General features: G+C 72.3%; 53 protein-coding genes (2 of these 53 running past the window's edge). 11 read left to right on the forward strand and 42 right to left on the reverse strand.

The genetic code is table 11. From position 1 onward, the window contains the following. The 18 genes from metK to H9640_RS09425 form a co-directional block, all read right to left on the reverse strand. Window positions 1-47 carry the beginning of a methionine adenosyltransferase gene (gene metK / locus H9640_RS09340; protein WP_191790441.1) on the reverse strand. Its footprint begins 1,150 nt before the window's first position, so only the first 47 of its 1,197 coding nucleotides appear in the window; it begins with the start codon at window positions 45-47; its stop codon lies off the left edge, out of view. A gap of 65 nt (window positions 48-112) precedes the next feature. Beyond that, window positions 113-1,348 carry a bifunctional phosphopantothenoylcysteine decarboxylase/phosphopantothenate--cysteine ligase CoaBC gene (gene coaBC / locus H9640_RS09345; protein WP_191790442.1) on the reverse strand — a complete coding sequence of 412 codons (1,236 nt, stop codon included), beginning with the start codon at window positions 1,346-1,348 and terminating at the stop codon, window positions 113-115. 76 nt (window positions 1,349-1,424) lie between these two features. Beyond that, on the reverse strand, window positions 1,425-1,697 hold the full coding sequence (gene rpoZ / locus H9640_RS09350) for a DNA-directed RNA polymerase subunit omega (RefSeq protein WP_030151367.1): 273 nt from the start codon (window positions 1,695-1,697) through the stop codon (window positions 1,425-1,427). Between the two features lie 165 nt (window positions 1,698-1,862). Beyond that, window positions 1,863-2,477 (reverse strand): guanylate kinase, encoded by a 615-nt coding sequence (gmk, locus tag H9640_RS09355; protein WP_191790519.1) that lies wholly within the window; start codon window positions 2,475-2,477, stop codon window positions 1,863-1,865. A gap of 1 nt (window position 2,478) precedes the next feature. Further along, window positions 2,479-2,790: an integration host factor, actinobacterial type gene (gene mihF, locus H9640_RS09360; RefSeq protein ID WP_030151369.1), complete on the reverse strand. Its 312-nt coding sequence runs from the start codon at window positions 2,788-2,790 to the stop codon at window positions 2,479-2,481. 128 nt (window positions 2,791-2,918) lie between these two features. Beyond that, window positions 2,919-3,806, reverse strand: a complete 888-nt coding sequence (locus tag H9640_RS09365) for a tyrosine-protein phosphatase (RefSeq protein WP_191790443.1) — start codon at window positions 3,804-3,806, stop codon at window positions 2,919-2,921. A gap of 134 nt (window positions 3,807-3,940) precedes the next feature. Then, the gene (gene pyrF / locus H9640_RS09370) at window positions 3,941-4,828 is read right to left on the reverse strand and encodes an orotidine-5'-phosphate decarboxylase (RefSeq protein WP_191790444.1); all 888 of its coding nucleotides are present in this window, start codon (window positions 4,826-4,828) and stop codon (window positions 3,941-3,943) included. Next, window positions 4,825-8,172, reverse strand: coding sequence for a carbamoyl-phosphate synthase large subunit (gene carB, locus H9640_RS09375; RefSeq protein ID WP_191790445.1), 3,348 nt, complete (start codon window positions 8,170-8,172; stop codon window positions 4,825-4,827). The genes pyrF and carB overlap by 4 nt, the downstream gene beginning before the upstream one ends. 3 nt (window positions 8,173-8,175) lie before the next feature. After that, window positions 8,176-9,429 carry a glutamine-hydrolyzing carbamoyl-phosphate synthase small subunit gene (gene carA / locus H9640_RS09380; protein WP_191790446.1) on the reverse strand — a complete coding sequence of 418 codons (1,254 nt, stop codon included), beginning with the start codon at window positions 9,427-9,429 and terminating at the stop codon, window positions 8,176-8,178. Continuing rightward, a complete protein-coding gene (locus tag H9640_RS09385) occupies window positions 9,426-9,989 on the reverse strand; it encodes a PH-like domain-containing protein (protein ID WP_307824096.1) in 564 nt (187 codons plus the stop codon). Before H9640_RS09385 ends, carA begins: the two co-directional genes overlap by 4 nt. Then, window positions 9,986-11,332, reverse strand: a complete 1,347-nt coding sequence (locus H9640_RS09390; RefSeq protein WP_191790447.1) for a dihydroorotase — start codon at window positions 11,330-11,332, stop codon at window positions 9,986-9,988. Before H9640_RS09390 ends, H9640_RS09385 begins: the two co-directional genes overlap by 4 nt. Next, window positions 11,329-12,342, reverse strand: a complete 1,014-nt coding sequence (locus tag H9640_RS09395) for an aspartate carbamoyltransferase catalytic subunit (RefSeq protein WP_191790448.1) — start codon at window positions 12,340-12,342, stop codon at window positions 11,329-11,331. Before H9640_RS09395 ends, H9640_RS09390 begins: the two co-directional genes overlap by 4 nt. Continuing rightward, a complete protein-coding gene (gene pyrR, locus H9640_RS09400; protein WP_191790449.1) occupies window positions 12,339-13,007 on the reverse strand; it encodes a bifunctional pyr operon transcriptional regulator/uracil phosphoribosyltransferase PyrR in 669 nt (222 codons plus the stop codon). The genes H9640_RS09395 and pyrR overlap by 4 nt, the downstream gene beginning before the upstream one ends. Before the next feature lie 277 nt (window positions 13,008-13,284). Beyond that, a complete protein-coding gene (gene nusB / locus H9640_RS09405; RefSeq protein WP_191790450.1) occupies window positions 13,285-13,701 on the reverse strand; it encodes a transcription antitermination factor NusB in 417 nt (138 codons plus the stop codon). A 1-nt stretch (window position 13,702) separates the two neighbouring features. Then, a complete protein-coding gene (gene efp, locus H9640_RS09410; RefSeq protein WP_138824390.1) occupies window positions 13,703-14,266 on the reverse strand; it encodes an elongation factor P in 564 nt (187 codons plus the stop codon). Window positions 14,267-14,463: 197 nt separating this feature from the next. After that, a complete protein-coding gene (locus tag H9640_RS09415; RefSeq protein WP_191790451.1) occupies window positions 14,464-15,045 on the reverse strand; it encodes a hypothetical protein in 582 nt (193 codons plus the stop codon). After that, entirely contained in the window at window positions 15,042-15,656 is a 615-nt protein-coding gene (locus H9640_RS09420) for a hypothetical protein (RefSeq protein WP_191790452.1), read from the reverse strand. The genes H9640_RS09415 and H9640_RS09420 overlap by 4 nt, the downstream gene beginning before the upstream one ends. An 88-nt stretch (window positions 15,657-15,744) precedes the next feature. Continuing rightward, a complete protein-coding gene (locus H9640_RS09425) occupies window positions 15,745-16,191 on the reverse strand; it encodes a type II 3-dehydroquinate dehydratase (protein ID WP_191790453.1) in 447 nt (148 codons plus the stop codon). Between the two features lie 257 nt (window positions 16,192-16,448). Between H9640_RS09425 and H9640_RS09430 the strand changes: the two genes are divergently transcribed. From H9640_RS09430 to H9640_RS09445, 4 genes are all read left to right on the forward strand, one after another. Beyond that, window positions 16,449-16,862, forward strand: coding sequence for a peptidoglycan-binding domain-containing protein (locus tag H9640_RS09430; RefSeq protein WP_191790454.1), 414 nt, complete (start codon window positions 16,449-16,451; stop codon window positions 16,860-16,862). 384 nt (window positions 16,863-17,246) lie between these two features. Beyond that, window positions 17,247-18,710 (forward strand): MFS transporter, encoded by a 1,464-nt coding sequence (locus H9640_RS09435; RefSeq protein ID WP_318243718.1) that lies wholly within the window; start codon window positions 17,247-17,249, stop codon window positions 18,708-18,710. A gap of 5 nt (window positions 18,711-18,715) precedes the next feature. Beyond that, window positions 18,716-19,885, forward strand: a complete 1,170-nt coding sequence (locus H9640_RS09440; RefSeq protein WP_318243719.1) for an alpha/beta hydrolase — start codon at window positions 18,716-18,718, stop codon at window positions 19,883-19,885. Then, window positions 19,882-20,706: a glycerophosphodiester phosphodiesterase family protein gene (locus H9640_RS09445; protein WP_191790455.1), complete on the forward strand. Its 825-nt coding sequence runs from the start codon at window positions 19,882-19,884 to the stop codon at window positions 20,704-20,706. The genes H9640_RS09440 and H9640_RS09445 overlap by 4 nt, the downstream gene beginning before the upstream one ends. Window positions 20,707-20,813: 107 nt before the next feature. Here H9640_RS09445 and aroB read toward each other — a convergent pair whose 3' ends face one another. The 3 genes from aroB to aroC all read right to left on the reverse strand — a co-directional run bounded on the left by aroB (window position 20,814) and on the right by aroC (window position 23,801). Next, window positions 20,814-21,929, reverse strand: a complete 1,116-nt coding sequence (gene aroB, locus H9640_RS09450; RefSeq protein WP_191790523.1) for a 3-dehydroquinate synthase — start codon at window positions 21,927-21,929, stop codon at window positions 20,814-20,816. Window positions 21,930-22,009: 80 nt separating this feature from the next. Next, a complete protein-coding gene (locus H9640_RS09455; RefSeq protein WP_191790456.1) occupies window positions 22,010-22,582 on the reverse strand; it encodes a shikimate kinase in 573 nt (190 codons plus the stop codon). Window position 22,583: 1 nt separating this feature from the next. Continuing rightward, the gene (gene aroC / locus H9640_RS09460; protein ID WP_191790457.1) at window positions 22,584-23,801 is read right to left on the reverse strand and encodes a chorismate synthase; all 1,218 of its coding nucleotides are present in this window, start codon (window positions 23,799-23,801) and stop codon (window positions 22,584-22,586) included. Between the two features lie 169 nt (window positions 23,802-23,970). On the opposite strand from aroC, the gene H9640_RS09465 reads away from it, so the two are divergent. Continuing rightward, a complete protein-coding gene (locus H9640_RS09465; RefSeq protein ID WP_318243720.1) occupies window positions 23,971-24,681 on the forward strand; it encodes a prepilin peptidase in 711 nt (236 codons plus the stop codon). A 28-nt stretch (window positions 24,682-24,709) separates the two neighbouring features. On the opposite strand, the gene H9640_RS09470 is transcribed toward H9640_RS09465, so the two are convergent. The 8 genes from H9640_RS09470 to H9640_RS09505 form a co-directional block, all read right to left on the reverse strand. Beyond that, the gene (locus H9640_RS09470; protein WP_191790458.1) at window positions 24,710-25,591 is read right to left on the reverse strand and encodes a shikimate dehydrogenase; all 882 of its coding nucleotides are present in this window, start codon (window positions 25,589-25,591) and stop codon (window positions 24,710-24,712) included. After that, entirely contained in the window at window positions 25,588-26,730 is a 1,143-nt protein-coding gene (mltG, locus tag H9640_RS09475; protein ID WP_191790459.1) for an endolytic transglycosylase MltG, read from the reverse strand. The genes H9640_RS09470 and mltG overlap by 4 nt, the downstream gene beginning before the upstream one ends. 55 nt (window positions 26,731-26,785) lie before the next feature. After that, a complete protein-coding gene (gene ruvX, locus H9640_RS09480) occupies window positions 26,786-27,316 on the reverse strand; it encodes a Holliday junction resolvase RuvX (RefSeq protein WP_191790460.1) in 531 nt (176 codons plus the stop codon). A gap of 11 nt (window positions 27,317-27,327) precedes the next feature. Further along, window positions 27,328-30,021, reverse strand: coding sequence for an alanine--tRNA ligase (gene alaS, locus H9640_RS09485; protein ID WP_191790461.1), 2,694 nt, complete (start codon window positions 30,019-30,021; stop codon window positions 27,328-27,330). 148 nt (window positions 30,022-30,169) lie between these two features. Then, a complete protein-coding gene (locus H9640_RS09490; protein WP_191790462.1) occupies window positions 30,170-30,508 on the reverse strand; it encodes a hypothetical protein in 339 nt (112 codons plus the stop codon). Continuing rightward, window positions 30,508-30,888: a DUF948 domain-containing protein gene (locus tag H9640_RS09495; protein WP_191790463.1), complete on the reverse strand. Its 381-nt coding sequence runs from the start codon at window positions 30,886-30,888 to the stop codon at window positions 30,508-30,510. Before H9640_RS09495 ends, H9640_RS09490 begins: the two co-directional genes overlap by 1 nt. 142 nt (window positions 30,889-31,030) lie before the next feature. Continuing rightward, a complete protein-coding gene (gene rpsD, locus H9640_RS09500) occupies window positions 31,031-31,657 on the reverse strand; it encodes a 30S ribosomal protein S4 (protein WP_191790464.1) in 627 nt (208 codons plus the stop codon). Window positions 31,658-31,934: 277 nt separating this feature from the next. Next, window positions 31,935-33,446, reverse strand: a complete 1,512-nt coding sequence (locus tag H9640_RS09505) for a replication-associated recombination protein A (protein ID WP_191790525.1) — start codon at window positions 33,444-33,446, stop codon at window positions 31,935-31,937. Window positions 33,447-33,581: 135 nt separating this feature from the next. On the opposite strand from H9640_RS09505, the gene H9640_RS09510 reads away from it, so the two are divergent. Then, window positions 33,582-35,897 carry an MMPL family transporter gene (locus H9640_RS09510; protein WP_191790465.1) on the forward strand — a complete coding sequence of 772 codons (2,316 nt, stop codon included), beginning with the start codon at window positions 33,582-33,584 and terminating at the stop codon, window positions 35,895-35,897. Window positions 35,898-36,027: 130 nt separating this feature from the next. Here H9640_RS09510 and H9640_RS09515 read toward each other — a convergent pair whose 3' ends face one another. Both H9640_RS09515 and aspS read right to left on the reverse strand, forming a co-directional pair. Beyond that, window positions 36,028-36,783 carry a GNAT family N-acetyltransferase gene (locus tag H9640_RS09515; protein ID WP_318243721.1) on the reverse strand — a complete coding sequence of 252 codons (756 nt, stop codon included), beginning with the start codon at window positions 36,781-36,783 and terminating at the stop codon, window positions 36,028-36,030. An 86-nt stretch (window positions 36,784-36,869) separates the two neighbouring features. Then, window positions 36,870-38,687 carry an aspartate--tRNA ligase gene (gene aspS / locus H9640_RS09520; RefSeq protein ID WP_191790466.1) on the reverse strand — a complete coding sequence of 606 codons (1,818 nt, stop codon included), beginning with the start codon at window positions 38,685-38,687 and terminating at the stop codon, window positions 36,870-36,872. A gap of 136 nt (window positions 38,688-38,823) precedes the next feature. Between aspS and H9640_RS09525 the strand changes: the two genes are divergently transcribed. After that, window positions 38,824-39,291 (forward strand): PPOX class F420-dependent oxidoreductase, encoded by a 468-nt coding sequence (locus H9640_RS09525; protein ID WP_191790467.1) that lies wholly within the window; start codon window positions 38,824-38,826, stop codon window positions 39,289-39,291. Between the two features lie 31 nt (window positions 39,292-39,322). On the opposite strand, the gene H9640_RS09530 is transcribed toward H9640_RS09525, so the two are convergent. The 4 genes from H9640_RS09530 to H9640_RS09545 form a co-directional block, all read right to left on the reverse strand. Beyond that, window positions 39,323-40,078, reverse strand: coding sequence for a hypothetical protein (locus tag H9640_RS09530; RefSeq protein ID WP_191790468.1), 756 nt, complete (start codon window positions 40,076-40,078; stop codon window positions 39,323-39,325). 36 nt (window positions 40,079-40,114) lie between these two features. Next, window positions 40,115-42,301: an intein-containing Rv2578c family radical SAM protein gene (locus tag H9640_RS09535; RefSeq protein ID WP_191790469.1), complete on the reverse strand. Its 2,187-nt coding sequence runs from the start codon at window positions 42,299-42,301 to the stop codon at window positions 40,115-40,117. Between the two features lie 182 nt (window positions 42,302-42,483). Then, window positions 42,484-43,887 (reverse strand): histidine--tRNA ligase, encoded by a 1,404-nt coding sequence (gene hisS / locus H9640_RS09540; RefSeq protein ID WP_191790470.1) that lies wholly within the window; start codon window positions 43,885-43,887, stop codon window positions 42,484-42,486. A 44-nt stretch (window positions 43,888-43,931) separates the two neighbouring features. Next, window positions 43,932-44,756: an MBL fold metallo-hydrolase gene (locus H9640_RS09545; protein WP_191790471.1), complete on the reverse strand. Its 825-nt coding sequence runs from the start codon at window positions 44,754-44,756 to the stop codon at window positions 43,932-43,934. Between the two features lie 187 nt (window positions 44,757-44,943). On the opposite strand from H9640_RS09545, the gene H9640_RS09550 reads away from it, so the two are divergent. The 4 genes from H9640_RS09550 to ligD all read left to right on the forward strand — a co-directional run bounded on the left by H9640_RS09550 (window position 44,944) and on the right by ligD (window position 49,285). Then, a complete protein-coding gene (locus H9640_RS09550) occupies window positions 44,944-45,651 on the forward strand; it encodes a peptidylprolyl isomerase (protein ID WP_191790472.1) in 708 nt (235 codons plus the stop codon). Next, window positions 45,648-47,405 (forward strand): DUF349 domain-containing protein, encoded by a 1,758-nt coding sequence (locus H9640_RS09555; RefSeq protein WP_191790473.1) that lies wholly within the window; start codon window positions 45,648-45,650, stop codon window positions 47,403-47,405. Before H9640_RS09550 ends, H9640_RS09555 begins: the two co-directional genes overlap by 4 nt. A gap of 106 nt (window positions 47,406-47,511) precedes the next feature. Next, complete coding sequence (locus H9640_RS09560; RefSeq protein WP_191790474.1) at window positions 47,512-48,189, forward strand: hypothetical protein; 678 nt, start codon at window positions 47,512-47,514, stop codon at window positions 48,187-48,189. Between the two features lie 4 nt (window positions 48,190-48,193). After that, window positions 48,194-49,285, forward strand: a complete 1,092-nt coding sequence (ligD, locus tag H9640_RS09565) for a non-homologous end-joining DNA ligase (RefSeq protein WP_191790475.1) — start codon at window positions 48,194-48,196, stop codon at window positions 49,283-49,285. Window positions 49,286-49,402: 117 nt separating this feature from the next. Here ligD and H9640_RS09570 read toward each other — a convergent pair whose 3' ends face one another. The 7 genes from H9640_RS09570 to ruvB form a co-directional block, all read right to left on the reverse strand. Next, window positions 49,403-50,509 (reverse strand): ATP-dependent DNA ligase, encoded by a 1,107-nt coding sequence (locus tag H9640_RS09570; RefSeq protein WP_191790476.1) that lies wholly within the window; start codon window positions 50,507-50,509, stop codon window positions 49,403-49,405. Between the two features lie 86 nt (window positions 50,510-50,595). Further along, entirely contained in the window at window positions 50,596-52,911 is a 2,316-nt protein-coding gene (locus tag H9640_RS09575) for a RelA/SpoT family protein (RefSeq protein WP_191790477.1), read from the reverse strand. A 56-nt stretch (window positions 52,912-52,967) separates the two neighbouring features. Beyond that, on the reverse strand, window positions 52,968-53,540 hold the full coding sequence (locus H9640_RS09580) for an adenine phosphoribosyltransferase (RefSeq protein WP_191790478.1): 573 nt from the start codon (window positions 53,538-53,540) through the stop codon (window positions 52,968-52,970). Window positions 53,541-53,546: 6 nt separating this feature from the next. Beyond that, on the reverse strand, window positions 53,547-54,665 hold the full coding sequence (gene secF, locus H9640_RS09585; RefSeq protein WP_191790479.1) for a protein translocase subunit SecF: 1,119 nt from the start codon (window positions 54,663-54,665) through the stop codon (window positions 53,547-53,549). Further along, a complete protein-coding gene (gene secD / locus H9640_RS09590; protein ID WP_191790480.1) occupies window positions 54,665-56,470 on the reverse strand; it encodes a protein translocase subunit SecD in 1,806 nt (601 codons plus the stop codon). The genes secF and secD overlap by 1 nt, the downstream gene beginning before the upstream one ends. Before the next feature lie 82 nt (window positions 56,471-56,552). Continuing rightward, entirely contained in the window at window positions 56,553-56,984 is a 432-nt protein-coding gene (yajC, locus tag H9640_RS09595) for a preprotein translocase subunit YajC (RefSeq protein ID WP_191790481.1), read from the reverse strand. Window positions 56,985-57,100: 116 nt separating this feature from the next. After that, on the reverse strand, window positions 57,101-57,671 hold the 3' portion of the coding sequence (gene ruvB, locus H9640_RS09600; protein ID WP_191790482.1) for a Holliday junction branch migration DNA helicase RuvB. It continues 563 nt past the right edge of the window; 571 of the gene's 1,134 nt are visible here — the last part of the coding sequence; its start codon lies beyond the right edge, outside the window — the gene reads right to left on this strand; it ends in the stop codon at window positions 57,101-57,103.

The following is a 57,671-nucleotide window of genomic DNA, read 5'->3' on the forward strand; positions in this document are numbered from 1 at the left end:
TCCGTCACGGACTCGGACGTGAACAGGCGCAGGTCGTCAGAAGTCATGGGGTCCAGCGTACTGTCCCGCTGGGTGATACCCGACATCCGACCACTGAGACGTGAAGGAGATCTCAGTCCGTGGTCGGCGCGAGCCGAGGGGAGGCTTTGAGGACCGTGTCCCACACCGCGTCCGCGACCTCACGCTTGGTGCCCTGGGCCTGGGCGACCGTCTCGCCCTGGGCGTCGACGATCAGCACCTCGTTGGTGTCCACCCCGAAGCCCTTGCCGTGACCCACGGGGTTGATCACGAGGAGGTCGGCGCCCTTGCGACGTGCCTTGGCGCGGCCGTGGTGCCAGACGTCGCCCGCCTCGTCGCCCGTCTCGGCCGCGAAGCCGACGACGAGCTGCCCCGGTCGCAACCGCTCGCGCGCGAGCTCCGCCAGGATGTCGGGGTTCTCGACCAGCTCGATGGGAGCGGGGCCCTGCCCGGGGATCTTCTTGATCTTGGTGGACGGCGTGCGAGCCGGGCGGAAGTCCGCGACGGCGGCCGTCATGACCACCACGTCGGCCTCCGGAGCCAGCGAACGCATGGCCTCGCGCAGCTCGGCCGTCGAGCCGACCCGGACCACGTCCGTGACCTGGTCGAGCTGCTCGGTCAGGTTCGCCCCGACGAGCGTGACGTCGGCACCCCTGTCCTGGGCGGCACGGGCCAGGGCGATGCCCTGACGTCCGCTCGACAGGTTCCCGATGAAGCGCACCGGGTCGATGGGTTCGCGCGTGCCGCCGGCCGAGACGACCACGCGCAGGCCGGAGAGGTCCTGGGGCACCGCCGACGCGGCGCCTCGCCCGGCCACCTCGAGGGCGGTCCGCGCGATGTCCTCGGGCTCGGGCAGCCGGCCCGGGCCGGTGTCCTTGCCCGTCAGCCGACCGCTCGCCGGCTCGATCACGTGCACCCCGCGCGAGCGCAGGGTCGCGACGTTGGCCACGGTCGCGGGGTGCTGCCACATCTCGGTGTGCATGGCCGGGGCCATGACGACCGGGCACGACACGGTCAGCAGCGTCGAGGTGAGCAGGTCGTCGGCGCGGCCCGCGGCCGCCCGTGCGAGGAGGTCCGCCGTGGCGGGGGCGACGATCACCAGGTCCGCACCCTGACCGAGCGCGACGTGCGCGACCTGGGGGACGTCGTCGAACACCTCGGTGCTGACCTTCTCGCCCGACAGCGCCTCGAACGTCGGGGCCCCCACGAACCGCAGGGCGGACGCGGTGGGGACGACCCGCACCTGGTGCCCCTGCTCACGCAGGAGCCGCAGCAGGAGCACGGCCTTGTAGGCCGCCACTCCCCCGGAGACCCCGAGAAGGATCCTCATGGGTACGAACCCTCCCTCTGTGCCACGCACGCCGCGCCCACCCGGACCACCGAGCCGCCCGCAGGCGGCCCCGCGGTCAGGAGGCGGGAGCCTCCACGGTCTCGATCGTGAGCAGGCCCTCGTTGATCTCGCGCATCGCGATCGACAGCGGCTTCTCCTGGTTGCGGGTCTCGACGAGCGGGCCCACGTTCTCCAGCAGGCCCTCGTTGAGCTGCGAGTAGTACGCGTTGATCTGACGGGCACGCTTGGCCGCGTAGATCACGAGCGCGTACTTGGAGTCGGCGCGCTCCAGTAGGTCGTCGATCGGCGGGTCGGTGATGCCCTCGGGGGCGGCGATGGTTCCAGACACAGTCTCACTCCGTGAGTCAGGGGGGCCTGCGGCGGCTCAGACGGTCGCCCGCAGGATGGATCAAAGAGGTTGCGCGCGCTCAAGACGCACACGCCTGACGACCAGTCTACTGGGCAGGCACAAGTCCTGGTGGTGCCCACGCCCGTGACGTCGGCACCACGAGGGTCACGCGACGGGCGTCAGACCCATCGCCTCGACGAGCGCGTCGGTCGCCCGGTGCACCTCGTCGTTGACGATCACGACGTCGAACTCGGGCTCGGCGGCCAGCTCGACGCGGGCCGTGGCGAGGCGGCGCTCACGCTCCTCGGGACCCTCCGTGCCGCGGCCGACGAGCCTGCGCTCGAGCTCCTCCCAGCTGGGCGGGGCGAGGAACACGAACCGGGCCTCGGGCATGGACTCGCGCACCTGGCGCGCGCCCTGCAGGTCGATCTCGAGCAGGGCGGGGACCCCCGCCGCGAGCTTCTCCTCGACCGGCCGGCGAGGGGTCCCGTACCTGTTGCGCCCGTGCACCACGGCCCACTCCAGCATCTCGCCCGCCTCGACCAGCCGGTCGAACTCCTCGGTGCCGATGAAGTGGTAGTGGACGCCGTCCACCTCGCCGGGGCGAGCGGCACGGGTCGTGGCGGACACGGACAACCACACCTGCGGGTACCGCGCGCGGATGTCCGCCGACACGGTCCCCTTCCCGACGGCGGTGGGGCCCGCCAGGACGGTCAGGCGGGCAGGGGTCGGTGGTGCGGCAGGCGCCGAGGCGGCCTGCGCGGTGGGTGAAGCGGAAATGTCAGCCAAACCTCTCGATGAGCGCCGCGGACTGGTGGGGTCCCAGCCCGCGGACACGACGTGTCTCGGCGATCCCGATCTCCTCCATGATCGCCCGGGCCTTCACCTTACCCACGCCGGGGAGCGACTCCAGCAGCGCGACGACGCGCAGCTTGCCGATCACGTCGTCCGTGCGGCCCTGCTCGATCACCTCGGCCAGGGAGCCCTGGGAGTGCTTCAACCGGTTCTTGACCTCGGCCCGCACTCGACGCGCCTCGGCCGCCTTCTCGAGTGCCGCCGCGCGCTGCTCGGGGGTCAGGGATGGTAGTGCCACGCAAGTCACCTACTTGTCCTCAGACGGATGGGCCCACACGTGCACCGGGGCCGCCGACCGGATCTGATGCCCCCGGTGGCGACCTCGACACCCTCGAAACTAGCCACACCTGGCAGGCCAGGCAACGTTCACACGCCCTGAGCAGCGAACTTCCTCGCGATCTTCGCCCTGGTCGCAGGCCCGGCGCCGCACGCGTCGAGGTAGCCGTCGATGCTCCCGAACTCGTTCTCGGCGAGCTCCCACGCGCCGCGGAGGTACTCCGGCTCGACGCCCAGCAAGGGGGTCAGGGCGTCCTTGTCGAGGCCGGGGATCGGGGGGATCACGGCGGCGAGCCCCTCGACCGCGGCACCGCTCGCGAGGTACTCGGCGAGCCGGTCCTCCTCGCTCACACCGCAGACGTGCTGGACGAGCGCGACGATCCACCCGGTCCGGTCCTTGCCCGCCGAGCAGTGCACGACGACCGCCCCGTCGGCCTCCGCGATGTCCTCCAGGGCCTCTCCGACCGTCCGCCGGATGGTCGGGTCCGTGACGAACGTCGCATAGACGCCGTGCATCATGGCCCGTGCGAGGGCCTGCGGGTCGTCGGCCCCGAGCAGGCGCCCGATCATGGCTGCGGTGTCGGCGGAGCGCTCCTCGGTCGCGGCCTCCTCGCGGCCCGGGGTACCGGAGGCGGCCGGTGCGTCGGCCCCGCCCAGCGCGTGCCCGACGCCGACCGCCGGGTCCAGCGGCCGGGGCACCACGCGCGTGGTCGCCGGGACGACGTCCTGACCGTCGCGCTCGACCTCGTCCGCGCCACGCAGGTCGAGGTCCAGCGTCACGCCCAGCGCCTCGAGCGCGGCGACGCCCTCGGGGGTCAGCCGCGACAGGCTCGCGGTCCGCACGAGCACCCCCGTGCGAAGCGGGGCGGTGGCGCCCGCCGGGACGGCGCGGCCACCGACGTCGCGCGCGTTCCAGGTGCCGGGGATGTCGAGGGCGTCAGGGGTCTGCCGGTCACCGGCAGCGAGAGAGGAGGTCATGGGACGAGTCTGTCAGGCCACTTCGCCGACGGCCCGGTGCCGGCGTGCGGTGAGTCGCCGGGTGCACGCCCCACCGACGCCCGAGGGGCGCCCACCGGGAGGGTGGACGCCCCTCGGGCGTCGAGAGCGTGGGCTCAGCCGCGCAGCGCGTCGGCCGCCTCACGCGAGGCCGCGCGGGCCGCCGTGAGCAGCGCCCCGGCGTCCGGTCCCGCAGCGAGGACGCCGCGCGACGAGGACGCGAGCACCTGACGACGAGCGTCGCCGAACACCGCGGCGAGCTCGGCCGCGCCCGCGCCCTGCGCACCGACCCCGGGCGCCAGGAGCGGGCCGTTGACCGCCGGCAGGTCCACCCCGGTGTTGCGGGCCGCGTCACCGATGGTCGCGCCCACGACCAGGCCGATCGACCCGAGCGGCGCGATCCCCTCGTTGAGCGCAGCGGCCTCCGCGGCGATGCGCGCGGCGACCGAGCGGACGTCGACCCCCGCGCCCGTGCGGGCGTGCTGGACCTGCGCGCCCTCCGGGTTGGACGTCAGGCACAGCACGAACAGCCCGCGCCCCGTCTCGAGCGCGGCCTCCACGGCCGGGGTCAGCGACCCGAAGCCCAGGTACGGGGAGACGGTCAGGGCGTCGCCCGCGAGCGGCGAGCCGTCGCGCAGGTAGGCGTCCGCGTACCCGGCCATGGTCGAGCCGATGTCGCCGCGCTTGGCGTCGACGATCGTCAGCGTCCCCGAGGGGCCAGCCGCCGCGGCGGCCGCGAGCACCTCCTCGAGGGCCGCGACGCCGCGCGACCCGTGGCGCTCGAACAGGGCAGACTGCGGCTTGAGCGCAGCGACCTGCCCACCCACGGCCTCCACGACCCGCAGGCCGAACTCCCGGAGCCCCGTAGCGTCGTCGGGCAGGCCCCAGGCCGCCAGCAGACCCGGGTGCGGGTCGATGCCCACGCACAGCGGCCCGTGAGCGTCCATGGCCTCGGCGAGCCGCTCCCCGAAGGGGCGGCGCGCCGCGCCCGGCCCAGCGCTCACGCGTTCGCCTCGGCCTTGCGCGCGGCCGTGGCGGCCGTGTGCTCCTGCAGGCTCCACACGTCGAACGGACCCGCGAGGACCGCCTCGATGCCCTGGACCGCGGCCGCGAGCTGCTGGGTCGTCGTGACGATCGGCTTGTCCGCCGCCGTCGTGGCCGCCCGGATCTCGTAGCCGTCCGCGCGTGCGCCCTGACCGGACGGCGTGTTGATGACCATGTCGACCTTGCCCTCGGTGATGAGGTCGACGATCGTCGGCTCGCCGTCGGCGCCACGGCCCGACGAGAACTTGCGCACGATCGTGGCCGGGATGCCGTTGCGACGCAGCACACCGGCGGTTCCCTGGGTCGCGAGGATCTCGAAGCCCAGCTCCGTCAGGCGCTTGATCGGGAAGACGATCGAGCGCTTGTCACGGTCGGCGACCGACACGAAGACCGAGCCCGAGGTCGGCAGCCCGCCGAACGCCGCAGCCTGCGACTTGGCGAACGCGCGCGGGAAGTCGCGGTCGAAGCCCATGACCTCACCCGTCGAGCGCATCTCCGGGCCGAGCACCGTGTCGACCACGACGCCGTCGGTCGTGCGGAAGCGCTTGAACGGCAGCACGGCCTCCTTGACCGCGATCGGCGAGTCGAGGTCCAGGTGGCCCCCGTCGCCCTCCGCCGGCAGGACCCCGCTCGCGCGCAGGTCCGCGATGGACTCGCCGACCATGACGCGCGCCGCGGCCTTGGCCAGCGAGACCCCCGTCGCCTTGGAGACGAACGGCACCGTGCGCGAGGCACGCGGGTTCGCCTCCAGGACGTACAGGACGTCCGAGACGAGCGCGTACTGGACGTTGAGCAGCCCCCGCACGCCCACGCCCTTGGCGATGGCCTCGGTCGAGCGGCGGATGCGCTCGATCTCGGCCTCGCTCAGCGACACCGGGGGCAGCACGCACGCCGAGTCGCCCGAGTGGATGCCCGCCTCCTCGATGTGCTCCATGACGCCGCCCAGGTACAGCTCGGTGCCGTCGTAGAGCGCGTCGACGTCGATCTCCATGGCGTCGTCGAGGAAGCGGTCGATGAGCAGCGGCGCGGGCAACGAGCCCGTCGTCGTGCGGTCGTCCGTCGCGGCGGCGTGCAGCGCACGCTCGACGTAGCCCGTGAGCTGCTCGGCCGAGTACACGATCTCCATGCCGCGCCCACCCAGCACGTAGGACGGGCGGACCAGCACCGGGTAGCCGATGCCCTCGGCGACCTCACGCGCCTGCGCGAGCGACGTGGCCGTGCCGAACGCCGGCGCGGGCAGGCCCGCCTCGGCCAGCACGCGCCCGAAGACCCCGCGGTCCTCCGCGGCGTCGATCGCCTCGGGCGAGGTGCCCAGGATCGGCAGGCCCGCGTCCGCCAGACGCTGCGCGAGACCCAGCGGCGTCTGGCCACCGAGCTGCACGATGACGCCCGCGACCGGACCCGCGGCGAGCTCGGCCTGGTACACCTCGAGCACGTCCTCGAACGTCAGGGGCTCGAAGTACAGGCGGTCCGAGGTGTCGTAGTCGGTCGAGACCGTCTCCGGGTTGCAGTTGACCATCACGGTCTCGTACTCGCCCTTGAGGGCGAGCGTCGCGTGCACGCACGAGTAGTCGAACTCGATGCCCTGACCGATGCGGTTCGGGCCGGAGCCCAGGATCAGCACGGCCGGGCGCTCGCGCGGGGAGACCTCGGTCTCGAGGTCGTACGTCGAGTAGTGGTACGGGGTCTTCGCCTCGAACTCGGCCGCGCACGTGTCGACCGTCTTGTAGACCGGGCGCACGTCGAGCGCGTAGCGGACCTCGCGGACCGTCGACTCCCCCGCCGCGCCCATGCCGCGCAGCTTCGCGACCTGCGCGTCCGACAGGCCGTGACGCTTGGCCTGCACCAGCACGTCGCGCGTGAGGGCGTCGGCCTGGGCGACCTCGGCAGCGACCTCGTTGACGAGCTGGATCTGGTCGAGGTACCACGGGTCGATCTTGGTGGCCTCGAAGACCTGCTCGATGCTCGCCCCGGCGCGCAACGCCTGCTGGGTCGCGACCAGGCGGCCCTCCGTGGGGCGGGAGATCTCCACGAGCAGCGCGTCGAGCTCCTCGCCCGAGACCGGCTCGCCGTCCCAGTGGAACACCGCGCCGCCCTTGTCGATCGAGCGCAGCGCCTTGCCGAGCGCCTCGGTGAAGTTGCGGCCCATCGCCATGGCCTCGCCCACCGACTTCATGGTCGTCGTCAGGGTGTCGTCCGCGGCGGGGAACTTCTCGAACGCGAACCGCGGCACCTTGACCACGACGTAGTCGAGCGTCGGCTCGAACGACGCGGGCGTCGAGCCCGTGATGTCGTTGGGGATCTCGTCGAGCGTGTAGCCGATGGCGAGCTTCGCGGCGATCTTCGCGATCGGGAAGCCCGTGGCCTTCGACGCCAGCGCCGACGAGCGCGACACACGAGGGTTCATCTCGATGACGATGACCCGCCCGGTCTCCGGGTGCACCGCGTACTGGATGTTGCAGCCGCCCGTGTCGACGCCGACCTCGCGGATGACCGCGATGCCGATGTCGCGCAGCTTCTGGAACTCACGGTCCGTGAGCGTCAGCGCGGGAGCCACCGTGATCGAGTCGCCCGTGTGCACGCCGACCGGGTCGACGTTCTCGATCGAGCAGATCACGACGACGTTGTCCGCCGTGTCGCGCATGAGCTCGAGCTCGTACTCCTTCCACCCGAGGATCGACTCCTCGAGGAGGACCTCGGTCGTGGGCGAGTAGTGCAGGCCCTGGCCGACGATGCGGCGCAGGTCCTGCTCGTCGTACGCGATGCCGCTGCCGAGGCCGCCCATCGTGAAGGACGGACGCACGACCATGGGGTACCCCAAGGACTCTGCGGCCGCGACGGCCTCCTCGATCGTGTGGATGATCTCGGAACGGGCCGACTCGCCGCCGCACTTCTCGACGACGTCCTTGAACTGCTGGCGGTCCTCGCCCTTCTCGATCGCGGCGATGTTCGCCCCGATGAGCTCCACGCCGTACTTCTCGAGCACGCCGGCCTCGTCGAGCGCGATCGCCGCGTTGAGCGCCGTCTGCCCGCCCAGGGTCGCGAGGACGGCGTCCGGGCGCTCCTTGGCGATGATGGTCGTCAGGACCTCGGTCGTGATCGGCTCGACGTACGTCGCGTCCGCGAACTCCGGGTCGGTCATGATCGTGGCCGGGTTCGAGTTCACCAGGACGACCCGCAGGCCCTCCTCCTTGAGCGCCCGGATGGCCTGGGTGCCCGAGTAGTCGAACTCGCAGGCCTGGCCGATGACGATCGGGCCGGACCCGATGACCAGGACGCTGTTGATGTCAGTTCTGCGAGGCACTGGTCAGTTCTCCTTTGCGGACGTCTGCGGCGTGGCGGCCGAGAGGCCGGCGGCAGAGGCCGCGCCGGACGTCATGAGGTCGAGGAAGCGGTCGAAGAGGTAGGCGGCGTCGTGCGGGCCGGCGGCTGCCTCCGGGTGGTACTGGACCGAGAACGCGGGGATGTCGAGGCACTCGAGGCCCTCCACCACGTCGTCGTTGAGCCCGATGTGCGAGACGACGACACGGCCGTAGCGGCCGCCGTCGTGCGGTGCGGTCGCCTGCTCCCCGATGGGGGCGTCGACCGCGAAGCCGTGGTTCTGGGACGTGATCTCGACCTTGCGCGTGGCGAGGTCCATCACGGGCTGGTTGATGCCGCGGTGGCCGTACGCGAGCTTGTACGTGCCGAAGCCCAGCGCGCGACCCAGGATCTGGTTGCCGAAGCAGATGCCGAAGTACGGCAGACGGCGGTCGAGGACCTCGCGCAGCAGCGTGACCTCGTGCGTCGCGGCGCTCGGGTCGCCCGGGCCGTTCGAGAAGAACACGCCGTCCGGGGCGAGGGCCAGGACGTCCTCGATCGTGGACCACGAGGGCACGACGTGCACCCGGATGCCGCGCTCCGACAGGCGCTGGGGGGTCATCGACTTGATACCGAGGTCCACCGCGACGACCGTCTTGAGCGGCTCCTTGCCGGCGAACTCCCCCGAGGGCTCGACCACGTAGGCCGAGGGGGTGCTGACCTCGCGGGCCAGGTCCGCCCCGGCCATCGCGGGGGCCGAGCGGACGAGCTCGACGAGCTCCTCGGTCGGGCGCAGGTAGCCGTCGCGCACCAGCGCGTCGCCCGAGAAGACACCGGCGCGCATCACGCCGCGGTCGCGCAGGTGACGGGTCAGCGCGCGCGTGTCGACGTCGCTGATCCCCACGATCCCCTGCTCGACGAGCTCGTCGGTCAGGGAGCCGGCCGAGCGCCAGTTCGACGGGCGGCGCGCGGGGTCGCGCACCACGAAGCCGCTGACCCAGATCTTGCGGGACTCGGGGTCGTCGTCGTTCACGCCGGTGTTCCCGATGTGGGGGGCCGTCATGACGACGATCTGCCGGTGGTAGGACGGGTCGGTCAGCGTCTCCTGGTAGCCGGTCATGCCGGTGTTGAAGACGATCTCGCCGAACGTCGTGCCACGGGCCCCGTAGGCGCGACCGGTCAGGGTCGTCCCGTCCTCGAGGACCAGGACCGCGGTCCGGTCGGTGTCCAGGGCGTCCGTGCTGGGGGTCGAGATGCTCACTGCTGCGGCTCCTTCGAGTCGTCGTTCGGTGCGCTGTCGGCGGCGGGAAGAAGCTCGCGGACTGCGTTCAGGAGGGTGGCACGGTCCGGGGCGAGCTGGGTCCGGAGTCCAGTATCCAAGCGGGTGGCCGGGGCCTGGCCGGCGGCCGGCACGGTCCACGTCAGCACGACCAGGCCGTCCTGACCGACGTACTTGCCCGCCATGCCCGGGGCCAGCGTCACGCCCTCGAGGGCGCTCGCGGCCAGGAACAGGTCCGGGGCTCCCTGACGGGCGATCAGCACGCCTGCCCGGTGCACGGTCACGGTCGCGTTCGACCGGAAGCCGAGGCGGTGGGCGCCGACGCGGGCGAGCCAGTCCCCCGCGAGCGTGCTCGACACGTAGACCGCGGTGAACGGCCCCGCGACGACCTCGCCGAGGTCGCCGTCCGGGACCGCGGGCGGGGCCGGGACGGTCTGGGCCGTGCGGGTCGTCAGACGCTTGAGGCCCACGAAGACGACGGCGAGCAGGACCAGGCCGATGACGACCCAGATACCGACCGCGACGGGCAGGGGGAGGTTCACGAGCGGACCTCCGCGACCTGCTCGACAGGAGCGCCGTCCAGGACGGTCGCGCGACCGCGCAGGAACGTCGCCACGACGCAGCCCGGCAGCTCGTAGCCGTGGAACGGCGTGTTGGTGCTGGCCGTGGCCTGCGAGCGGCCGTCGACGACGCGGCGTGCCGCCGGGTCCACGAGGACCACGTTGGCGGGCTCGCCGACCTCGAGCGGGCGACCCTGCGCCGTCGGGCCCTCGTCGATGCGGCCGATGCGCGCGGGCGCGGCCGACAGGACGCGTGCCACGTCCGCCCAGGTCATGCGGCCCGAGTCGACCATGGTCTGCTGCACGACGCTCAGCGCCGTCTCCAGGCCCGTCATGCCGAACGCGGCCGCGGCCCACTCGCAGTCCTTGTCCTCGCGCGTGTGCGGCGCGTGGTCGGTCGCGACGATGTCGATCGTGCCGTCCGCCAGGCCCTGGCGCACGGCCTCGACGTCTGCGGCGGTGCGCAGCGGCGGGTTGACCTTGAACGTCGGGTCGTAGTCCCGGGCGAGCTCGTCGGTCAGCACGAGGTGGTGCGGCGTGACCTCGGCCGTGACGTCGATCCCGCGGCCCTTGGCCCAGCGGATGATCTCGACCGAGCCGGCCGTCGACAGGTGGCACACGTGCAGGCGCGAGCCCACGTGCTCGGCGAGCAGCACGTCGCGCGCGATGATCGCCTCCTCGGCGACCGCGGGCCAGCCCGCGAGGCCGAGCTCGGCCGAGACGACGCCCTCGTTCATCTGGGCGCCCTCCGTGAGGCGCGGCTCCTGCGCGTGCTGGGCCACGACGCCGTCGAACGCCTTGACGTACTCCAGGGCGCGGCGCATGAGGATGGGGTCCCACACGCACTTGCCGTCGTCGGAGAAGACGCGCACGCGCGCCGCCGAGTCCGCCATGGCGCCGATCTCGGCGAGCTGGTGGCCCTCGAGGCCGACGCTGACCGCGCCGACCGGGTGGACGTCGACCCAGCCCGCGTCACGCCCGATGCGCCACACCTGCTCGACGACGCCCGCGGTGTCCGCGACCGGGGTCGTGTTGGCCATGGCGTGCACGGCCGTGAAACCGCCCACGGCCGCGGCCCGCGTGCCCGAGACGATGGTCTCGGCGTCCTCGCGGCCCGGCTCGCGCAGGTGCGTGTGCAGGTCGACGAGGCCGGGCAGGGCGACCAGGCCGGTCGCGTCGACGGCCGTCTCGTCGTCCGCGACGGGGCTGTTCGCCGCGCGGACCTCGGAGATGACGCCGCCCGCGAGGACGAGGTCGACCGGGTCGCCGCCCAGCGGGGCCGCGCCCTGCAGGACGTAGGTGGGGTTCGTGGTCTGCTCGCTCATTCGAGTCCAGCCCTTTCCTTCGATGCGTCGCCCGCGAGGAGCAGGTAGAGGACGGCCATGCGGACCGCCACGCCGTTGGCGACCTGCTCGACGATCACCGCGCGCGGTGAGTCGGCGGCCTCGGCGGAGATCTCCAGGCCGCGGTTCATCGGGCCGGGGTGCATGACGATCGTGTGGTCCGGCAGGAGCGCCAGGCGGCGCCCGTCGAGCCCGTAGTTGCGCGTGTACTCGAGCGGGTTGGGGAAGAACGCTCCCCCACCGGCGCCCGAGCCGCTCATGCGCTCGCGCTGGACGCGGAGCATCATCACGGCGTCGGGGGTGGTCTCGGCGAGGACCTCGTCGAGGTGGTACGACACGTCGCACGGCCACGTCTCGACGCCCACGGGCACGAGCGTGGGGGGCGCGACCAGGGTGACCTGCGCGCCCAGCGTGTGCAGCAGGTGGACGTTCGAGCGCGCGACGCGCGAGTGCAGCACGTCGCCCACGATCGCGATCTTGAGGCCCGCGAGGTCCTGGCCGGTCGGGTCGCCCGCGACCGACGCCCCCGCGGCGCCGCGGCCCACGAGGTGGCGGCGCATGGTGAAGGCGTCGAGCAGCGCCTGCGTCGGGTGCTGGTGCATCCCGTCGCCCGCGTTGACGACGGCCGCCTCGACCCAGCCCGCGTGCGCGAGCGTGTGCGGCGCGCCGGAGGCCTGGTGGCGGATCACGACCGCGTCCGCGCCCATGGCCTGGAGCGTGAGGGCCGTGTCCTTGAGGGACTCGCCCTTGGAGACGCTCGAGCCCTTGGCCGAGAAGTTGATGACGTCGGCCGACAGGCGCTTGGCCGCGGTCTCGAACGAGATGCGGGTGCGCGTCGAGTCCTCGAAGAACAGGTTGACGACCGTGCGACCGCGCAGCGTCGGGAGCTTCTTGATCTCCCGCGACTGCGTGGCGGCCATCTGGGCGGCCGTGTCGAGGATGCGGATGGCGTCGGCGCGCGCGAGGTCCGCGGTGGACAGCAGGTGCTTCATCGGGTGCCCTCGCTGGAGGTGGAGGTGGACCGCTGGCTGATGAGGACCGCGTCGGTCACGTGCCCACCCGCGCCGGACGTACCGTCGGGCGCGCCGTCGGTCTCGACGAGGCGTACGCTCACGCGCTCGGACAGCGACGTGGGCAGGTTCTTGCCCACGTAGTCGGGGCGGATCGGCAGCTCGCGGTGGCCGCGGTCGACCAGCGCGGCGAGCTGGACGGCACGGGGGCGACCGATGTCGCTGATCGCGTCGAGCGCCGCCCGGATGGTGCGCCCGGAGAACAGCACGTCGTCGACCAGGACGACGACCTTGCCGTCGATCCCGGACGCGGGCAGGCGCGTGGCACCGATGGTCCGCACGGGGTGCTTGTGGAGGTCGTCGCGGTACATCGTGACGTCGAGCTCACCGACGACGTCCGCGGGGACCAGGCCGGGCTCGATCGTCGCGAGGCGCTCGGCGAGCCGCTCGGCCAGGGGGACGCCGCGCGTCGGGATGCCCAGGAGGACCACGTCGTGCGCGCCCTTGTTGCGCTCGACGACCTCGTGGGCGATGCGGGTCAGTGCCCGCGCGATCTCGGCTTCGCCGAGAACGGTGGTCACGCCGTCCGAGGGGTCCTCGGGGGTGACGGTCGGTTCGGAAGATGGCACAGCAGGCCCAGAACTCATTCTGGTGACCTCCTTCCCCGCCTCACTGGACGGGCCTTAAAGGAAATCTGACGCCTTCACCCTACCCCTCGCCCGGACCGGGCCGGGTTGCTTCTCACGGGCTGGGCGGGCGTCGTTGATCACACTGCGGTCGCGAGGTGACGAGGCGTTCGATGGGCCCGCACGCACGTGTGCCGGCCCCGCCACGAGGGCGGGACCGGCACACGACGGCACGTGGTGTCGCCTGGGCGCGGGCGCTGGGCTGCGCGCCTGGGGGACGCCCGACGGCGTCCGGGCCTCAGGCCAGGATCGTCGGCTTCATCTCCTCGATGCGGGCCAGCAGGCCGTTGACGAAGCTCGGCGAGTCGTCCGTGGACAGCTCGCGGGCCAGGTCGACGGCCTCGTCGATCGCGACGGCGTCGGGGACGTCGTCGTTGTAGAGGATCTCCCAGCTGCCGATGCGCAGGAGCGCACGGTCGACCGCGGGCATGCGGTCGAGCGTCCACCCGTGCGAGTAGGTCTCGAGGAGCTCGTCGATCCGCTCGCGGTGCGCCAGCACGCCCTCGACGAGGTCCACGCTGTACTGCGGCAGGGGCGTCTGGGAGCCCGAGTCGACGACCCGGTCGGCGAGGAGGGTCTGCGGGTCCAGCTGGCGCTGCTCGGCCTCGAAGAGGACGTCGAGGGCGCGCTTGCGTGCCTTGGTTCGAGCACCCACGTCAGTCGTTCACGCGCCCCAGGTAGGAGCCGTCGCGGGTGTCGACCTTGACCTTGGTGCCCTGCTCGAGGAAGAGCGGGACCTGGATCTGCGCACCGGTCTCGAGGGTCGCGGGCTTGGTGCCACCGGTCGAGCGGTCGCCCTGCAGGCCCGGCTCGGTGTAGGTGATCTCGAGGACGACCGACGGAGGGAGCTCGATGTAGAGCGGGACACCCTCGTTGGTCGCGACGAGCGCGTTCTGGCTCTCGAGCATGTAGTTGGCGGCGTCGCCGACGGTCGCGGCCGGGACCGTGATCTGGTCGTACGTCGAGGTGTCCATGAAGACGAAGTCGTCGCCGTCCTTGTACAGGTACTGCATGTCGCGCTTGTCGACGTTCGCGGTCTCGATCTTGAGGCCGGCGTTGAAGGTCTTGTCGACGGTCTTGCCGGACAGGACGTTCTTCATCTTGGTGCGAACGAAGGCGCCACCCTTGCCGGGCTTGACGTGCTGGAACTCGATGATCGTCCACAGCTGGCCGTCGAGCTTGAGCACGGTGCCGTTCTTGATGTCGTTGGTCGTCGCCACGTTCGGTCTTCCTGTCGCGTTGTCATGGTGCTGCCGTCGGGGTGCCTCACCGCGCGATCCGCGTGCGAGCCACTGATGCGCACACGTTCGGGTGCGCGCCCTGGCGGTAGCCGGCCTTCCCTGGCGGGCTCCCCGGGCTTCGCTGGGCGCACGTCGGCGCTGCGAGTTCGCGGGGGCCGCGAAAGGCCCGGTCCAGTCTACCGGAGGAGTCCAAGGATCGCTGCGCCCAGCAGTCCGGTCGCCGCGGCCCAGATCATCGAGGCGAGCGTGCCGATCAGGAAGCGCTCGGCGCCGACCGGGTGCTCGCGCAGCTCGGGGTAGCGCCCGAGGCCCTTGATGGCGACCACGAACGCGACCCCCGCGGGATATCCGGCGAGCAGGCAGCCCGTGATCGCGAGGCGCTCGAGGATCCCGATCCAGGTCCCGCCGCGCAGCGTCTGGACGGCTTCGGTGCCCACGGGCCCGCCGGGGTCCGACGGCGCCGCACCGGTCGCCGGGTCGGGCGCCGCGGGCACGAGGGCCGGGGAGGGCGGCCCTGCCGGGGGCGGAGGAGGCACGGGTGCGCTCGCCGCTGCGCTCGGGCCAGCAGCCGGGACGGCGCGGCCGGGTGGCGGCGGGACGGGCCCGGGGTCACGGGCGGGCGGGAGCTCCCCCTCCGCCTCGGAGCGACGCGCGGCGGCCCGCAGGACCCACGGCGTCACGAGCATGCCGCCCAGCACGCTCAGCACGAGCGTCGCGAGCACGACCCCTGCGACGGCCAACCCTGTGGTGAAGCTCATGCGTCTGCCTCCTGGAGGAGCCTCGTCACGACCGGCCGGACGGCCGCTTCCTCGGACCACAGGCTCGCCCGCAGCCGTTGGCTCACGGCCTGCTCGCTGATCCCGAGGTCTCGGGCCACATCCTTCTGGGTGCCACCCACGCGCGCCAGCGCGTCCACGACCTCCCACCCCGCGGGAGTGCGGCGGGCGCCCACGGCGAGCAGGAGCCGCAGGAGCGCTTCGACCTCTCCCGCCGCTGCCCGGTCCGGCCCCTCGACCGCGAGCGGGACGTGGGTGCCGCGGGTCTTGGCCCGCTCGACCGCGGCCCGGGCGTGCACGAACGCCGATCCGGACGCCTCGCGCGATGCCGCGGGCAGGCCCCCGTCCGGACCGGGCAGCACGTCGCCGAGGCCGAGGCCCGTGCTCCACCCTCCCCACCTGCCCAGGGCGAGGACGATCTCCACGACGAGCGCGGCGTCGTCGAGCACGGCCTGGACCTCGTCGCCGACGGTGCGGTCGAAGCCGATGACGACCCCGTCACGCGCGTCGAAGGGTGCGAGCGCGGCCAGCACCTCCGGCACGAGGTCTCCTCGGCGGGTGCTGGCCCTCTGGTCCACGGTCAGGACGAACATCCCTCCACGGTAGACGCTTGATCTCCCTCTCACAAGGGCGAAGGCTTGATTCTCCCGAATCAAGCCCACAGACTTGGGAAAGGCGAATCTAGGCCGACAGCCTCGACACGATCGCGAGGACCGCCAGGCGGTAGGAGTCGAACCCGAAGCCGGCCACCGTCCCCGTCGCCACCCCGCCGATGACCGAGTTGTGGCGGAACTCCTCGCGCGCGGCCGGGTTGCTCAGGTGCACCTCGACCAGCAGCAGCCCCGCCTTGGTCACCTGTGCGGCAGCGTCGCGCAGCGCGTACGAGTAGTGCGTGAACGCCGCCGGGTTGAGCACCACGTGCGCGCCGTCGTCGACCGCGCCGTGCAGCCACCCGACCAGCTCCGACTCGTCGTCCGTCTGACGCACCTGCACCTCGAGGCCGTTCTCCGCGCCCCACCGCTCCCCCGCCGCGACCAGGTCGGCGTAGGAGGCCGCCCCGTAGACGTCGGGCTCGCGGACGCCCAGGCGACCGAGGTTGGGACCGTTGAGGATGAGGACACGAGTCATGCGCAGAGCCTAGCGGGGACCCGGGCATGGCTGAGCCGCCGCCCAGAAATCTGCTCCCGATGCGGGAAAAAGAACGGCACACAAGACAAACACCGCCGAACTGGAGGGTGACATGCCCAGAGTACGGCCAGGTCCCAGCAAGGGGATCTGATGACGGGAACCACCACAGGACGAAACCAATTCCACCTTGAAGGTTGTGTGGCCGCCCAGCCCCAGGTAATGTCCAACTCGTCAACGACGCCGAACTAGGAGAATTAATGCGACTCGCACAACTAACAGCATCCGTCACACTGACCACCGCGCTGCTAATTGGGAGCGGCGTCGCGTTTGCTTCCGCCGCCTCCGCCGCCTATCCAACCTGCAACACGGTCGGCATTCGCAACGGCATCGCAATCCCCTACTCGTCTGCCTCGGGCACCTACACCTGCAACCTCAGGCAAGGAAACTCTGGGGGCGCAGTGACCGCACTGCAGGACTCGCTCAACACCTGCCAGGGCGCTTCGCTGGCTGTTGACGGCAGCTTTGGCCCCGCCACCCGTGCAGCCTTGGTTGCGTTCCAGCAAAGCCGTGGCCTGGTTGCCGACGGCATCTACGGCCCCGCAACACGAAACGCGCTCCAATGGGTATTCTGGAGCAACGGTACGCCTCGGCCTTCCTGCCACGCATACTAGGAAGTACGGGTAAATCATAGGCAAGGACGCTTCTTGCGAGCGACTTCTTGCGCTGGTTCCGGGGTGGCGGGGCGTGATCAATCGCCTCGCCACCCCGGTTGAGCATGAAGACCGATCTTCAACATCGTCCGTCTCGTCTCGCTAGAGTGGTGAGTCTCAGCCAAGACTGGCGCACCTTTTGACTGTCGGCATCCAGCCGTTCCCAGGAGCGATTCTCCTCGTCTAGTACGGAGCGGAGACGGCGCGCTCGACCGGTGAGGCGATGCGCTCGGGAGGGGCAGATCGCACAGCCTGCCGCCCGCAGCCTCAGAGGCGGCAGGGCGATTGCGCGTGCCAATCCCCCGTGTTCACCCTCGCGCCCGCCGGACGGTCTACGATGCGCGCGTGCCAGATCACACGAACGTGACCCCCGCCACATCCGACGGTGACGCCCCCAGCGCCCCCGACGCAGGCCACGGCTCCCCCGCGCCCCGTCCTGCGGTCGGTCGCCGCCAGGTCCTCGCCTGGTCCCTGTGGGACTGGGGGTCGGCCGCGTTCAACGCCGTCGTCACGACCTTCGTCTTCACGCGCTGGATCACGAGCGACGCGTTCGTCGAGGCAGGCGCGGCCGACCCCCAGGCCGTCATGGCCGACCACACCGCGTGGCTCGGGTGGGGCCTGACCATCGCCGGAGCCCTCATCGCCCTGCTCGCGCCCGCGCTCGGGGCGCTCGCGGACGCCTCGGGCCGGCGCAAGGTGTGGCTCGGGGTCAACACCGCGGCGACCGTCGCGGCCATGGTCGCGATGTTCTTCGTGCAACCGACCCCCGGGTCGCTGTCCGACGCCGTGATCCTGGGCGTCGTGCTGCTCTCGGCGGGCAACGTCTTCTTCGAGCTGGCCTCGGTCGCGTACAACGCGCTGCTGCTCGACATCTCCACGCCGCGCACGATCGGGCGCATCAGCGGCATCGGGTGGGGCGCCGGGTACGTCGGCGGGATCGTGCTGCTGCTCGTGCTGTTCGTCGGCTTCATCAACCCCGAGGTCGGCTGGTTCGGGATCACGGGCGCCGACGGCATGGACATCCGCGTCAGCGTCCTGCTATCCGCCGTGTGGTTCGCGGTGTTCGCGATCCCCGTGCTCCTCGCGGTCCCCGAGTCGCCGCGCCGCGGAGGATCGGCCCCCATCGGCGTCGTCGGCGCCTACCGCAAGCTCGGCCGCGACCTGGTGCACCTGTGGCGCACGCGCCGCTCGACGCTCGGCTACCTCGTCGCGAGCGCCGTCTACCGCGACGGCCTGGCAGGCGTCTTCACGTTCGGTGCCGTGATCGCGTCGGGCACGTTCGGCTTCAGCGCGAGCGAGGTCATCGTGTTCGCGATCGCGGCGAACGTCGTCGCGGGCCTGTCCACGATCGCGGCCGGCTGGCTCGACGACAGGATCGGCCCGCGCCGGGTGATCCTCGGCTCGCTCGTGGGCCTCGTGATCTCCGGCACGGCGGTCTTCGTCCAGCACGACGGCGGCGCGAGCGTCTTCTGGCTGTGGGGCCTGCTGCTGTGCGCGTTCGTCGGGCCGGCCCAGTCCGCGAGCCGCGGCCTCCTCGGGCGGATCAGCGACGAGGGCCGCGAGGCCGAGGCGTTCGGCCTGTACGCGACCACGGGGCGCGCAGCGAGCTTCCTCGCTCCGATGGCCTTCGCGACCATGGTCGCCGTGTCCGGCCAGCAGTACTGGGGCATCCTGGGGATCGTCGCCGTGATCCTCGTGGGCCTCGTGCTCATGCTCTTCGTGCGCTTCCCCGCCGGGGACGGCGTGGACGGCGGCAAGGACCTCGCGGCGGCCCCCGCGGGGGCGGCAGGGTCGAGCACGGAGGTCTGAGGATGGTGGAGCCGGTCGTTACGGCCACGGCAGGAACGGGTCTGCCGTGGGAGCCCGACCGGCTGCTCGCCGGGTTCGAGGCCGCGACCCTGCCCACGGGCGGCCCCCTGCCCGCGGCGAGGAACGGCCTCCTCGCCCTCGTCCCTCCCCTGCCCCACCGGGCCGCGAGCGCCGCCACGGACCGTGACGCGGACCCCGGAGCCGTGACGGTCCCCGAGCCCGCTCCTGCGCCCGTCGCGACGCTCGTGCGGCGGGCGCACGGCATGGGCACGGGCACGGGCACGGGCGAGGCGGGCTTCTCGGACGACGGTCCGCGTGGCGTGTTCCTGCACGTGCACGGGTACAACGACTACTTCTTCCAGGAGCATCTGGCGCGGGCGGTCGAGGATGCGGGCTTCGCGTTCTTCGCGGTGGACCTGCGTGCGGCGGGCCGCTCGCTCCGCCCGGGGCAGGTGCCGCACTTCGTCGAGGACCTGCGGGAGCCGGCGACGGACCTGTCGGTCGCGGTCGCTGCCGTGCGGGGTCTGCACCCGGGGCTGCCGGTCGTGGTGCACGCGCACTCGACGGGTGGGCTCGTGGCGCCCTTGTGGGCGCACGCGCACCGTCGTCAGCGGCTGATCGACGCTCTGGTGCTGGACTCGCCGTTCCTCGACCTCAACTCGAGCTGGTTGAACCGGACGATCGCCACCCGGGTGCTCGACGCCGTCGGGCCGTGGTCCCCGCTCGCCGTGCTGAGCGCAGCGCCCTCGGCGTACGCGGCGCACCTGCTGGCCGCGAACGGGGGCCGGTGGGACTTCGACCCGACGCTCAAGCGTCCCGAGGGTCTGCCCGTGCGGGCGGGGTGGTTGCGCGCGGTGCGCCAGGGCCAGGCACGGCTGGCGCGGGGGCTCGACGTCTCGTGCCCCGTGCTGGTCGCGCACTCGGCGTCCTCGGGGCCCGACGACCTGGACAACCCGCTGCTCGACTCGCAGGACACGGTCCTGGACGTCGCCCAGATCGAGCGGCTCGCCCCGCGCGTCGGGGCCGACGTGACGGTCCGGGCGATCGAGGGCGGGGTGCACGACCTCACGCTCTCGACGGACGGCCCCCGGCTCGCCTACCTGGACGGCGTGCTGGACTGGCTCGGTGATCGGGTCGGGCAGGGCGACGGGCACGCGGCGGGGGCCTCCCGGTGAGCCGTACCGAGGCCCGCGGCGGACGCCCGGGTGCCTGGCACCATCCCTACCTCGACTCCCCCACGGGGTTCGTCGCGCTCGCGCACCGCGGCTTCTCCCGGGACGGGCTCGAGAACTCCCTCGCGGCGTTCGCTGCGGCCCGGGACCTGGGCTTCCGCTACGTCGAGACCGACGCGCACGCGACGTCCGACGGCGTCGCGGTCGCCCTGCACGACGCGAGCCTGGACCGCACGACCGACGGTGCGGGCCTGGTCGTGGACCTGCCCTGGGAGACCGTGCGGCGCGCGCGAATCGGCGGGGTCGAGCCCGTGCCGCTCCTGGAGGACGTCCTGGGGACCTGGCCGGACCTGCGCGTGAACGTCGACGTCAAGGCGGACTCCGCCGTCGGGCCCGTCGCGGCGGCGATCGAGCGCACGCGCGCGCACGAGCGGGTGTGCGTGACGTCCTTCTCCCCCGCGCGGCGCCGCCGGACGGTCGCACTCCTCACCCGGCCCGTGGCGACCTCGACCGGGACGAGCGAGGGCGCCACGTTCCTGCTCGCCGCCCGGGCGGGCGCCCCTCGTGGCCCGTTCGGCGTCGTCGCCTCGTGGGCGCTGCGAGGCGCGGACTGCCTGCAGGTCCCCGTCGGGCAGGGGCGTGTGCGGGTCGTGGACGCCCGGACGGTGGCCGCCGCGCACGCAGCGGGACGCCAGGTGCACGTGTGGACCATCAACGACCCGGTCGAGATGGCGCGGCTCCTCGACCTGGGCGTCGACGGCATCGTGACCGACCGGGCGGACCTGCTGCGCGACATGCTGACCGCGCGGGACCGCTGGGGCTGACGCCGCTGCATCCTCCCGCCCGGCGCCTCCGCGACGGAAGAACGGCCCGCCTCCCGGACGGGGAGGCGGGCCGTGCTGGTGCCGTGCAGGGACCCGACGGCGGCGCGTCAGAGGGCGATCGGGCCGCCCCTGGGGGCGTCGATCGAGATCTCGGCGTACGCGGCCGCGAGCAGCGCGGGGTCCGGTCCCTCGAGGCGCCCCGGCTTGGCCAGGCCGTCGAGCACGACGAAGCGCAGCATGTCGCCGCGGGACTTCTTGTCGCGTCGCATCGCGGACAGGAGCTGCTCCCAGCGGTCGCCACGGTAGGTCAGCGGCAGTCCGAGGCTGCCGAGGATCGCGCGGTGGCGGTCCACGGTCTCGTCGTCGAGGCGCCCCGCGAGGCGCGCGAGCTCGGCCGCGAAGACCATCCCGACCGACACGGCCGCGCCGTGACGCCACGCGTAGCGCTCGGTGAGCTCGACCGCGTGGCCCAGGGTGTGCCCGTAGTTGAGGATCTCGCGCAGGCCAGCCTCCTTGAGGTCCTCGCCCACGACGCGCGCCTTGACCGCGACCGAACGCTCGATGAGCTCGACGACCACGGCCCACGTCGAGGCAGGCACCTCGGTCCCGCCCCATGCCTTGAGCTCGTCGACGTTCTCCTCGACGAGCTCGAGGATGCGTGGATCGGCGATGAAGCCGGTCTTGACGATCTCCGCGAGCCCGGCGACGAAGTCGAACTTGGGCAGCGACTCGAGGGCCGCGACGTCGCACAGGACCCCCGCGGGCGGGTGGAACGCGCCCACGAGGTTCTTGCCCTCGGCCGTGTTGATGCCCGTCTTGCCGCCTACCGCCGCGTCGACCATGGCGAGCAGCGTCGTCGGGACGTGCACGACCTTGATGCCGCGCAGCCACGTCGCGGCGACGAAGCCCGCGAGGTCGGTCGTGGCGCCACCGCCGACCGAGACGATCGCGTCGCTGCGCGTGAAGTCGGCCTGCCCGAGCACCTGCCACAGGAATGCCGCGACCTGCGCGGTCTTGGCCTCCTCGGCGTCCGGGACCTCGGCGATGTACGCCTCGTAGCCGACCGCGAGCAGGTCCTCGCGCACCGTGTCCGCAGACGTCGCGAGCGCGGACGGGTGGATCACGAGGACGCGGCGGACGTCCGGACCCAGCATCGAGGGCAGCTCCCCGAGCAGGTGGCGCCCGATGAGCACGTCGTAGGGCTGGGCGCCCTCGACCCGCACGCGGGCCGGGGTCGCCGGGGTGCCCTGCGGGGTCGCAGCGCTGAGGGACGGCCCGTCGGTCTCGGTCGTCTGCTGGTCGTTCACTGCTCGCTCCTCGTCTGGTCGGCCGCGACGTCCTGGGACGTGCCGCCGAGTGCTGCTTCGATCTCCCCGGCCACCTGGCGGGGGGTGCGCGCGTCCGTCACGACCCGCACCGTGGCGAGCCGCTCGTAGACAGGTCGGCGCTGCTCCATGAGCGCCTGCCACCTGGCCCGGGGGTTGCCGAGCAGCAGTGGCCGCGCCTGGTTGAACCCGACCCGCGGGCCCGCGTGGGCCAGTGAGACGTCGAGGAAGACCACGACTCCCCCCGCGGCCGAGTAGGCCTCGAGGGCCGCCTGGGAGTGCTCGTCGAGGACGGCGCCACCCCCCAGGGCGAGGACGCCCTCGTGGACCGCGAGCGCCTGGGTCACGGCCTCGCGCTCGAGGCCGCGGAAGTGCGGCTCGCCGTCCTCGAGGAAGACGTCCGCGACGGTCTTGCCCGCGAGGACCTCCACGTCGGTGTCGGTGTCGCGCGCCGCGAGGCCCAGACGCTCGGCCAGGACGCTCGCGACCGTGGACTTGCCGCTGCCGGGAGGGCCGATGAGGACGACGCGGGGGCTGCTGCTCGTGGTCATCTCAGCGCAGCAGCTCGGGGACCGACGCCAGGTAGCCCTCGACGTTGCGGCGGACCTCGGAGACCGAGTCGCCGCCGAACTTCTCCAGGACGGCCTCGGCGAGGACGAGCGCGACCATGGCCTCGGCGACCACGGCGGCGGGCGGCACGGCGCACACGTCCGAGCGCTGGTGCTGGGCCTTGGCGGGCTCGCCCGTGGCGACGTCGACCGTCGCGAGCGCACGGGGGACGGTCGAGATGGGCTTCATGGCCGCGCGCACGCGCAGCACCTCGCCGTTGGACATGCCGCCCTCGACGCCGCCCGCACGGTTGCTCAGACGGTGCAGGTGACCGTCCTCGCCGCGCACGATCTCGTCGTGCGCCTGGGAGCCGCGACGGCGTGCGGTGCGGAAGCCGTCGCCGACCTCGACGCCCTTGATGGCCTGGATCCCCATGAGCACGGCCGCGAGGCGAGCGTCGAGGCGACGGTCCGACTGCACGTAGGTGCCCAGCCCCGACGGGACGCCGTACGCCAGGACCTCGACCACGCCGCCCAGGGTGTCGCCGTCCTTGTGGCACTCGTCGATCTCGGCGACCATCGCCGCGGAGCTCGCGGGGTCGAAGCAGCGCACCGGGTCGGCGTCGAGCCGCGCGACGTCGTCGGGCCGCGGGAGGGCCGTGCCCTCGGGGACGTCGACCGTGCCGATGCCCACGACGTGCGAGACGAGGCGGATCCCGACGGCCTGCTCGAGGAACTTGGCCGCAGCCACCCCGAGCGCGACGCGGGTCGCGGTCTCGCGGGCCGAGGCGCGCTCCAGGACCGGACGCGCGTCGTCGAACGCGTACTTGCGCATGCCGACGAGGTCCGCGTGCCCGGGACGTGGGCGTGTCAGGGGACGGTTGCGGGCGATCTCCCGCACGTCGCCCGTCCCGGCGTCGACCTGCAAGGCCTCGGCGGGCACGGGGTCCGCGCTCATCACGTCGACCCACTTGGGCCACTCGGTGTTGCCGATCTCGATCGCGAGCGGACCGCCCTGCGTCAGCCCCAGGCGCAGCCCGGCAAGGACACGGACCTCGTCCTGCTCGAACTTCATGCGCGCACCGCGCCCGTACCCGAGGCGGCGGCGCGCGAGCGCGTCCTGCACGTCCTTCGTCACGAGCTCGACCCCTGCGGGCAGCCCTTCCAGGATGCCGACCAGCGCCGGACCGTGCGACTCACCCGATGTCAACCAACGAAGCATGAGCAGAATCCTCCCACGTCACCCGGCGCGGCCCCGAACCCGACCGCAGTGCGGACCGCCCGGCGGGGCGGCGCCCGGACGCACGGGGTCGCAGCCGGGCGCACGGGCGTGTCGACGGGCCTGTGGACGGCGCCCGCCCCGGCGCGGCCCGCTGCGCTAGGTTCGCCGGGTGACGAACGCAGGGGGCGGGGGTCCGGTCGTCGTGCCGGGGCAGGACGGTTCCGTCGAGACGAGCCCGGACGCCGGCGCCCCGGACCTGGCGACCGCGCGTCGGCTCGTCCGGATCTGGCGCCGGGCCGTGGCCGAGGTGCGCCCGCACCGTCGCGCGGTCCTCGCGGTGACGGCGGTGGCCGTGCCTGCCACGGTCGTGGGGGCGTGGGCCGCGGGCCACCCCGTGGTGGCGCTTCCCGCGGCCGGGTACCTCGCTCTCGTCGGGTCGGCGCTCGCCGTGATCGACGCCCGCACGCACCGCCTCCCGGACGTCCTGGTGCTGCCGTCCTACCCGGTCCTGGCGGTGCTGCTGGGCCTTGCCGGCCTGCTCGGGCCCGACGGCGGCGCGCTCGTCCGCGCCCTGGCCGGCGGTCTGGGCCTCTACGGCGCGTACTTCCTGCTGGCCCTCGCGCCGTCGGGGCTCGGCTTCGGAGACGTCAAGCTCGCCGGGCTGATCGGCGCGATGCTCGCGTGGTGCGGGTGGGCCGAGCTCGCCGTGGGGGCGAGCGCGGCCTTCTTCCTCGGCGGTACCTGGGCCCTCGTCCTGCTCACCACGAGGCGGGCAGGACGACGTTCGGCGATCCCGTTCGGCCCGTTCATGCTCGCGGGCGCGCTCGTCGGTCTGATCGGTGGTCCCGCGGTGCTCGATGAGGCGCTGCTGCTGGGCTGAGCGCACAGCGCCGGCCGCGGCCCCGGTCTCAGATTCTGGCGGTGCTCGGTGCGAGGGCAGCCTCGAGGGCCTCGGCCATCGCCGCGAGCGGCGCGACGTGCCCCGTCATCAGACGCACCTGCTCGGCGGCCTGGTGCAGGAGCATGCGCTCGCCGCCCACCACGGTGGCACCGGCGTCCGCCCAGGCGCGGGAGAGCGCCGTCGGGCGCGGGTCGTAGACCACGTCGAGCAGCACGCCGCGGGGGCCCGACGCCCCGGTGGCGGACTGCACGGTAAGGGCGTCCGCGACCGGGTCCGCGGCCCGTGAGGGCAGCGTCGAGACGACGACGTCCGTCTGCGCCACGAGCGGCGACGCTGGGTCGAGCACCGCGAAGCGTGGGGCGACCCCCATGCGGTGCGCGGCACGCTGCAGACCGCCCGTGCGCCCCAGGGAGCGCACCAGGACGGTCGGGGCCGTGCAGCCGAGCTCGGCGAGCGCGGCCAGCGTCGAGGCCGCGGTCGCGCCCGCGCCGAGCACCACGGCCGAGCCGACCGGGCGGTCCCCCAGCCCCTCGCGCAGCGCGGCCACGAGGCCGTGGACGTCGGTGTTGGCGCCCACGAGCGTGCGCCCCGACCCCGTGGGCTGGAACAGGACCGTGTTCACGGCACCCACGACGCCCGCGAGCGGCTCGACGTGGTCGAGGAGGGGCAGGACGACCTGCTTGAGCGGCATGGTCAGGCTGAGCCCGGCCCAGCTCTCGTCGAGCCCTTCCACGAACGACGCCAGCTCCTCCTCGGTCACGTCGACCGCGGAGTACTCCCACCCGTCCAGCCCCAGCGCGCGGTACGCGGCCGAGTGCAGGACGGGCGAGAGCGAGTGGGCGACGGGGTGGCCCAGGACAGCAGCGCGACGAGCGGCGCCGACCGTCACGGGTTCTCCTTCTGCCACTGCCTGAGCTCCGCGCGGTACCGCTCGTGCTCGGCGTTCGTGGACGAGAACTTGGTCTCACCCGTGTCGAGATTGACCGCGATCCAGAAGATCCAGTCGCCCGGCTCCGGGTTGAGCACGGCCTCGATCGACTTCATCCCCGGGGAGGCGATGGGGCCGGGCGGCAGCCCCTTGTGCTTGTAGGTGTTGTAGGGGTTGCTCGCATCCGCGAGGTCCGTGGTGCTGAGAGTCACCCCCGACCGGCCGAGGCCGTACGCCACGGCAGCATCGATGTCGAGGGTCATGTCCCGCTCGAGACGGTTCTGGATCGCCTGCGCCATCTTGGGGCGGTCCTCGTCGGCCTTTGCCTCGCGCTCGACCAGTGACGCCTTGACGATCACCTCCTCGCGGTTCTCGGCCGGGACCCCGAGGCTGTCCAGGTTGGTCGTCGTCTGCAGGATCATGTTGGAGATGATCGTGGCGGCGGTGTCGTCCGGCTGCAGGAGGTAGGTCGCCGGGAAGAGCCACCCCTCGTAGTTGCCGCCCGCTTCCGCCGGAAGTCCCACCGCGGCGGGGTCGGCCATGGCGGCCTCGAACTCCTCGCGCGGCTTGCCCGTGACGGACACCGCGGTGTCGAGGATCTGGGTGACCGTCCGGCCCTCCGGGACCGTCAGCTTCATCTCGTTCTTGCTCTCCTTCGAGAGCAGCAGCGTGATCGCGGCAGACGCCTTCATCTCGGTGAGCAACGTGTAGTTGCCCGGCTGGATCTTGCCGGCGTCCGGGTTCTCCTTGAAGGCCTTGACGAAGGCGCTGACCGACTTCACGACCCCCGCCTCGACGAGCGTCTCCCCCATGGCCGTACCGGTCGACTGCGGCTCGATCGTCACGTCGACGGGGTCGACGCCCTGGCCCTCGTAGTCCGCGGCGCTGAACGGGTTCTCGAAGCCCAGCAGGCTCGAGGCGTTGGTGGCCAGGTAGTACCCGGCCCCGCCCACGAGGACCAGCGCGAGCACCACGATCAGGGTGCGCCGTCGCCGTCGCTGCGCGCGCTTCTTCGCGGCGCGACGGTCTCGGCTCCCCGAACGGGTCGCCCGCGACGGTGGTTGTTGCTGCACCGGCGGGCGGTCGAATAGGTCGGTCACGGGAGGCTGCCTCCTGACGGGTGTGCGCGCGGCGGTCCTTGCCACGACGCAACGATCAACGTTCTACGTACTCTCCGGCGCGCGCCCCCGCGCTCCGCTCGCGGTCCAGAGCGGTCTGGAGGATGATAACCGCCGCCGCCTGGTCGACGACAGAGCGCTGCTTGCGCCCGGCGCGCCCCGAGGCCCGCAGCGCCTGGTGGGCGCTCACGGTCGTCATGCGTTCGTCGACGAGGTGCACCGGGACCGGTGCGACGGCACGTGCCACCAGTCCAGCGTACGCACGTGCGGACGCGGTGGCGGCACCTTCCGCGCCGGAAAGGTGCCGAGGAAGCCCGATGTACACCACACGTGCACCCCGTTCCTCCACTTCGGACGCGATCCGCGCGACGTCTGCCGGGAACGTGCCCGACGGCGTGTCGGGGCCGGAGGGGGCGGTCTTCATGTCCCGTGGCAGGGTCTCGACGGGGGTCGCGATGAGGCCGTCAGGGTCGCTCGCAGCGAGCCCGACACGCACGCTGCCCACGTCGACGCCCAGGCGGGCACCCCTCGGGAGAGGGGTGCCCGCCTGGTGGTCGTCGATCGTCATCGGGTGCGCGCTCAGAGTGCCGAGGCGACGTCGTCGCGGATGCCCGCGAGAGCCGCCGGGAGGGCGGACACGTCGGTGCCGCCGCCCTGGGCCATGTCGTCCTTGCCGCCACCGCCGCCGCCGAGCACGCCCGACGCCTTCTTCGCGAGCGCGCCCGCGCGCAGTCCCGCCTCACGAGCGGGTGCGTTGGTCACGATCACGACCTGCGGACGCTCCTTGCTGACGCCTGCGATCGCGACGACGCTCGGGGCCGAGTCCGCGAGACGGCCGCGCACGTCGAGCGCGAGGGCGCGCAGGTCGTCGGCCGAGGCCACCTCACCCGCGTCGTGCACCACGATTCGCACGGTCCCGACGGTCTCCGCGGCGGCCGCGAGGTTCGCGGCGGACGCGAGGAGCTGTGCCTGGCGCAGCGCCGCGAGCTCCTTCTCGGCGTCGCGCAGGCGCGCCACGAGCGAGCCCACCCGGTCCGGCAGCTCCTCGGTGCGCACGTTCAGCAGGCCCGTGAGCTGCCCGACCAGGGCGTGCTCCTTGGCCTGGAAGCCGTAGGCACCGTCGCCGACGAGCGCGTCGACGCGGCGCACGCCCGAGCCGATCGAGGACTCGCCGAGCAGCGTGACCAGGCCGAGCTGCCCGGACTGCTTGACATGCGTGCCCGCGCACAGCTCGCGCGACCAGTCGCCACCGATCGAGACCACGCGCACCTGGTCGCCGTACTTCTCGCCGAACAGCGCCATGGCGCCCAGGGCGCGGGCCTCCGCGATGGGCATGACCTTGTCCGTGACCTCGAGGTTCTCGGCGAGCTGGGTGTTGACCCGCTCCTCGACCTCGGACAGCACGCCTGCCGGCACCGCGCTCGAGGCGCGGAAGTCGAAGCGGATGCGGCTCGGCGCGTTCTCCGAGCCGGCCTGCGTCGCGTCCTTGCCCAGGGCCTCCTGGATGGACTTGTGGATCATGTGCGTCGCGGTGTGGGCGCGGCTGATCGCCTTGCGGCGGGCCGTGTCGATCTGCGCGGTGCCCGGGTCGCCCAGTGCCACGACGCCCTCGACGAGGCGTCCGCGGTGCACCGAGAAGCCCTTGATCGGGCGCTGCACGTCGTCGACCTCGATGGTCGCGCCGCCGTCGAGCACGATCGTGCCGTGGTCGGCGAGCTGGCCGCCGGCCTCGGCGTAGAACGGTGTGCGGTCGAGCACGACCTCGACGTCGGCCGGGGCCGTCGCGGCCGGGGAGGGCACGCCGTCGACCAGGAGGCCCACGACATTGACCGACGCCGTGGCGTCCGTGTAGCCCAGGAACTCGACCGGGCGGGCGAGCTCGCTCTGCAGGGCCTCGTAGGCCGCGGTGTCGACGCCGCCCGTGCGCTTGGCGAGCGCGTCGGCGCGCGCACGGGTGCGCTGCTCCTGCATGAGGGCGCGGAACGCCTTCTCGTCGACCTGGACGCCCTGCTCGGCGGCCATCTCGAGGGTCAGGTCGATCGGGAAGCCGTACGTGTCGTGCAGGGCGAACGCCTGGTCGCCGGGCAGCACGGGCGTGCCACCTGCCCCGGCCGTGGTCTTGGCGGCCGCGACCGCGGTGTCCAGGATCGTGGTGCCCGAGGTCAGGGTGCGACGGAACGCCTCCTCCTCGGCGTAGGCGATCTGGGAGATGCGCTCGAAGTCGGCGCCGACCTCCGGGTAGGAGGCCTGCATGGCGTCGCGCGAGACGGGGAAGAGCTGCGGTAGCGAGGGGTCCTCGACGCCCAGCAGGCGCATGGCGCGCACCGAGCGGCGCAGCAGCCGGCGCAGGACGTAGCCGCGGCCCTCGTTCGAGGGGCGCACGCCGTCGCTGATGATCATGAGGGCCGAGCGGACGTGGTCGGCGACCACGCGCATGCGCACGTCGTCGTCGGTGTCCGCGCCGTAGCGCTTGCCCGAGAGCTCCTGGGCCGCCGCGATGACGGGGAAGACCTCGTCGATCTCGTACATGTTGTCGACGCCCTGCAGGACGAACGCGACGCGCTCGAGCCCCATGCCGGTGTCGATGTTCTTCTTCGTGAGCTCGCCCAGGATGGGGAAGGACTCCTTGGTCCCGCCGTCGCCGCGCTCGTACTGCATGAAGACGAGGTTCCAGATCTCCAGGAACCGGTCACCCGCGAGGTCGACCGCGGGGCCGCCGTCGGGGCCGTACGCCGGGCCGCGGTCGAAGAAGATCTCCGAGCAGGGACCGGCAGGCCCGCGGGCACCCGTGGACCAGTAGTTGGGTCCCATACCGAGGCCTTGGATGCGCTCGTCCGGCAGCCCCGCGATCTTCTTCCAGAGCTGGCGCGCCTCGTCGTCCTCGTGGAAGACGGTGACCCAGATCTTGTCCTCGGGGATGCCGTACCCGCCGTCGTCCTGCGACCGCGTGATGAGGTCCCAGGCGTAGGTGATCGCGCCTTCCTTGAAGTAGTCCCCGAACGAGAAGTTGCCGTTCATCTGGAAGAACGTGCCGTGGCGCGTGGTCTTGCCCACGTCGTCGATGTCGAGGGTGCGCACGCACTTCTGCACGCTCGTCGCACGGGCCCACGGCGCCGTCTGCTCGCCCGTCATGTACGGGATGAACGGCACCATGCCCGCGATCGTGAACAGGGTCGAGGGGTCCGGCGAGATGAGCGACGCCGAGGGCACGACGGTGTGGTCCTGGGCGGCGAAGTAGTCGAGCCAACGCTTGCGGATCTCGGCGGTACGCATGATGTCCTTCGGAAGTCGGTGATGGAACGGCCCGGGGCACGCCGCAGGGGCGGGCGACACCGGCTAGAACAAGTATGTTCCCGACGTGCTTCCCTCCCGTCCCGCGCCGCAGGTCGCGCGGCGGGGGGAAGCAGGCCCGGTGGGTGGATCAGTAGAACGAGTACCCGAGGAGGTCCTCGTCGTCGGCGCCGGGTTCCCCCGCCCGCTCGCGGCGCGCAGCACGGGCCGCGCGCACGTCGTCGGGGTCCGGCTGGCCCTCGGCGAGCAGGGACGCGAGCAGCTCGGCCTCACGCGCGTCGCGCGCGGTGCGAAACTCCTCCCGGAAGGTCCGGGCGAAGCTCGTGGCCTTCTCCCCGATCGTGTTGACCTGGTCGGTGGCCTGGTCCACGAGCGAGGCGGGCGCGTAGCGCGCGACCACCTGCCGTCCCTTGACGACGACGACCACGGTGATCGCGACGCCGACGCCGACCCAGAAGACCCGACGCATCAGCGACCGGTCCGAGGTCCGGAGCCCGAACGGCCCGAGGCCCGCGCGAACGCCTGGCGCACGCCGTACGTGAACGCCGCGACCTTGACCAGCGGCGCACCGAAGGTCGCCGCGTACAGCCCCGTGAGGGCCGAGACGTTCTCGCTGACCTGCGCGGCCGACGTCGTGATCGTGTCGACCTTCACGAGCTGGCTGTTGGTCGTCGCGACGGTCGTGGCGGCCTCGTCGAGGATCGGCACCGAGTGGTCCGTGACCTCCTTGATGCTCACCCGGGCCTCGTCGAGCACCCGGCCGAGCTTGACCAGAGGAACCGCGAGGACCCCGACCAGCAGCACGAATGCGATGGCGGCGATCAGCCCGGCCACATCTCCTACGGACATCTCCTGCTCCTCCTTCGACGGCGCGACGCGACGGACGGCACGCCTCGCGAAACCTTACCCGGATGCACGAACGCCTCGCTCCCCGTCGAAGCGGTGAGCGAGGCGTTCGTGCACGGCGCGCGGCAGCAGCCGCGCAGGAGGATCAGCGAGCGTAGTACTCGACGACGAGCTGGACCTCGCAGGTCACGGGGACCTCGACGCGCTTGGGGCGACGCACCAGGACGGCGCTCAGCTTCTCGAGCTGGACGTCGAGGTAGGCCGGGACGGCCGGCAGGACGTCGCGGTGCGCACCGGCGGCGGCGACCTGGAACGGCGTGGTCGCCTGGCTCTTCGGCTTGACCTGGATCGTCTGACCCGGCTTCACCTTGAACGAGGGGCGGTCGACGATCTTGCCGTCGACGAGGATGTGGCGGTGGCCGACGGCCTGGCGCGCCTGGAGGATGGTGCGGGCGAAGCCCGAACGCAGCACGAGCGCGTCGAGACGCGTCTCGAGGTTCTCGACCATGGCCTCACCGGTCAGACCGGCGTCCTTGCGAGCGTCCTCGTAGGCGCGAGCCATCTGCTTCTCGCGGAGCGCGTACTGGGCGCGCAGACGCTGCTTCTCACGAAGACGCACCGCGTAGTCCGACTCGGTGCGGCGACGGGCGCGGCCGTGCTCACCGGGCGGGTAGGGGCGCTTCTCGAAGTGCTTGACGGCCTTGGGCGTGAGCGCGAGGCCCAGCGCGCGGCTCAGGCGAACCTGGCGGCGCGAACGAGTCACTGAAGACACAGTGTGTTCCTGTCCTGTCGTGTGTACTTGACGTCACACCCGTGCGGATTGCCGGGTGCGGGACCAGCCGATGAGCCCGCCGCGATCCGTGAGGATGCCCACCCGTCGACGCGAGTCGAGGATGACGTGCGGGGCTGCGGGGCCGAGGTCCCAGGCGGTTGCCGCTGCCCTGACGGGCGGAGACAACCTGAGAAGTCTACCGCACCGGGCGTGACGCCCGGTCCCTCGCCGGCCACGCTGCACGGCGCGGGACCCGCCAGGTGCCGCCGGGTGCCGGTCAGTCCCCGAGGATCTGCCGGATCCGGTCGAGGCGCTCGGTCACCGACCGCTCGAACCCGCGGTCGGTCGGTGTGTAGTAGCGCGTGCCTTGCAGGACGTCGGGCAGGTACTGCTGGCGCGCGACCGCGTGCGGGGCGTCGTGCGCGTACTTGTACCCCTTGCCGTGCCCCAGCTCCTTGGCCCCGGCATAGTGTGCGTCGCGCAGGTGCGCGGGCACCGTCCCGACCTTGCCCGCGCGCACGTCCGCGAGCGCCGCGTCGATCCCGAGGTAGGCCGCGTTGGACTTGGGTGCGGTCGCGAGGTGCACGACGGCCTCCGCGAGGATGATCCGGGCCTCGGGCATCCCGATGAGCGCGACGGCCTGGGCGGCCGCGACCGCGGTCTGCAGCGCGCTGGGATCGGCCATGCCGACGTCCTCCGCGGCCGAGATGACGATCCGCCGGGCGATGAACCGCGGGTCCTCCCCCGCGGCGATCATGCGCGCGAGGTAGTGCAGGGACGCGTCCACGTCGGAGCCGCGCACGGACTTGATGAAGGCGCTCGTGACGTCGTAGTGCTGGTCGCCGTCGCGGTCGTAGCGCACGGCGGCGACGTCGATCGCCCGCTCCATGGTCTCGAGGTCGACGACCACGGCGCCGTGGTCCTCGCCGGGCGTCCCGGCGGCCTCGCCCTCTCCCGGTGAGCCGTCCTCTCCCGGCGCGTCGTCCTGCCCGACGGCGTCGCTCGCGTCCGGCGCGTCGTCGTCGGGCTGGGCGGTGGTGCGCACGGGCGCGTCCGGGACCTCCGCGTCCGGGACCTCGGAGAGCGCGGCGCCCGCGGCGGCCTCGAGGATCGTCAGGGCCTTGCGGGCGTCGCCGCCCGCGAGGCGGACCAGGTGCTCCTCGGCCTCCTCCGCGAGGGTGACGGCCCCGCCGAGCCCGCGCTCGTCGACCAGCGCCCGGTGCACCAGGGCGCGCACGTCGCCCGACGTGAGGGACTTGAGCGTGAGCAGGAGCGAGCGCGAGAGCAGCGGGGAGTTGACCGAGAAGCTCGGGTTCTCGGTCGTGGCCGCCACGAGCGTGACCCAGCGGTTCTCCACGCTGGGCAGCAGCGCGTCCTGCTGGGACTTGGAGAAGCGGTGGACCTCGTCGATGAACAGGACCGTCTCCTCGCCGCCGGTCGCGAGGCGCCGACGCGCGTCGTCGATGACCTGACGCACGTCCTTGACGCCTGCGGTCACGGCCGAGAGCTCGACGAAGCGCCGACCCGAGGTCGTGGCGATCAGGTACGCGAGGGTCGTCTTGCCCGTGCCCGGCGGGCCCCACAGGATGACCGAGCCCGGCGCAGCGCGCGAGGCCCCCGGCCCGTCCACCTCGATGAGGCGACGCAGCGGCGAACCGGCGACGAGCAGGTGCTCCTGGCCGGCGACCTCCTCGAGCGCGGCCGGACGCATGCGCACGGCCAGCGGCGCGCCCGGTCCCGGGCGGGGGGTCCCCTGGGTGCCTGAGGTCGCGGCGTCGAACAGGTCCATCCCGGGAAGCATGTTCCGAGCCTACGCACCACCACCGACACTCCTCGACACGGCCCGCGCCGCACTCCGTGAGAGCTGCCCGCCCACACTGTGCACGGTCCGGCACGGCCCGGCGCGAGGTGCGATGCTGACGGGGTGTTCGAGAGCCTTGGCCGCGCCGTCGCCCACCGTCCCCGTCTGACCGTCGCCGTCTGGGTGGTGCTGACCGCCCTGGGGTTCGCCCTGGCCGTCGTGGGCGTCCACGGCGAGAGCCTGTTCGACCGCCTGACCACGGGCGAACCGTCGGTCCCCGGCTCGCAGAGCGAGCGCGGCACCGAGATCCTCACCGAGCAGACCGAGACGGGCGAGACGGTCTCGCTGCTCGTGAGCGGCGTCGACCCCGCAGACCCGGCCGTCGCCGAGGCCATGGCCCCCGTGCACCAGGAGCTCGCCGCGGTCGCCGGGGTCGAGACGGTCGTCGACCCGTACGTGATCCCCGGGGGCGTCACGACCGAGGCCGCACAGTCCCTCGTCGCAGCCGACGGCGACGGGTTCGTGCTGTCCGTGACGCTCGAGCCGGGCCTCGACGAGGACGCCCAGGCCGCGGCGGCGACCGACGTCGTCGGGATCCTCGAGGCCGTGCCCGCGGACCTCGCCGACGTGGCCCCGGACGCGGCCGGGCTCGTGTCGAGCAACGACCTGATCGTCGAGGCCATCACGTCCCAGGTCGAGAAGGACCTCACGACGGGCGAGATGATCGCGCTGCCCATCGCGCTGCTCGTCATGGTCCTGGTCTTCGGCGGGTTCCTCGCGGCCGCGATGCCCATGGCCGGGGCCATCGCCTCGATCGGTGCCGGGCTCGGCGTCCTCCTGGGCCTGTCCTACCCGTTGACCATCGACGCGTCGGTCGTGAACGTCGTGACGCTGCTGGGCCTGGGGCTCTCGATCGACTACGGGCTGCTCATCGTGTCGCGCTTCCGCGAGGAGCTGCACGCCCTCGACGACGCGTCACCGGGTCGCGCCACGCCCTCCGGGGACGCCCCCCCCGGCCCCGCTTACCGGCCCCGCGTGGCGGGGGGGTCCCCGACGGCCCGCGGGACCCGGCGCTCGCGGCGCCGCGACGCCGACGTGACCACCGCCGTCGTGCGTACCATGGCCACCGCCGGGCGCACCGTGGCCTTCTCGGCGCTGACCGTCGCGATCTCGATCGCGGGCCTCATGGTCTTCAAGCCCGACATCCTGCGCGCCATCGGCGCCGCCGGGCTGGCCGTCATCCTCATCGCCGTCGCGACCGCGATGACCCTCGTGCCCGCCCTGCTCGCGCTCGCGGGCCACCGGCTCGTCCGGCCCGGCGTCCTGAGCAAGGTCCCCGGGCTGCGCGCCGTCCTGGCCCGCACCGCCGACGTCCAGTCCGACGAGGGCTTCTTCTCCCGGCTCACGGGCCGCGTCCAGCGCCACCCGGTCTGGGTCATGCTCGCCACCGTCGCCGTCCTGGTGGTGCTCGCGCTGCCCGTGCTCGGCCTGCAGATGCGCAACTCGGGCATCGAGCTGCTGCCCCAGAGCTCGCCCCAGCGCGAGTTCGTCGACGAGCTCTCCACCCAGTTCCCCGCGTCCGCGAGCGCCGACGTCCGCGTCGTGACCGACTCCACGCCCGAGGAGGCCCAGGCCTGGGCCGACGACATCGCGGGCCTCGACGGCGTCGAGCGGGTGGACCCTGCGGTCCCCGTGGGCGACGACCACGCGCTCGTCGGGGTCCACCTCGACGCCGTCGACGCGGGCGGCCCCGAGGCCGTGGCCGTCGTCGAGGAGCTGCGCGCCCAGGACCCCGGGTTCACGTTCTACGTCACGGGGCAGGCCGCCGGGCAGGTCGACTTCCGGGCGGCGCTCGCGGACCGGGTGTGGTGGGCCGTGGGGATCGTGGTGGTCGCGACGTTCGTGCTGTTGTTCCTCATGACCGGCTCGGTCCTCATCCCGGTCAAGGCGCTCCTGACGAACGCACTGTCCCTCGCCGCGTCCCTGGGCGTGCTGGTGTGGGTGTTCCAGGAGGGGCACCTGGAGGGGCTGCTGGACTTCTCGTCGGCGGGCGGCATCGAGACGTACGTCGTGGCCCTGGTGATCGCGTTCGCGTTCGGGCTGGCCATGGACTACGAGGTGTTCCTGCTGTCCCGGATCAAGGAGCTGCACGACGCGGGCCTGTCCAACGACGAGGCCGTGCGTCTGGGGCTGCAGCGATCAGGGCGGATCATCACGTCGGCCGCGGCCATCATCATCGTGGTGTTCGCGGGCTTCGTGTTCGGTGAGCTGCTCGTCATCAAGGAGGTCGGCTTCGCGCTGGCCGTGGCGGTGTTCATCGACGCGACGATCGTGCGGATCCTGCTGGTGCCCGCGACCATGACGCTGCTGGGCCGGGCCAACTGGTGGGCGCCCAAGCACCTGAGGTGGCTGTACTCGAAGTTCTCGATCGCGCACTGACCCGGGTGAGCGTGCCCGGTCGCCCGGGTGCCGAGCGGCGGAACAGCTCGGTGCGGAGCAGCTGTCGAGAACGACGGGCGTTCGGCGACGACTGCTCCGCACTCAGCGGGACACGAGGGGCGGGCGCGGCTCAGTGCCGGCTCTCGAACTCCTGCACGACGGCGTAGCCCAGGCGCGTGTAGACGCGGCGGGCGGCGTCGTTGTCGGCATACATGCCCAACGTCACCCAGTCGGACTCGTCGAGCCCGGCACGGGTCACGACGGCCGTGGTGGCCGCAGCGATGCCGTGCCCACGCCACGCCGGGTCGGTCGCGACACTGCCCAGCGACCACGGGGCTCCGGGGACCGCCTGCCGGGCGCCGACGACGCCGCGCAGCACCCCGTCAGGGTCGCGCCAGCCCCACCAGCGCGTCAGCGGGTCCTCGGGGCTCATCTCCGCGAGCGGGTTCGCCACGTCCAGGCACGCGCGGACCTCGGCCGCCGCCGAGGGGCCGGTCAGCGCCTCGACGCGCTCCTCGCCCGGCTGGGGGGCGGGGGCCTCGCGGGTCGCGAAGAAGTCCCACGTCGAGACCGACTTCTCGCGGTCGGGCTCGCGCAGGATCGTCGGCAGGTCCTCGCTCGCGCACCGGTCCCCCAGGACCGTGAGGGTCCCGCGCGGCAGGCCCGCGCTCACGACGTGCTCCCCGAGCTCACCGTCCTGGGCCACGCGCGCCAGCAGGGTCGCGGTCGCCTCGGGCGAGCCCATGCCCCACAGGCCGACACGCTCGTGGTGAGCGCCGCCGTCGGGCACCTGCCCCTCACCGAGAGGGACGGGCGCCGCCACGCTCAGCACGCACGCGTGCTCGTCCTGCCACACCCCGCGCACGTCCCACTCGGGGAGGTCCACCAGGACAAAGGGGTGGGAGGCCCACCGGTCCCTCAGACCGGTCGAGCCTCCCAGCGTCCTTGCCTGCGTGCGGGTGTCCGGGGCGCTCACGCCTTCCCGGCGGCGGCAGGAGCATCGGCTGCGGCGTCGGGCGCCGCCTTGGGCTTCGCGTCGACGCCCGCCTCCTTGCGCTGCTGCGCCGTGATGGGCGCGGGCGCCTGCGTGAGCGGGTCGAACCCGCCGCCCGACTTGGGGAACGCGATGACGTCGCGGATCGACTCCGACTTCGTCAGCAGCGCCACGATCCGGTCCCAGCCGAACGCGATGCCGCCGTGCGGCGGGGCGCCGAACGCGAAGGCGTCGAGCAGGAAGCCGAACTTCTCCTGCGCCTCCTCCTCGCCGATGCCCATGACCGCGAACACACGCTCCTGGACGTCACGGCGGTGGATACGGATCGAGCCGCCGCCGATCTCGTTGCCGTTGCACACGATGTCGTACGCGTACGCGAGCGCCTCGCCCGGGTTCTGCTCGAACGTGTCGATCCACTCGGGCGTGGGCGAGGTGAACGCGTGGTGCACCGCGGTCCAGGCCGAGTTGCCGAGGGCGACGTCGCCCTCGTCGGCGGCCTCACCCGTGGGCTTGAACAGCGGGGCGTCGACGATCCAGACGAACGCCCAGGCGTTCTCGTCGATCTGCCCGGTGCGCTTGGCGATCTCCTGGCGGGCCGCGCCCAGCAGGGCGCGCGACTCGTTGGTCCGGCCCGCCGCGAAGAACACCGCGTCGCCCGGCTGGGCGCCGGTCGCGTCGCGCAGGCCCTCGCGCTCGGCGTCGGACAGGTTCTTGGCGACCGGGCCCGCGAGGGTCCCGTCCTCCTGGAACGTCACGTACGCCAGGCCCTTGGCCCCGCGCTGCTTGGCCCACTCCTGCCAGGCGTCGAACTGGCGGCGCGGCTGCGAGGCCCCGCCCGCCATGACGACGGCGCCCACGTACTCGGCCTGGAAGACGCGGAACGGGGTGTCCTTGAAGTAGTCCGTCAGCTCGACGAGCGGGTTGCCGAAGCGCAGGTCCGGCTTGTCCGACCCGTACAGGCGCATCGCGTCGTGGAACGTCATGCGCGGGATGGGCGTGGGGATCTTGTACCCGATGAGATCCCACAGCGCGACGAGGATCTGCTCGCCGAGCGCGATCACGTCGTCCTGCTCGACGAAGCTCATCTCGACGTCGAGCTGCGTGAACTCGGGCTGACGGTCCGCGCGGAAGTCCTCGTCGCGGTAGCAGCGGGCGATCTGGTAGTAGCGCTCCATGCCGGAGACCATGAGCAGCTGCTTGAACAGCTGCGGGGACTGCGGCAGCGCGTACCAGGACCCGGGGGCCAGGCGCGCGGGGACCAGGAAGTCGCGGGCACCCTCGGGCGTCGAACGCGTCAGGGTCGGAGTCTCGATCTCGACGAAGTCCTGCTCGTCGAGCACGCGGCGCGCGGCCTGGTTGGCCTTGGCGCGCAGGCGCAGGGCGTGGGCCGGGGTGGGGCGGCGCAGATCCAGGTAGCGGTGCTTGAGGCGCGCCTCCTCGCCGATGACCTCGGTGCCCTCGAGGGCCGTGGAGACCTGGAACGGCAGGGGCGCGGACTCGTTGAGCACGACGACGTCGCTCACCACGACCTCGACCTCACCCGTGGGGAGGTTCTTGTTCTCGTTGCCCTCGGGGCGACGGGAGACCACACCGGTGACCTGGAGCACGAACTCGGCGCGCAGCGGGTGCGCGATCGACTCGTCGCGGATGACGACCTGGGCGATGCCCGAGGCGTCGCGCAGGTCGATGAAGGCCACCCCACCGTGATCGCGGCGACGATCGACCCAACCGGTGAGGGTGACGGTCTGACCGATCTGCTCGGCCCGCAGGGAGCCGGCTGTGTGGGTGCGAAGCACGGAGAGAGTCCTTCCGGAACATGCCGGGGCGCACAGTGGCGTCCCGGGATGGGAGTGGGGAGTGCGCAGACGACGCACTCGGACGAGTCTAGTCTGTGGGCGGACCACGTTCAGGAGAACCCACCGGGAGGCACCCATGGCCAGGCGGATCGCGACCACGGACCGGATCGGACGCGTGGAGCTCGTCGCGTTCCTGCGCGCCAACCGGCGGGCCGTGCTGCTCACCCGGCGCGCGAACGGTGCCCCGCAGATGAGCCCCGTCACGTACGGGGTCGACGGCGAGGGGCGCGTCGTGGTCTCGACCTACCCCGACCGCGCCAAGGCCGTGAACCTGCGGCGCGACACCGCCGCGTCGCTGTGCGTCCTGGGCGAGGACTTCGACGACGCCTGGGTCCAGGTCGACGGCACGGCCGAGGTCATCGACCTGCCCGACTCGGTCGAGCCCCTCGTCGAGTACTACCGCTCGATCGCCGGGGAGCACCCCGACTGGGACGAGTACCGCCAGGCCATGGTCGCGCAGGGCAAGTCGCTGCTGCGCGTGACGATCACGGGTTGGGGCCCCGTGGCCACGGGCGGTTTCCCGGCACGGCTCGCGCAGGACTGAGCGCGGGCCGTCATGGCCCGGCCCGAGATGGTCAAGCGCTCGACGTCCCGCGCGACGCGTGCCGGACGACGTACTCCGGTCCGACGTCCACGGACAGCCACGCCCACTCCGACTTCGCGTCGTACGGCTCCCAGGAGACGGCGCACGCGAGGACCACGACCTCGCCGTCCTCGAGCGCGGGCAGGTTCCACTCGAGCCCGGGGCGCTCGGCGGTTCCCCGCTGGTCCTTGGCCGCACGTGGCAACCCGAGCCTGCGCGGCACGTCGTCCACCAGCGACAGGTCGCTCGCGAGCCCGGGGTAGTCGGACCTCCATCGCGTGGGACACAGCCCTCGGAGAACGAGGCCCCAGAGCCCCTCGCTGTCCGGCCCGCCGATGACCAGCTCCGTACGACCGTCGTCGGCCGCGAGCGCCGCGAGGTGCTGTCCGTCGACGATCCCGACGTCGAGCCCGACGCGTCGATCAGCCATCTGGACGCGCAGGCTCGTCTCGACGAGCGCTCCCAGCGCCTGGACGCGCCAGGCGACTCCCCAGGTCGTGGCCGGAGACCTTCCCTCCTTGTCGAAGGTCGGCAGGGGCGTGAGGATCTGCTCGAGCGACCAGGAGGGGCCGCGACGGTGCAGCAGCCGGCCGCCGGCAGGCAGGGCGAACGCGGAACCAGGAGCGCTTCCCGTGTCTCTCCCGGCGCACCGAGCGGACAGGACGACGTCCCCGAACGGGGTCCGGACGTGCGACGCCACGTCCCCCAGGGCAGGCAGCCCACGAGAGGTCGGCCAAACGAGTGTCATGGTGCGAGAGCGTAGTCCTCCTCACGCGAGCCTGGCCTAGAAGAGCAGCTGCTCGGCGCTCGCGGACGCGCTCGTGCCCGCGCGTCCTGACGGTCTGGCGCTGACCCGGTGCTGCGTCACCAGGCTCCCCGCCGGATAGGCCCCCTCGTCGTGCCGCGCTCTCTCGCCAGGGGTCTCGGGGTGCCACGCGGTCCGGGCGTGCCCGGACGTGCGTGCCTGGGCCCGGTGACCGGCGCTCGCGAAGCCGCGCTCGACGAGCAGCGGCCGCACGCGGTCCCACAGCCAGTCGCGGTACGCGCGGCTCGCGTACGACCCGCCCGCGTAGACGCGCTCGTAGCCCGAGACCCGCTCGGGGTGGTCGCGGCGCAGCCAGGCCATGAACCACTCGCGGGTGCCGGGCTTGAGGAACAGCGGGAGCACCGTGGCGCCCGTCGCGCCCGCCTCGTGGACCGCGTCGAGCAGGCGCGTGAGGTGGTCGGTCGAGTCGGTGAGCCACGGCAGCACGGGGGCGATCATGACCCCGCACGGCAGCCCCGCCGCCCGGGCGGCGCGGGCGAGGTCGAGGCGGGCGCGCGGCGTGGGGGTGCCGGGCTCGACGGCCTGCTGGAGGTCCTCGTCGACGAAGGCCAGGGAGACCCCGATGCCGACGTCGACGTGCTCGGCCGCCTGCGTTAGACGCGGCAGGTCGCGGCGCAGGAGCGTGCCCTTGGTGAGGATCGAGAACGGCGTACGCGAGGCCTCGAGCGCGTCGATGATCCCCGGCATGAGCCGGTAGCGTCCCTCGGCGCGCTGGTAGGGGTCGGTGTTGGTGCCGAGCGCGACCGCGTCGCCCGTCCAGGACGGCTTGGCGAGCTCGGCCCGCAGCACCTCGGCAACGTTCATCTTCACGACGATCTGGCTGTCGAAGTCCTCGCCGGGGTTCATGTCGAGGTAGCGGTGCGAGGGGCGGGCGAAGCAGTTGTGGCTGATGACACCGTTCGCGATGAAGTCCCCCGTCCCTGTCGTGAGATCGAGGAGGTCACGCTCTTCCCCGATGTCCTCGACCGATCTGACCTCTAGCGGCGCGCCTGACTTCACGGCGAGTCCTGTCACCGCGAGCTTCCTGCTGATCGCAGGATCGACGATCCGAAAGAACCGCATCCGCGCCGCGAGTCCGCCCACGATCCTGATGGTGGAGACCCCGTTCTCCCGGGATGGCTCGCGCACGAACGGAACCTCGATCACCGTGAGCGCGTCGCTGATGCGCCCAAGGATCTCCTCGTCCTTGTTCGAGATGCGCAGAACCCCCCGTGAGCAGCCGCCCTCCGCGTCGAAGATCCCCGCAAGATAGCCGATGGCCCATTCGCGCTCCACCTCTGGCGGCCAGCTGATGAGCGCCTGGATCGCGTCGAAGTGCGCGGACCTCGACGTGAAGATGGCCATGATCGATCGTCTCGTGGTGGACCCGGGGCTGAACGGTCGCATCGTGGTGGTGATGCCCGCCTGCTCGAGAAAGTCGCGCGATCTGTCGAGGGCTTCCCGGTCCGCCAGTGCGAGCCGAAACATGCTGACGTTGTTGAGGTTTCCGTCGCGGCGCCGGTAGGTCCTCCTGAGCAGCATCCCGTCGCCACGGATCATGCCCGTGAGATAGCCGCGCCGGTAGGCCGCGTCGTCCCGGGAGGCCGGGTGCTTCTCCAGATCGCCCGTCCCGAATCCCATCAGCTTGTTGTTCGTCGTCAGATATGGTCGCTGGCCCGCCCCGCACTCACCGGGGGCGACGTGCTTCCAGCCGCGGTCCGTGAGAAACCTGTGATCGCCGCTCGCCGTGAGACGCGTCCCGTCCTCGAGCGTGATGGTGAAGGCTCGCTTGCGTGTTGCCCAGACGTCTTCGACTGTCGTGAGGACATAGCGCCTGTACCGACCGCGGACCTCGGTTCCGACGACCTGGTCGCCCGCCCGGATGTCACGCAACGGCACCTGACGCCCGTCACCACGAAGGATGAGCGTGTCGGGGCCGAGGCAGTAGGAGCACGCATGGGAGCATCCGCGGTACGGGTTGATCGTCCAGGTGAACGGCATGCGGGACTCCCCCGGCACCTTGGACAGCGCGCTCTTGGCGAGCACCTCGTGGAACGTGACCCCGGCGAACTCCGGGGTGCGCACGGTCCGCACGAGCCCCGCCATGCGCCCGAGCCCGGGCAGCGCGCCGTCGTCCGCCGTGATCGCCTGCCCGTCCCACCTCATCGCCCCATTCGAACACATGTTCGAGCCGGTTGTCGACGCGGTCGCCGTCGGCGTGACCTTCGGCCGGGAGACGTCCGAGGCCTGGATCGTCGCCCGCACCACCGGGCACGCACACGTGAGGCCCGGCAGGGTGTCCCCTGCCGGGCCTCACACGCGTCCGGGTCAGCACCCGGGCAGCGGGCTCACTCCCCCGCGGGCACGACCCGAGGCCACAGGTCCTCCGCCGACGGGGCCCACGTCGCCGGGTCCGCAGCGACCTGCTCGCCCGAACGGATGTCCTTGACCTGGTGAGCGACGACCTCGCCGTCCGCACCGATCCCCGCGGGGAACCACACGAACGGGATGCCGCGACGGTCCGCGAACTTGATCTGCTTGCCGAACTTGGCCGCACTCGGCGCGACCTCGACCGGGATGCCGCGCGAGCGCAGCGCCACCGCGACCGCGTCCGACGCGGGTCGCGTCTCCTCGCTCGTGACCGCGACCACGACCGCGCTCGGCACCGACCGCGTCGAACGGACCAGGCCGGCGCTCAGCAGCCGCGACACCAGGCGCGAGACGCCGATCGAGAGCCCCACGCCCGGGTAGGTGTTCGCGCCGTCCGAGGCCAGGGTGTCGTAGCGCCCGCCCGAGCAGATCGACCCGAGCTGCTCGTGCCCCACCAGGACGGTCTCGTAGACCGAGCCCGTGTAGTAGTCCAGGCCGCGCGCGATCTTCAGGTCCGCGACCACGACCCCCGGCGCCCGCACGGCCGCCGCGTCGATCAGCGCCGACAGCTCGCGCAGGCCCTCCTCGAGCAGCTCCGAGGTCACGCCGTGCTCGGCCGCGAGCGCCCGCACCCGCTCCGCGACGCTCGCGTCCGAGCCGGAGATCGCCGCGAGCGCCAGGCACGCGGCCGCCTGCTCGGGCGTCGCGCCCGTCTCGGCGACCAGCAGCGCACCGACCTTGTCCGGCCCGATCTTGTCGAGCTTGTCGATCGAGCGCAGCACGCCCTCGACGTCGTCCAGGCCCAGCCCGCGGTAGAAGCCCTCGGCGACCTTGCGGTTGTTCACCAGGATGCGGACCTCGGGCACACCGATCGAGCGCAGCTCGCCCAGCGCCTCGGCCATGACCAGCGGCAGCTCGACCTCGAAGTGGTAGGGCAGCTCGCCCGCACCCACGACGTCGATGTCCGCCTGCACGAACTCGCGGAAGCGCCCGTCCTGGGGGCGCTCGCCGCGCCACACCTTCTGGATCTGGTGGCGCTTGAACGGGAACGCCAGGTGCCCGGCGTTCTCCAGCACGTACCGCGCGAACGGCACGGTCAGGTCGAAGTGCAGGCCGAGCTGCTTGTCCCCCTTGCCACCTCGGTCCGCCGCGGCCCCCTCGGACGAGTCGGCCTCCTCCTGGAGGCGGCGCAGCACGTACACCTCCTTGGAGGTCTCGCCCTTGCGCAGCAGCTGGTCCAGGGGCTCGACGGCCCGCGTCTCGATCCCCGCGAAACCATGGAGCTCGAACGTGCGACGCAGCGTGTCGAGCACGTGCTGCTCCACGACGCGTCCAGCAGGGAGCCATTCGGGGAAACCGGAGAGAGGTGTAGGTCGGGCCATGGGACCCGATCCTTCCAGACGTACCGACCGAACGAGCAATCGATTCACAGGCCCCGCAGGTACGGGTTGGTGCGGCGCTCGCGGCCGATCGTCGTCAGGGGCCCGTGACCAGGAACCACCTCGAGGGAGTCGTCGAGGTGCCCGACGACGTCGCGCAGGGTGCGCTGCATCGTCTCGCCGTCTCCCCCGGGCAGGTCGGTCCGCCCCACCGAGCCGGCGAACAGGACGTCTCCGGCGAGCACGATCCCGGCCACCTGGCCGTCGCCCGCGCCGCCGCCGTCCTGGTCCCCTGCGGCGACCGGGAGGTAGAGCGTCGAGCCCTGGGTGTGGCCCGGCGCGTGCAGGGCGTCGACCAGGACGCCGCCCAGGTCGAGCCGTACGCGCGGGTCGGCCACCGACGTGCCGCCGGGACCGCGCACCAGCGAGGCACCGGACCCACCGCCCGAGCCGAACGTCCGCACCTCACGGGGTTCCTGGTAGTCCTCGATCCTGGCGCCACCTGCCGCGAGCGCCGCGGCCAGCGGCCCGCTCGTGAGCGGCCCGTCCGCCGGGGCCCCGTGCTCGATCGTGCCGAGCGGGTCTGCGAGCCGGTAGGCGTCGCCCGCGTGGATCCACAGCGGCACCCCGTAGAGGTCGCACAGCTCGGCGGCGTCCCACGTGTGGTCGGCGTGCCCGTGCGTCGCGAGGACCGCGGTCGGCGCCAGGCCGTGCTCCCGCACCAGCTCCGCGACTCCCGAGGCGACCCCTGCCCCGGCGTCGACGATCACGCACGGGCGAGCGACGCCGTCGGGCAGCGTGCCGCGCGCCCCGGGCGCGACGATCGTGCAGTTGGTGCCGAACACGGGTGCGACCACGAGAAAGACGTCCATGCCAGGACAGTACCGACCTCACAAACAGGACACCTGATACCGGACCGTGACCTGAATGGCGGAAAGTCACCGCGCCGGAACGCTCCCGATGCCTAGACTGTCCTCTGAAACCGTGGACCACCCGTGCAATCACGCGCCTTCGCGCCGGCACGCGGACCTGCCCGTGGCGTGAGACGAAGGAGTTGGGGTGTCAACGAGCAAGCGCGAACGCGAGCGTGCCCGCCTGCGTGAGCAGAAGTGGACCCAGCGCCAGGCCACGGCTCGCGCCCGCAGGCGTCGGGCGTGGACGATCGCCGGCGCGGTCGCCGGGGTCGCGGTCGTCGCAGGAGTCACCGTGCTCGCCGTCAACGCCAACGCCCCCGACAAGACGTTCACCCTGCCCCCGGCCTCCGCCGCGCAGGACCGCGAGTGGACGGGCGAGCTGCGGACCAGCGCCGGAGACGTCGCCTTCACGCTCGACGGGCAGGCCGCCCCCCAGGCCGTCGCGAACTTCGTCTCGCTCGCCCGCGAGAAGTACTTCGACGGGACCGACTGCCACCGGCTGACCACCGAGGGCATCTTCATCCTGCAGTGCGGAGACCCCACGGGCACCGGCACCGGGGGCCCGGGCTACGAGTTCGGGCCCGTCGAGAACGCCCCCGAGGACGGCCTCTACCCGGCCGGCACCATCGCCATGGCACGGACCGAGGCCGGTACCGACACCATGGGCAGCCAGTTCTTCCTCGTCTACGAGGACACCACCTTGCCGACCACCACGGGCGGGTACACCGTCTTCGGCAAGATCACATCCGGCTTGGACGTCGTCCGAGCAGTCGCTGACGCGGGCACAGCGGACGGGACCGGCAACGGCTCCCCCGCCACCCCGGTCACCATCGAAGGAGTTGAGACCCAGTGAGCGAGAGCACCGAGAACCACGCGAACTCTCCGGCGCAGGCATCCGAGGAGGCCCCCGCGACGGAGCAGGTCGAGGTGCCGGCGGTCGCTGAACCGACCGAGGCCGCGCCCGCGACCGACGCGCCCCAGGCCGCGACGGACGCGCCCGCCGCAGCGAGCGACGAGGACGCCGCGCCCGTCACGGACGAGACTCCTGCCGAGACGCCCGACGCCCCGGCCAGCGAGGCGACCCCGACCGAGACTGCGGTCGAGACCGAGGTCGCAGCGCCCGAGGCCCCCCAGGAGGAGGTCTCTGCCGAGGCCTCCGCAGAGGTCACGGGCGAGGCCGCACCGGCCCCGAAGCCGGCCGCCGCGCCCAAGCCCTCGGCCGCGCCCAAGCCGAGCGCGATCCCGGTCCCGCGTCCCCCCAAGCCGGGGACCCCGGCTCCCGCCGCCCCCGCTGCGGCGACCATCGCCCCGGCTGCGGCCGCCGCGGTCATCCCCGACGACAGCGCGGCCGCCAAGGCGGCCGCGGGCTTCGGCCGCGTCGACGAGGACGGCACGGTCTTCGTGACCGAGGCCGCGGGCGAGCGCAGCGTCGGACAGTTCCCCGGGGTCACCCCCGAGGAGGCGCTCGCGCTGTACGTGCGCCGCTACCTCGACCTCCAGGCCAAGGTCGCGCTCTTCGAGGCGCGCCTGACCGGCACGGACCTGTCCGTCAAGGAGATCGACTCGACCCTCGCCAAGCTCACCGAAGAGACCGCCGAGCCGTCCGCCGTGGGCGACCTCGACGGCCTGCGCGCGCACGTCGAGTCCCTGCGCACGGTCGCGGCCTCGCGCCGCGCCGAGCTCGAGGCCGAGCGCAACGCGGCCAAGGAGGCGGCGCTCGCGGCCCGCACCGAGATCATCGAGGCGGCCGAGAAGATCGCCTCGACCGATCCGTCGCGCATCCAGTGGCGCCCGGCGGGCGAGGAGCTGCGCAAGCTGCTCGACCAGTGGAAGGACGCCCAGCGCAACGGGCCGAGGATCGACCGGACCAGCGAGGAGGCGCTCTGGAAGCGCTTCAGCCACGCCCGGACGGCCTTCGACCGCGAGCGTCGGCACTACTTCGCCGAGCTCGAGCAGCGCAACTCCTCGGCCAAGGAGGTCAAGGAGAAGCTGGTCCAGCGGGCCGAGGCCCTGCAGAACAGCACGGACTGGGGTGCGACGGCAGGCGCCTTCCGCGACCTCATGACCGAGTGGAAGGCCGCCGGGCGCGCCAACCGTCGCGACGACGACGCCCTGTGGGCACGTTTCCGCGCGGCCCAGGACGCGTTCTTCCAGGCCCGTGACGAGCTCAACGCCGCCACGGACGCCGAGTACGCGCAGAACCTCGTGGTCAAGGAGGCTCTCCTGGAGCAGGCCGAGAAGCTCGTGCCGGTCACGGACCTGGCTCAGGCCAAGGTCGCGCTGCGCGACATCCAGGAGAAGTGGGAGGACGCGGGCAAGGTGCCGCGTGCGGACGTCCAGCGCGTCGAGGCCCGCCTGCGCGCGGTCGAGACCGCGGTCCGTGACGCCGAGCAGTCGCAGTGGTCGCGCTCGAACCCCGAGACGCGTGCCCGCGCCGAGGGGGCCGCCGCCCAGCTCGAGTCCGCGATCGCGGGTCTCGAGGAGGACCTGGCCGCTGCGACGGCCAAGGGTGACAAGCGCAAGATCGCCGAGATCGAGTCGGCGATCACGGCTCGTCGCGCGTGGCTCGAGCAGGTCGTCAAGGCTGCCGAGGACTCGCGCGGCTGATCCCGCACCGCACGAGGGGCCCGTGGGGGCCTGTGGACGAACGCCTTGTCCACAGGCTCGCGCGGGCCCCTCGCGCATGCCCGGGCCGAGCGTCAGGCTGGGGGCCGTGACCACGCTGCTCTCGCTCCCTGCCGTTTCCTCGGTTCGCGTCCGCACGCCCGCGGACGTCGCCATGGACGTGCGTGTCGAGGACGCGCCGCTGCTGGTCCGTCCCGAGCACGTGGGCGGTCGGGTCGCCTGGACGGACCTGGTCCGCTGCGGTGCGCTCGTCCGGGTCCGGGAGGACACCGCCGTGCGCCCGACGACGGAGCTCACCCCCGCGGTCCGCGCGCTCTCCCTGGCCCCCCTCGTGCCCCCACGCACCGTGGTGGGCGGCACGAGCGCCGCGTGGGTCCACTGCGGCTTCCCTGGGGACTGCGTGGTCGAGGTCGTGCACCCGCTGGGCGTCCACCGCCCGCCGCCGCGCCACGGCCGGGTCGCCCGTCAGAGCGCCCTGCTGCGCCCCGAGACGATCGAGCTCGGGACGGTCCTCGTGACGAGCGTCGAGCGGACCGCGGTGGACGTCGCGTGCCTGACGGACCCGCGGCTCGCGGCCCCCGTGCTGTCCGCCCTGCTGCAGGGGGCCGGGCTGGACGTCCGGGCCGCCCTGCGGGTCCTGGACCTGCGTCACCGGCGCACGGGCCGTCCGCGCGCTCGGGCGCTGCTCGCTGACCTGTTGAGCGCGTCCACGCCCCAGGACGCCGGGTCGTCGCCGGGCGCCGGGGCGACCCCGCGTCTACCGTGAGGGGATGCCTCGTTCCACGACCCCGGCGGTCGAGCTCGACGTCGACGGGCGCACCGTGCGCGTCACGAGCCCCGACCGTGTCGTCTTCCCCGGCCGCGGGCTGACCAAGCTCGACGTCGTCACCTACTTCCAGTCCGTCGGGCCGGGCATCCTCGCGGCGCTGCGTGAGCGTCCCACGACGCTCGAACGCTGGCCCAAGGGAGTCTTCGAGGGCGCGCGGCTGAGCACCCGCACGGACAACAGCGGCGACGCGTTCTACCAGAAGCGCATCCCCCAGGGGGCCCCGGACTACGTCGAGACCGCCAGGATCGCGTTCCCGAGCGGCCGCACGGCTGACGAGGTCCGACCGACCGAGCTGGCCGTGGTGCTGTGGGCGGCCAACCTCGGGACCCTGACCTTCCACCCGTGGCCCGTGACGGGCGCGGACGTGGAGTCTCCCGACCAGCTCCGCATCGACCTGGACCCGCAGCCCGGCACCGACTACTCGGACGCCGCACGCGTCGCCCCGCACCTGCGGGAGCTGCTGGGCGAGCTGGGTCTGGAGGGCTTCCCCAAGACGTCGGGCGGCCGCGGGCTGCACGTGTTCGTCCCGGTCGAGCCGCGCTGGAGCTTCGTGCAGGCGCGCCGCGCGACGATCGCGATCGGGCGCGAGCTCGAACGCCGCCTGCCCGACCAGGTCACCACGAAGTGGTGGAAGGAGGAGCGCGGGGTCAAGATCTTCGTCGACTACAACCAGATGGCGCGCGACCGCACGATCGCCTCGGCGTACTCGATCCGTTCGAACGCCCGGGCCACGGTCTCGGCGCCGCTGCGCTGGGAGGAGGTGCCCGACGTCGGGCCGGACGACTTCGACGTGCTGACCATGCCTGCGCGCTTCGCGGAGGTGGGCGACCTGCACGCACGCCTCGACGCCACGGCCCCCGAGCCGCGGTTCTCGCTCGAGCAGACGCTCGAGCTCGCAGCACGCGACGAGCGCGACCACGGCCTGGGCGACCTGCCCTACCCGCCAGAGCACCCCAAGATGCCCGGCGAGCCCAAGCGCGTGCAGCCCAGCAAGGACGCCTCGCGACACGAGGAGCACCCGTCGGACGCCTGACCCCTCGGCGTCCCGGCGGCGCCGGCAAGGCGGCCTGAGCGACCTTCTGGGGACAGGTCAGCGCCGTAGGCACCCCCGGGACCGCCTGACCCACCGCCACCAGCCCCCACGCAGCCCTCACGCCACACCCGGCGCCCCCGGCAGCAGCTCGTCGAGGCGATAGCTCACGGGCTCCTCGAGCTGGTCGTACGTGCACGACGACGGCTCGCGGTCCGCGCGCCAGCGCCGGAGCTGGACGGTGTGCCGGAACCTGGTGCCCTCCATGTGGTCGTACGCGACCTCGAGCACCTTCTCGACCCGCAGCGGGACGAACGACAGGTCCTTCGAACCGCTCCAGCGTGACTGTGCGCCGGGCATGCGCCCCGTGCCGGGGCTCTCCCACCCGGCCCACGGGTGCTCGGCCGCGTCGGGGCTGCCGGGATCGAGCACGAGCGGAGCCAGCTCGTTCACGAGCTCGGCCCTGCGCGCCCTGGGGAACGACGCCGCGACGCCCACGAACTGCAGGCCCCCCGCGTCGTCGTACAGCCCCAGCAGGAGCGACCCGAGCAGCGGTTCCTCGGGAGTCGAGGTCTTGTGCAGGCGGTAGCCCGCGAGCACGACGTCGGCCGTGCGCTCGTGCTTGACCTTGAGCATGACGCGCTTGTTCGGCTGGTAGGGCGCCGCGAGCGGCTTGGCGACGACGCCGTCGAGCCCGGCGCCCTCGAACGCCTCGAACCACTCCTGCGCGACCGCCCGATCCGTGGTGCGCGGGGTCAGGTGCACGCGCGGACCGTCGAGCCCCAGGCCCGCGAGCAGCTCCTGGCGACGGCTCAGCGGCTCGGCCGTGACGTCGTCGTCGCCCAGCGCCAGGAGGTCGAAGACCACGAGGCTCGCCGGTGTCTCCGCCGCCAGCCGTGCGACGCGGGAGGCCGCGGGATGGATGCGCTGCTGGAGCGCCTCGAAGTCGAGCCGGCCCCCTTGCGGGAGCACGATCTCGCCGTCGACCACGCACCGCTCGGGCAGGGCGTCGAGCACGGCCGCCACCACGTCGGGGAAGTACCGCTCCATGGGCTTGGCGCTGCGGCTGTCGAGGCGCACCTCCTCGCCGTCGCGGTACACGATCGCCCGGAACCCGTCCCACTTGGGCTCGAACACCAGCCCGCCCTCGACCGCGGCGGGGTCCGGGACGCCCGAGACCGACTTCGCGAGCATGGGCAGCGTGGGCGGCAGCACGGGCAGGTCCATCCCCCGATGCTGCCACCGGCAACGCGCGGGCACCCGCCGAACGGCGAGCGACGCCGTCGGGCCGTGCCCACCGCAGCGCTGCCGTATCAGGCCGGCAGCTGAGGGCGCTCCTCCGCCTTGGAGCCCGTGATCCGGTAGACGTCGAACACGCCGTCGATCTTGCGGACCGCGGACAGGACCGTGGCCAGGTGCCCGGGCTCGGCCATCTCGAACACGAAGCGGGACATCGCGACCCGGTCGTTCGACGTCGAGACCGTCGCGGACAGGATGTTGACGTGGTGGTCCGACAGGACCCGGGTCACGTCCGAGAGCAGGCGCGAGCGGTCGAGCGCCTCGACCTGGATCTGGACCAGGAACAGGGCGTTGCCACCCGTCGTCCAGTCGACCTCGACGATGCGCTCGGGCTGGTTGCGCAGCCCCACCACGTTGGCGCAGTCCGCGCGGTGGACGCTGACGCCCTGGCCGCGCGTGATGAAGCCGATGATCTCGTCGCCCGGCACCGGGGTGCAGCACTTGGCGAGCTTGACCCAGATGTCGTCCACGCCCTTGACGACCACGCCCGGGTCGCCCGTGCGGGGGCGACGTGAGGTGTGCCCGGGGCGGGCGACCTCGGCGAGGTCCTCGGACGCGCCGTCCTCGCCGCCCATGGCGTGCACGAGCTTCTGCACGACGCTCGCGGCCGAGACCTGCCCCTCGCCGATCGCCGCGTACAGCGCCGAGACGTCGGGGTAGCGCATCTCGTTGGCGAGACCCACGAGGGACTCGTGGCTGAGCAGTCGCTGGATCGGCAGGTTCTGCTTGCGCATGGCCTTGGCGATCGCGGTCTTGCCGTGCTCGACGGCCTCCTCGCGGCGCTCCTTGGAGAACCACTGGCGGATCTTGTTGCGGGCACGCGGGCTGGAGACGAACGCGAGCCAGTCCCGGCTGGGTCCCGCCGTCTCCGACTTGGACGTCAGGACGTCGACGACGTCGCCGTTCTCGAGCGTGGAGTCGAGGGGGACGAGCCGGCCGTTGACGCGCGCACCCATGGTGCGGTGGCCGACCTCGGTGTGCACGGCGTACGCGAAGTCGACGGGGGTCGAGCCTGCGGGCAGCGCGATGACGTCGCCCTTGGGCGTGAAGACGTAGACCTCGGCGCCGCCGATCTCGAAACGCAGCGAGTCGAGGAACTCCGAGGGGTCCGCCGTCTCCCGCTGCCAGTCGACGAGCTGACGCAGCCACTGCATGTCGGTCGAGGCGGTGTCCGGAGCGCCGCTCGACTTGGCGACCTCCTTGTACTTCCAGTGGGCCGCGACCCCGTACTCGGCACGCCGGTGCATGTCGTGCGTGCGGATCTGGATCTCGACGGGCTTGCCACCAGGGCCGATGACCGTGGTGTGCAACGACTGGTACATGTTGAACTTCGGCATCGCGATGTAGTCCTTGAACCGCCCGGGGACGGGGTTCCATCGCGCGTGCAGGGCGCCGAGCGCCGCGTAGCAGTCCCGCACGGTGTCCACCAGGACTCGTGCGCCGACCAGGTCGTAGATCTCCGCGAAGTCGTGCCCGCGCACGATCATCTTCTGGTAGATCGAGTAGTAGTGCTTGGGGCGCCCGGTCACGGTCGCCTTGATCTTCGCGGTGCGCAGGTCCGCGGTCACCTGCTCGCGGACCACGGCGAGGTACTCCTCGCGGGCCGGCGCGCGCTCGGCGACCAGGTGCACGATCTCCTCGTACACCTTGGGGTAGAGCGTCGCGAACGACAGGTCCTCGAGCTCCCACTTGATGGTGTTCATGCCGAGGCGGTGCGCGAGCGGCGCGTAGATCTCGAGGGTCTCGCGGGCCTTGCGCTCGGCGGAGGACGACGGGACGAACTTCCAGGTCCGGGCGTTGTGCAGGCGGTCGGCGAGCTTGATGACGAGCACGCGGATGTCGCGGGCCATGGCCACGACCATCTTGCGCACGGTCTCGGCCTGCGCCGCGTCGCCGTACGTCACCTTGTCGAGCTTGGTGACGCCGTCGACCAGCATGGCGATCTCATCGCCGTACTCCTCGGTGAGGCGTTCGAGCGAGTACTCGGTGTCCTCGACCGTGTCGTGGAGCAGTGCGGCGGCGAGCGTCGCACCGTCGAAGCCGAGGTCGGCGAGGATCGTCGCGACCGCGACGGGGTGCGTGATGTAGGGGTCGCCGCTCTTGCGCAGCTGGCCGCGGTGGGCCTTCTCCGCGGTCGCGTACGCACGCTCGATGACCGAGAGGTCGGACTTGGGGTGGTTGGTCCGCACCGCTTGGAGCACGGGTTCGAGCGCGGGGATGCCGCCCTGGCTCCCCCGGACGCCGAACCGCACCAACCGTGAACGTACCCGTGCTGCCGAGGACTGCCCGCTGTCGCTCGTGGACCGACCGGTCCGTGTCTCTTCGCTCATGCGTGCCTCCTCACCCTGATCGCCGGAGAACCTCGACGTCCGTCGGAGTGGCAATCCTACGACTCCACGCGCAGGAGCGTGTCGACCTGGCGGCCCGCGAGCCGTTCGCGACCCCCCAGGCCGTCGAGCTCGAGCAGGAACGCGACGCCCACCACGACCCCGCCGCAGCGTTCGACCAGCTCGGCGCCGGCTGAGGCGGTCCCGCCCGTGGCGAGGACGTCGTCGACGACCAGCACCCGCGCGCCGGAGGTCAGCGTCCCGGTGCGCAGCTCGATCGAGGCGGTGCCGTACTCGAGGTCGTAGGTCACCGTCTCGGTGGGCGGAGGGAGCTTGCCGGCCTTGCGCAGCGGCAGGAAGCCGACGCCGAGGCGGGTCGCGAGCGGGGCGCCGATCAGGAAGCCGCGGGCCTCCAGACCGGCGACGAGGTCGACGCCCCCCGCGGCGAAGGCCGCGAGGGAGTCGACCACGTCGCCGAGCGCCCTGCCGTCGGCGAGCAGACCGGTGATGTCACGGAACGTGACGCCGGGCTGGGGGTAGTCCGGGACGTCGCGGATCAGTCCGAGGACCTCGGCCGCGCGCTCGTCCCCCAGGCCGGTCAGCCCGACGGGAAGGATGCTGCTGGCGCTCATGAGGGGTCAGTGCCCCCGCTTGCGTCGCGGCTGCGCCTTGACGCCCTGGTGGGAGCCCGGCTGGAGCTGGGCCGCACCCTGGACCCCGGCGGCGGCCAGCGCAGCGTCCCTGGCCGTGCCGTCCGAGGACTGCGCGGCGTCGGCGACCTTCGCGGCGCGCTTGTCCAGGACCTTCCGGGTGTGCTCCTTGATGGCGGGCTCGCGCTCGCGCAGCGTGACCTCCAGGGGCGTGGCCAGGAAGATCGAGGAGTAGGCACCGACAGCCATGCCGACGAACAGCGCGAGCGAGATGTCGCGCAGCGTGCCGGCGCCCAGGAGGAACGCGCCGATGAACAGGATGGCGCTCACGGGCAGCAGCGCCACGACCGAGGTGTTGATCGACCGGACGAGCGTCTGGTTGACCGCGAGGTTCGCGCGCTCGGCGTAGGTGCTGCGGGTCTGGTCGAGGATGCCGTGCGTGTTCTCCCGGACCTTGTCGAAGACCACGACCGTGTCGTAGATCGAGTACCCGAGGATCGTCAGGAAGCCGATCACGGTCGCGGGGGTGACCTCCCAGCCGATCGCCGCGTAGATCCCGACCGTGATGATGAGGTCGTGGAACAGCGCGATGAGCGCGGCCGCCGCCATGCGCCAGTTGCGGAAGTAGATCGTCATGACGAGACCCACCAGGGCCAGGAAGACGATGAGGCCCGTGATGGCCTTCTGGGACACGTCCTTGCCCCAGCTGGGGCCGATGAACGCGGTCGTGACGTCGTTCTCGGTCACGGAGTAGGCCCCGGCGAGGGCGTCGCGGACCTCGGTGACCTCGTCCGCGGTCAGGCGGTCGGTCTGGACGCGGATCGCGCTTCCACCGACGGTCGTCACGCGCGGCACCTCGTCCGGCGCGACCTCGGCCACGGCGTCGATCGCGGGCTGCTGGCTGGTGTCGCTCACGTTGGAGACGACGAACTCCGAGCCGCCGCGGAAGTCGATGCCGAGGTTGAAGCCCTTGGTGAGCAGGACCCCGAACGACAGGACGACCATCACGATCGCGATGATGTAGAAGCGGCGGCGGTGGCCGACGATCTGGTAGGACTTGCGACCCGTGTAGAGGTCGTTGCCCCACTGGGCGAATCCCTGCGCCATCAGAGGTTCTCCTCGTTCTTGTCGCCCTCGGTCGAGGAGCCGGTGGTGGGGGCGTCGGACTCGGCCGCCCGCCGGGCCGCGGCGCGGCGCTCGGCGATCGTCAGGCGGGTGCCCTCGCCCCCGGTCGCGCCCTGGAGGCTCGCGCCGGCACCGACCTTCTCACGGGTGGGGCTGCCGAACGGTTCGTCGACGGGGGCGTCGGTGACAGGTGCGTCCTTGTCCTCGGTGGTCCCGGGGCGGGCGACCCGCCCCCGTCCGGCGTAGCGGGTGGTCGCTCCGAGGCGGCGCGGGTCGAGACCCGAGGCCGGGTGCCCGCTGGCGAAGAACTTGGTCCTCGCGAGGAGCTGCATGACCGGGTGCGTGAACATGAAGACCACGATCAGGTCGATCAGGGTCGTCAGTCCCAGCGTGAACGCGAAGCCGCGCACACCGCCCACGGCCAGGAAGTACAGCACGACCGCGGCGAGGAAGTTGACCGCGTCGGAGGCCAGGATGGTGCGGCGTGCGCGGTCCCACCCCTTCTCGACGGCCGAGTTCAGGGTGCGGCCGTCGCGCAGCTCGTCCCGGATGCGTTCGAAGTACACGATGAACGAGTCCGCGGTGATACCGATCGCGACGATGATGCCCGCGACACCGGGCAGCGAGAGCCGGTACCCGATCGTCCAGGACAGCAGCAGGATCACCCCGAAGGTGAGGACCGCGGCGATGCCGAGCGAGGCGACCGTGACCAGACCCAGGGCCCGGTACTGGAAGAGCGAGTAGATGACGACGAGCAGGAGACCGATCGCGCCCGCGATGAGGCCCTTCTCGAGCTGCTCGCTGCCGAGGGTCGCGGAGATCTGCTGCTCGCTCTGGACCTCGAAGGTCAGCGGGAGCGAGCCGAAGTTGAGCTGGTTGGCCAGCAGGGCCGCGCTCTCACGGGTGAAGCTGCCGGAGATCTCGGCCTTGCCGTCGGTGATGACGGCGTTGGCGGTCGGGGCGGAGATGACGAGCCCGTCGAGCACGAGCGCGAAAGCGTTCTGCGGGGAGGGCAGGGAGAAGAGGCGCGTCGTCGTGTCCTTGAAGGCCTCGGTGCCCTCGTTGTTGAACTCGAGGTTGACGACCCACTGGCCGGTGCTCACGCCCTGCGCCGTGGTGCCCATGCCCGAGCTCGCGTTAGAGATCTCGGTGCCCTCGATCTCGACCGGTCCCAGGATGTACTTGGCGCTGCCGTCGTCGGCGCACGTGACCAGGGGTGCGTCGGGCTGGTCGCCCAGACCACCGGTGAGGTTCTTGGGGTCGGTGCAGTCGAGCGCGTCGAACTCGGCCTGGATCGCCGGGGTGATCTGGGCGAGGTCGCTCGGGTTAGCGGGGACGACGGGCGTCTCAGGCTCAGCGGGAGCCTCGGCCGGGGTCCCGGTCTCCACCGGGGTGGGGGCGCCGACGGTCAGGACCGGGCGGAACCGCATCTGCGCGGACTTGCGCACGAGGTCGAGCGTCTCGTCGCTCGGGGTGCCGGGCAGCCCGACGACGATGTTGTTGCCCTGGCTGGTGATCTCGGCCTCGGTCACGCCCGAGGAGTCGACGCGCTGGCGGATCACGTTGATCGCCTGCGTGATCGTCTCGTCGGTGACCTGCCCCTCGGAGGCGATCGGCGTCAGGATGATCTGCGTGCCGCCCTCCAGGTCGAGGGCGAGTCCGGGGGTGAGGCTCGCGTCCGACCACTTGGTGCCGGCGAAGATCGACGCGAACAACGCGAGGATCAGTACAGCGAGGGTTACCAGGGTGCGTACGGGCCTGGCGCGTCGTGTGTTGGAGGTGGCCAACTATCCGTCTCTTCTCGTGCGCGCGACATCGCGAGATGGCGCGGGTCGACGTCGCACCCCGGGATCGGGGTGCGACGTGGTGTCACTTGCTGTCGGTGCCGTCGTCCCGCTTGTCCCCCGGCTTGTCCGTGAGCCCGGACAGGTCGTCCGGGACGTCCAGGACGTCGTCGTCCGCCGAGGAGGTGGTCGCGTCGCCGTAGACCGCGTCCTTCTCGGTGCCCTCGGCAAGCTCGTCGGTGCCCTCTTCCTCGACGGGCGGCTCGACGAGCTTGGCGATCGCCGCGCGCAGCCAGCGCGTCTGGGTGCCGGGGGTGGACTCGATCGTGATGATGTCCTTCTCCTCGTCGACGTCGACGATGGTCCCGAACAGGCCGGAGCCGGTCATGACCTCCTGGCCGGGGGCCAGGTTGGTGCGGAAGGCGGCTGCTTCCTTCTGGGCCTTGCGTGACCGGTTGGTCATGAGGAACATCGCTCCGGCGGCGAGAGCGAGGATGAGGATGAGGCTGAAGTCCATGACGGGGTGACCGGTTCCTGTTCTGTGCTGGGATCTGCGCGGCAGTCTAGGCGCACGCGTACGGATCACCAACGAACCGTCCGGCCGTGGAGTTCCGCCGCTCAGATTCCTCCAGTCTAGGCCCCCGTGTCGAACAGGGTGCCGCCCGACCTCGCCGAGCCCGTCCGCTGCCCGAGTCCGCCGCCCGGTCCGCGGGGTGCCAGCGGGTCGGGCGGGGTCAGCCCGAGGTGCGCCCAGGCTGCGGGGGTCGCGACGCGACCGCGCGGGGTGCGGCCGATCAGCCCTTCGCGCACGAGGAAGGGCTCGGCGACGGTCTCGACCGTCTCGGACTCCTCCCCCACGGTCACGGCGAGGGTGCTCAGGCCCACGGGGCCGCCGCCGAACCGCGTGCACAGGGCTCCCAGGACGGCCCGGTCGAGGCGGTCGAGGCCGAGCTCGTCGACCTCGTAGACCTCGAGTGCCGCGCGGGCGGCCCGCAGGTCCATGGTCCCGTCGCCGCGCACCTGTGCCCAGTCGCGCACGCGGCGCAGCAGCCGGTTGGCGATGCGGGGCGTGCCGCGGGAACGGCCCGAGATCTCGTGGGCGGCGGCGTGCTTGATCTCGACGCCGAGCAGCCCGGCCGAGCGGATGATGACGCGCTCGAGCTCCTCGGCGGAGTAGAAGTCGAGGTGTCCGGTGAACCCGAAG

It is taken from the genome of Oerskovia gallyi (assembly GCF_014836745.1).
Taxonomy (GTDB): Bacteria; Actinomycetota; Actinomycetes; order Actinomycetales; family Cellulomonadaceae; genus Oerskovia; species Oerskovia paurometabola.

Bases quoted from the DNA above. Each gene is read 5' to 3' on its own strand.
- coaBC (WP_191790442.1), bottom strand. From the start codon at position 1,348: ATGAGGATCCTTCTCGGGGTCTCCGGGGGAGTGGCGGCCTACAAGGCC.
- H9640_RS09365 (WP_191790443.1), bottom strand. From the start codon at position 3,806: ATGACCTCCTCTCTCGCTGCCGGTGACCGGCAGACCCCTGACGCCCTC.
- H9640_RS09390 (WP_191790447.1), bottom strand. From the start codon at position 11,332: ATGAGCGAGCAGACCACGAACCCCACCTACGTCCTGCAGGGCGCGGCC.
- H9640_RS09395 (WP_191790448.1), bottom strand. From the start codon at position 12,342: ATGAAGCACCTGCTGTCCACCGCGGACCTCGCGCGCGCCGACGCCATC.
- pyrR (WP_191790449.1), bottom strand. From the start codon at position 13,007: ATGAGTTCTGGGCCTGCTGTGCCATCTTCCGAACCGACCGTCACCCCC.
- H9640_RS09415 (WP_191790451.1), bottom strand. From the start codon at position 15,045: ATGAGCTTCACCACAGGGTTGGCCGTCGCAGGGGTCGTGCTCGCGACG.
- H9640_RS09420 (WP_191790452.1), bottom strand. From the start codon at position 15,656: ATGTTCGTCCTGACCGTGGACCAGAGGGCCAGCACCCGCCGAGGAGAC.
- H9640_RS09425 (WP_191790453.1), bottom strand. From the start codon at position 16,191: ATGACTCGTGTCCTCATCCTCAACGGTCCCAACCTCGGTCGCCTGGGC.
- H9640_RS09430 (WP_191790454.1), top strand. From the start codon at position 16,449: ATGCGACTCGCACAACTAACAGCATCCGTCACACTGACCACCGCGCTG.
- H9640_RS09455 (WP_191790456.1), bottom strand. From the start codon at position 22,582: ATGACCACGAGCAGCAGCCCCCGCGTCGTCCTCATCGGCCCTCCCGGC.
- aroC (WP_191790457.1), bottom strand. From the start codon at position 23,801: ATGCTTCGTTGGTTGACATCGGGTGAGTCGCACGGTCCGGCGCTGGTC.
- ruvX (WP_191790460.1), bottom strand. From the start codon at position 27,316: ATGACGATCGACGACCACCAGGCGGGCACCCCTCTCCCGAGGGGTGCC.
- alaS (WP_191790461.1), bottom strand. From the start codon at position 30,021: ATGCGTACCGCCGAGATCCGCAAGCGTTGGCTCGACTACTTCGCCGCC.
- H9640_RS09490 (WP_191790462.1), bottom strand. From the start codon at position 30,508: ATGCGTCGGGTCTTCTGGGTCGGCGTCGGCGTCGCGATCACCGTGGTC.
- H9640_RS09495 (WP_191790463.1), bottom strand. From the start codon at position 30,888: ATGTCCGTAGGAGATGTGGCCGGGCTGATCGCCGCCATCGCATTCGTG.
- H9640_RS09505 (WP_191790525.1), bottom strand. From the start codon at position 33,446: ATGGACCTGTTCGACGCCGCGACCTCAGGCACCCAGGGGACCCCCCGC.
- H9640_RS09525 (WP_191790467.1), top strand. From the start codon at position 38,824: ATGGCCAGGCGGATCGCGACCACGGACCGGATCGGACGCGTGGAGCTC.
- H9640_RS09530 (WP_191790468.1), bottom strand. From the start codon at position 40,078: ATGACACTCGTTTGGCCGACCTCTCGTGGGCTGCCTGCCCTGGGGGAC.
- H9640_RS09535 (WP_191790469.1), bottom strand. From the start codon at position 42,301: ATGAGGTGGGACGGGCAGGCGATCACGGCGGACGACGGCGCGCTGCCC.
- hisS (WP_191790470.1), bottom strand. From the start codon at position 43,887: ATGGCCCGACCTACACCTCTCTCCGGTTTCCCCGAATGGCTCCCTGCT.
- H9640_RS09545 (WP_191790471.1), bottom strand. From the start codon at position 44,756: ATGGACGTCTTTCTCGTGGTCGCACCCGTGTTCGGCACCAACTGCACG.
- ligD (WP_191790475.1), top strand. From the start codon at position 48,194: ATGCCTCGTTCCACGACCCCGGCGGTCGAGCTCGACGTCGACGGGCGC.
- H9640_RS09570 (WP_191790476.1), bottom strand. From the start codon at position 50,509: ATGGACCTGCCCGTGCTGCCGCCCACGCTGCCCATGCTCGCGAAGTCG.
- H9640_RS09575 (WP_191790477.1), bottom strand. From the start codon at position 52,911: ATGAGCGAAGAGACACGGACCGGTCGGTCCACGAGCGACAGCGGGCAG.
- H9640_RS09580 (WP_191790478.1), bottom strand. From the start codon at position 53,540: ATGAGCGCCAGCAGCATCCTTCCCGTCGGGCTGACCGGCCTGGGGGAC.
- secF (WP_191790479.1), bottom strand. From the start codon at position 54,665: ATGGCGCAGGGATTCGCCCAGTGGGGCAACGACCTCTACACGGGTCGC.
- yajC (WP_191790481.1), bottom strand. From the start codon at position 56,984: ATGGACTTCAGCCTCATCCTCATCCTCGCTCTCGCCGCCGGAGCGATG.